The sequence below is a fragment of the Frateuria sp. YIM B11624 genome (assembly GCF_049727805.1).
Classification (GTDB): domain Bacteria; phylum Pseudomonadota; class Gammaproteobacteria; order Xanthomonadales; family Rhodanobacteraceae; genus Frateuria_A.
On the sequence record NZ_JBCNYA010000013.1, the window covers coordinates 56,542 to 111,860 of the forward strand.

The 55,319-nt window shown below is 67.4% G+C and carries 55 protein-coding genes (2 of these 55 only partly in view); 39 read left to right on the forward strand and 16 right to left on the reverse strand.

What is annotated here, in order from left to right:
- Positions 1 to 603: the 3' portion of a sodium:calcium antiporter gene (locus tag AAIL17_RS08515; RefSeq protein WP_424682398.1), read on the forward strand. It extends 399 nt beyond the left edge of the window; only the last 603 of its 1,002 coding nucleotides appear in the window; its start codon lies beyond the left edge, outside the window; the stop codon is at positions 601 to 603.
- 31 nt (positions 604 to 634) lie between these two features.
- Here AAIL17_RS08515 and AAIL17_RS08520 read toward each other — a convergent pair whose 3' ends face one another.
- Positions 635 to 1,330, reverse strand: a complete 696-nt coding sequence (locus AAIL17_RS08520; RefSeq protein ID WP_424682399.1) for a 2OG-Fe(II) oxygenase — start codon at positions 1,328 to 1,330, stop codon at positions 635 to 637.
- A gap of 212 nt (positions 1,331 to 1,542) precedes the next feature.
- On the opposite strand from AAIL17_RS08520, the gene carA reads away from it, so the two are divergent.
- From carA to greA, 3 genes are read left to right on the forward strand one after another with little or no spacing between them, the layout of a single operon-like run.
- Positions 1,543 to 2,670 carry a glutamine-hydrolyzing carbamoyl-phosphate synthase small subunit gene (carA, locus tag AAIL17_RS08525; RefSeq protein WP_424682400.1) on the forward strand — a complete coding sequence of 376 codons (1,128 nt, stop codon included), beginning with the start codon at positions 1,543 to 1,545 and terminating at the stop codon, positions 2,668 to 2,670.
- Positions 2,670 to 5,897, forward strand: a complete 3,228-nt coding sequence (gene carB / locus AAIL17_RS08530) for a carbamoyl-phosphate synthase large subunit (RefSeq protein WP_424682401.1) — start codon at positions 2,670 to 2,672, stop codon at positions 5,895 to 5,897. Before carA ends, carB begins: the two co-directional genes overlap by 1 nt.
- The gene (gene greA, locus AAIL17_RS08535; protein WP_424682402.1) at positions 5,894 to 6,370 is read left to right on the forward strand and encodes a transcription elongation factor GreA; all 477 of its coding nucleotides are present in this window, start codon (positions 5,894 to 5,896) and stop codon (positions 6,368 to 6,370) included. The genes carB and greA overlap by 4 nt, the downstream gene beginning before the upstream one ends.
- 130 nt (positions 6,371 to 6,500) lie before the next feature.
- Here the strand turns inward: greA and ykgO are convergent, their stop codons facing one another.
- The 4 genes from ykgO to AAIL17_RS08555 all read right to left on the reverse strand — a co-directional run bounded on the left by ykgO (position 6,501) and on the right by AAIL17_RS08555 (position 10,242).
- The gene (ykgO, locus tag AAIL17_RS08540) at positions 6,501 to 6,626 is read right to left on the reverse strand and encodes a type B 50S ribosomal protein L36 (protein ID WP_008215056.1); all 126 of its coding nucleotides are present in this window, start codon (positions 6,624 to 6,626) and stop codon (positions 6,501 to 6,503) included.
- 63 nt (positions 6,627 to 6,689) lie between these two features.
- Positions 6,690 to 7,601 (reverse strand): LysR substrate-binding domain-containing protein, encoded by a 912-nt coding sequence (locus AAIL17_RS08545; protein ID WP_424682403.1) that lies wholly within the window; start codon positions 7,599 to 7,601, stop codon positions 6,690 to 6,692.
- Between the two features lie 230 nt (positions 7,602 to 7,831).
- Entirely contained in the window at positions 7,832 to 9,844 is a 2,013-nt protein-coding gene (locus tag AAIL17_RS08550; RefSeq protein WP_424682404.1) for an FAD-dependent oxidoreductase, read from the reverse strand.
- 140 nt (positions 9,845 to 9,984) lie between these two features.
- A complete protein-coding gene (locus AAIL17_RS08555) occupies positions 9,985 to 10,242 on the reverse strand; it encodes an acyl-CoA-binding protein (protein ID WP_424682405.1) in 258 nt (85 codons plus the stop codon).
- A gap of 98 nt (positions 10,243 to 10,340) precedes the next feature.
- Between AAIL17_RS08555 and cmk the strand changes: the two genes are divergently transcribed.
- The 11 genes from cmk to AAIL17_RS08610 all read left to right on the forward strand — a co-directional run bounded on the left by cmk (position 10,341) and on the right by AAIL17_RS08610 (position 21,004).
- Complete coding sequence (gene cmk / locus AAIL17_RS08560) at positions 10,341 to 11,021, forward strand: (d)CMP kinase (RefSeq protein ID WP_424682406.1); 681 nt, start codon at positions 10,341 to 10,343, stop codon at positions 11,019 to 11,021.
- Positions 11,022 to 11,207: 186 nt separating this feature from the next.
- Positions 11,208 to 12,881: a 30S ribosomal protein S1 gene (gene rpsA / locus AAIL17_RS08565; protein ID WP_424682407.1), complete on the forward strand. Its 1,674-nt coding sequence runs from the start codon at positions 11,208 to 11,210 to the stop codon at positions 12,879 to 12,881.
- A gap of 86 nt (positions 12,882 to 12,967) precedes the next feature.
- Positions 12,968 to 13,267: an integration host factor subunit beta gene (locus AAIL17_RS08570; RefSeq protein ID WP_424682408.1), complete on the forward strand. Its 300-nt coding sequence runs from the start codon at positions 12,968 to 12,970 to the stop codon at positions 13,265 to 13,267.
- Between the two features lie 189 nt (positions 13,268 to 13,456).
- On the forward strand, positions 13,457 to 13,714 hold the full coding sequence (locus tag AAIL17_RS08575) for a LapA family protein (protein WP_424682409.1): 258 nt from the start codon (positions 13,457 to 13,459) through the stop codon (positions 13,712 to 13,714).
- Positions 13,711 to 14,883: a lipopolysaccharide assembly protein LapB gene (lapB, locus tag AAIL17_RS08580; protein WP_424682410.1), complete on the forward strand. Its 1,173-nt coding sequence runs from the start codon at positions 13,711 to 13,713 to the stop codon at positions 14,881 to 14,883. Before AAIL17_RS08575 ends, lapB begins: the two co-directional genes overlap by 4 nt.
- Positions 14,823 to 15,920, forward strand: coding sequence for an MraY family glycosyltransferase (locus tag AAIL17_RS08585; protein ID WP_424682411.1), 1,098 nt, complete (start codon positions 14,823 to 14,825; stop codon positions 15,918 to 15,920). Before lapB ends, AAIL17_RS08585 begins: the two co-directional genes overlap by 61 nt.
- Positions 15,907 to 17,829 carry a polysaccharide biosynthesis protein gene (locus tag AAIL17_RS08590; RefSeq protein ID WP_424682412.1) on the forward strand — a complete coding sequence of 641 codons (1,923 nt, stop codon included), beginning with the start codon at positions 15,907 to 15,909 and terminating at the stop codon, positions 17,827 to 17,829. The genes AAIL17_RS08585 and AAIL17_RS08590 overlap by 14 nt, the downstream gene beginning before the upstream one ends.
- Positions 17,830 to 18,702 carry a UTP--glucose-1-phosphate uridylyltransferase GalU gene (gene galU / locus AAIL17_RS08595; RefSeq protein ID WP_424682413.1) on the forward strand — a complete coding sequence of 291 codons (873 nt, stop codon included), beginning with the start codon at positions 17,830 to 17,832 and terminating at the stop codon, positions 18,700 to 18,702. It begins immediately after the preceding gene.
- Between the two features lie 249 nt (positions 18,703 to 18,951).
- The gene (locus AAIL17_RS08600) at positions 18,952 to 20,241 is read left to right on the forward strand and encodes an NAD(P)/FAD-dependent oxidoreductase (RefSeq protein WP_424682414.1); all 1,290 of its coding nucleotides are present in this window, start codon (positions 18,952 to 18,954) and stop codon (positions 20,239 to 20,241) included.
- Complete coding sequence (locus AAIL17_RS08605) at positions 20,238 to 20,576, forward strand: tRNA-binding protein (RefSeq protein ID WP_424682415.1); 339 nt, start codon at positions 20,238 to 20,240, stop codon at positions 20,574 to 20,576. Before AAIL17_RS08600 ends, AAIL17_RS08605 begins: the two co-directional genes overlap by 4 nt.
- On the forward strand, positions 20,573 to 21,004 hold the full coding sequence (locus tag AAIL17_RS08610; RefSeq protein ID WP_424682416.1) for a GNAT family N-acetyltransferase: 432 nt from the start codon (positions 20,573 to 20,575) through the stop codon (positions 21,002 to 21,004). The genes AAIL17_RS08605 and AAIL17_RS08610 overlap by 4 nt, the downstream gene beginning before the upstream one ends.
- A 95-nt stretch (positions 21,005 to 21,099) precedes the next feature.
- Here the strand turns inward: AAIL17_RS08610 and AAIL17_RS08615 are convergent, their stop codons facing one another.
- The gene (locus tag AAIL17_RS08615) at positions 21,100 to 21,888 is read right to left on the reverse strand and encodes a YgfZ/GcvT domain-containing protein (RefSeq protein ID WP_424682417.1); all 789 of its coding nucleotides are present in this window, start codon (positions 21,886 to 21,888) and stop codon (positions 21,100 to 21,102) included.
- Positions 21,889 to 22,001: 113 nt separating this feature from the next.
- Between AAIL17_RS08615 and AAIL17_RS08620 the strand changes: the two genes are divergently transcribed.
- The 14 genes from AAIL17_RS08620 to lpxK all read left to right on the forward strand — a co-directional run bounded on the left by AAIL17_RS08620 (position 22,002) and on the right by lpxK (position 35,128).
- Positions 22,002 to 22,169 carry a DUF1674 domain-containing protein gene (locus tag AAIL17_RS08620; RefSeq protein ID WP_424682418.1) on the forward strand — a complete coding sequence of 56 codons (168 nt, stop codon included), beginning with the start codon at positions 22,002 to 22,004 and terminating at the stop codon, positions 22,167 to 22,169.
- A gap of 83 nt (positions 22,170 to 22,252) precedes the next feature.
- The gene (gene sdhC / locus AAIL17_RS08625) at positions 22,253 to 22,648 is read left to right on the forward strand and encodes a succinate dehydrogenase, cytochrome b556 subunit (RefSeq protein WP_424682419.1); all 396 of its coding nucleotides are present in this window, start codon (positions 22,253 to 22,255) and stop codon (positions 22,646 to 22,648) included.
- Positions 22,645 to 23,040, forward strand: a complete 396-nt coding sequence (gene sdhD / locus AAIL17_RS08630; protein ID WP_424682420.1) for a succinate dehydrogenase, hydrophobic membrane anchor protein — start codon at positions 22,645 to 22,647, stop codon at positions 23,038 to 23,040. Before sdhC ends, sdhD begins: the two co-directional genes overlap by 4 nt.
- Positions 23,041 to 23,045: 5 nt before the next feature.
- Complete coding sequence (sdhA, locus tag AAIL17_RS08635) at positions 23,046 to 24,833, forward strand: succinate dehydrogenase flavoprotein subunit (protein ID WP_424682421.1); 1,788 nt, start codon at positions 23,046 to 23,048, stop codon at positions 24,831 to 24,833.
- Between the two features lie 21 nt (positions 24,834 to 24,854).
- Entirely contained in the window at positions 24,855 to 25,634 is a 780-nt protein-coding gene (locus AAIL17_RS08640; RefSeq protein WP_424682422.1) for a succinate dehydrogenase iron-sulfur subunit, read from the forward strand.
- A 230-nt stretch (positions 25,635 to 25,864) separates the two neighbouring features.
- Positions 25,865 to 26,104 (forward strand): succinate dehydrogenase assembly factor 2, encoded by a 240-nt coding sequence (locus tag AAIL17_RS08645; protein ID WP_424682423.1) that lies wholly within the window; start codon positions 25,865 to 25,867, stop codon positions 26,102 to 26,104.
- Entirely contained in the window at positions 26,076 to 26,501 is a 426-nt protein-coding gene (locus AAIL17_RS08650) for a protein YgfX (protein WP_424682424.1), read from the forward strand. Before AAIL17_RS08645 ends, AAIL17_RS08650 begins: the two co-directional genes overlap by 29 nt.
- Positions 26,502 to 26,610: 109 nt before the next feature.
- Complete coding sequence (locus AAIL17_RS08655; RefSeq protein ID WP_424682425.1) at positions 26,611 to 27,855, forward strand: lipoprotein-releasing ABC transporter permease subunit; 1,245 nt, start codon at positions 26,611 to 26,613, stop codon at positions 27,853 to 27,855.
- Positions 27,848 to 28,567: a lipoprotein-releasing ABC transporter ATP-binding protein LolD gene (gene lolD / locus AAIL17_RS08660; RefSeq protein WP_424682426.1), complete on the forward strand. Its 720-nt coding sequence runs from the start codon at positions 27,848 to 27,850 to the stop codon at positions 28,565 to 28,567. The genes AAIL17_RS08655 and lolD overlap by 8 nt, the downstream gene beginning before the upstream one ends.
- 287 nt (positions 28,568 to 28,854) lie before the next feature.
- Positions 28,855 to 31,161, forward strand: a complete 2,307-nt coding sequence (locus AAIL17_RS08665) for a DNA internalization-related competence protein ComEC/Rec2 (protein ID WP_424682427.1) — start codon at positions 28,855 to 28,857, stop codon at positions 31,159 to 31,161.
- Positions 31,162 to 31,278: 117 nt separating this feature from the next.
- Positions 31,279 to 31,923 (forward strand): MotA/TolQ/ExbB proton channel family protein, encoded by a 645-nt coding sequence (locus AAIL17_RS08670; protein WP_424682453.1) that lies wholly within the window; start codon positions 31,279 to 31,281, stop codon positions 31,921 to 31,923.
- A gap of 8 nt (positions 31,924 to 31,931) precedes the next feature.
- Positions 31,932 to 32,360 carry an ExbD/TolR family protein gene (locus tag AAIL17_RS08675; protein WP_424682428.1) on the forward strand — a complete coding sequence of 143 codons (429 nt, stop codon included), beginning with the start codon at positions 31,932 to 31,934 and terminating at the stop codon, positions 32,358 to 32,360.
- Positions 32,360 to 34,132 (forward strand): lipid A export permease/ATP-binding protein MsbA, encoded by a 1,773-nt coding sequence (msbA, locus tag AAIL17_RS08680; RefSeq protein ID WP_424682429.1) that lies wholly within the window; start codon positions 32,360 to 32,362, stop codon positions 34,130 to 34,132. Before AAIL17_RS08675 ends, msbA begins: the two co-directional genes overlap by 1 nt.
- A 9-nt stretch (positions 34,133 to 34,141) precedes the next feature.
- On the forward strand, positions 34,142 to 35,128 hold the full coding sequence (lpxK, locus tag AAIL17_RS08685) for a tetraacyldisaccharide 4'-kinase (RefSeq protein ID WP_424682430.1): 987 nt from the start codon (positions 34,142 to 34,144) through the stop codon (positions 35,126 to 35,128).
- Here the strand turns inward: lpxK and AAIL17_RS08690 are convergent.
- The 4 genes from AAIL17_RS08690 to AAIL17_RS08705 all read right to left on the reverse strand — a co-directional run bounded on the left by AAIL17_RS08690 (position 35,125) and on the right by AAIL17_RS08705 (position 40,668).
- A complete protein-coding gene (locus tag AAIL17_RS08690; protein ID WP_424682431.1) occupies positions 35,125 to 36,849 on the reverse strand; it encodes a type IV secretory system conjugative DNA transfer family protein in 1,725 nt (574 codons plus the stop codon). The genes lpxK and AAIL17_RS08690 overlap by 4 nt on opposite strands.
- A gap of 122 nt (positions 36,850 to 36,971) precedes the next feature.
- Positions 36,972 to 38,927, reverse strand: coding sequence for a DUF3732 domain-containing protein (locus AAIL17_RS08695; RefSeq protein ID WP_424682432.1), 1,956 nt, complete (start codon positions 38,925 to 38,927; stop codon positions 36,972 to 36,974).
- Positions 38,924 to 39,448, reverse strand: coding sequence for a three component ABC system middle component (locus AAIL17_RS08700; protein WP_424682433.1), 525 nt, complete (start codon positions 39,446 to 39,448; stop codon positions 38,924 to 38,926). The genes AAIL17_RS08695 and AAIL17_RS08700 overlap by 4 nt, the downstream gene beginning before the upstream one ends.
- Entirely contained in the window at positions 39,445 to 40,668 is a 1,224-nt protein-coding gene (locus AAIL17_RS08705; protein ID WP_424682434.1) for an ABC-three component system protein, read from the reverse strand. The genes AAIL17_RS08700 and AAIL17_RS08705 overlap by 4 nt, the downstream gene beginning before the upstream one ends.
- A gap of 597 nt (positions 40,669 to 41,265) precedes the next feature.
- Here AAIL17_RS08705 and AAIL17_RS08710 point away from each other — a divergent pair.
- From AAIL17_RS08710 to hisIE, 9 genes are read left to right on the forward strand one after another with little or no spacing between them, the layout of a single operon-like run.
- Entirely contained in the window at positions 41,266 to 41,598 is a 333-nt protein-coding gene (locus AAIL17_RS08710) for a YerC/YecD family TrpR-related protein (RefSeq protein ID WP_424682435.1), read from the forward strand.
- Positions 41,595 to 42,491, forward strand: coding sequence for an ATP phosphoribosyltransferase (hisG, locus tag AAIL17_RS08715; protein WP_424682436.1), 897 nt, complete (start codon positions 41,595 to 41,597; stop codon positions 42,489 to 42,491). Before AAIL17_RS08710 ends, hisG begins: the two co-directional genes overlap by 4 nt.
- Positions 42,488 to 43,810, forward strand: coding sequence for a histidinol dehydrogenase (gene hisD, locus AAIL17_RS08720; protein WP_424682437.1), 1,323 nt, complete (start codon positions 42,488 to 42,490; stop codon positions 43,808 to 43,810). Before hisG ends, hisD begins: the two co-directional genes overlap by 4 nt.
- Positions 43,807 to 44,865, forward strand: coding sequence for a histidinol-phosphate transaminase (hisC, locus tag AAIL17_RS08725; protein ID WP_424682438.1), 1,059 nt, complete (start codon positions 43,807 to 43,809; stop codon positions 44,863 to 44,865). The genes hisD and hisC overlap by 4 nt, the downstream gene beginning before the upstream one ends.
- The gene (gene hisB, locus AAIL17_RS08730) at positions 44,862 to 45,926 is read left to right on the forward strand and encodes a bifunctional histidinol-phosphatase/imidazoleglycerol-phosphate dehydratase HisB (protein ID WP_424682439.1); all 1,065 of its coding nucleotides are present in this window, start codon (positions 44,862 to 44,864) and stop codon (positions 45,924 to 45,926) included. Before hisC ends, hisB begins: the two co-directional genes overlap by 4 nt.
- A gap of 8 nt (positions 45,927 to 45,934) precedes the next feature.
- On the forward strand, positions 45,935 to 46,573 hold the full coding sequence (gene hisH, locus AAIL17_RS08735) for an imidazole glycerol phosphate synthase subunit HisH (RefSeq protein WP_424682454.1): 639 nt from the start codon (positions 45,935 to 45,937) through the stop codon (positions 46,571 to 46,573).
- Positions 46,570 to 47,298: a HisA/HisF-related TIM barrel protein gene (locus tag AAIL17_RS08740; protein WP_424682440.1), complete on the forward strand. Its 729-nt coding sequence runs from the start codon at positions 46,570 to 46,572 to the stop codon at positions 47,296 to 47,298. The genes hisH and AAIL17_RS08740 overlap by 4 nt, the downstream gene beginning before the upstream one ends.
- A 40-nt stretch (positions 47,299 to 47,338) precedes the next feature.
- Positions 47,339 to 48,136, forward strand: a complete 798-nt coding sequence (gene hisF, locus AAIL17_RS08745; RefSeq protein ID WP_424682441.1) for an imidazole glycerol phosphate synthase subunit HisF — start codon at positions 47,339 to 47,341, stop codon at positions 48,134 to 48,136.
- On the forward strand, positions 48,136 to 48,747 hold the full coding sequence (hisIE, locus tag AAIL17_RS08750) for a bifunctional phosphoribosyl-AMP cyclohydrolase/phosphoribosyl-ATP diphosphatase HisIE (protein WP_424682442.1): 612 nt from the start codon (positions 48,136 to 48,138) through the stop codon (positions 48,745 to 48,747). Before hisF ends, hisIE begins: the two co-directional genes overlap by 1 nt.
- A gap of 31 nt (positions 48,748 to 48,778) precedes the next feature.
- On the opposite strand, the gene AAIL17_RS08755 is transcribed toward hisIE, so the two are convergent.
- From AAIL17_RS08755 to AAIL17_RS08770, 4 genes are all read right to left on the reverse strand, one after another.
- Positions 48,779 to 49,807, reverse strand: a complete 1,029-nt coding sequence (locus AAIL17_RS08755) for a C13 family peptidase (RefSeq protein ID WP_424682443.1) — start codon at positions 49,805 to 49,807, stop codon at positions 48,779 to 48,781.
- A 4-nt stretch (positions 49,808 to 49,811) separates the two neighbouring features.
- Positions 49,812 to 50,498 (reverse strand): acireductone synthase, encoded by a 687-nt coding sequence (gene mtnC, locus AAIL17_RS08760; RefSeq protein WP_424682444.1) that lies wholly within the window; start codon positions 50,496 to 50,498, stop codon positions 49,812 to 49,814.
- Between the two features lie 106 nt (positions 50,499 to 50,604).
- Positions 50,605 to 51,159, reverse strand: a complete 555-nt coding sequence (locus tag AAIL17_RS08765) for a 1,2-dihydroxy-3-keto-5-methylthiopentene dioxygenase (RefSeq protein ID WP_424682445.1) — start codon at positions 51,157 to 51,159, stop codon at positions 50,605 to 50,607.
- Positions 51,156 to 51,800 carry a methylthioribulose 1-phosphate dehydratase gene (locus tag AAIL17_RS08770; RefSeq protein WP_424682446.1) on the reverse strand — a complete coding sequence of 215 codons (645 nt, stop codon included), beginning with the start codon at positions 51,798 to 51,800 and terminating at the stop codon, positions 51,156 to 51,158. Before AAIL17_RS08770 ends, AAIL17_RS08765 begins: the two co-directional genes overlap by 4 nt.
- A 163-nt stretch (positions 51,801 to 51,963) precedes the next feature.
- Between AAIL17_RS08770 and AAIL17_RS08775 the strand changes: the two genes are divergently transcribed.
- Complete coding sequence (locus AAIL17_RS08775; protein ID WP_424682447.1) at positions 51,964 to 52,299, forward strand: high-potential iron-sulfur protein; 336 nt, start codon at positions 51,964 to 51,966, stop codon at positions 52,297 to 52,299.
- 438 nt (positions 52,300 to 52,737) lie between these two features.
- Here the strand turns inward: AAIL17_RS08775 and AAIL17_RS08780 are convergent, their stop codons facing one another.
- Together AAIL17_RS08780 and AAIL17_RS08785 are read right to left on the reverse strand one after the other, a co-directional pair.
- Positions 52,738 to 54,180 carry an amino acid permease gene (locus AAIL17_RS08780; protein WP_424682448.1) on the reverse strand — a complete coding sequence of 481 codons (1,443 nt, stop codon included), beginning with the start codon at positions 54,178 to 54,180 and terminating at the stop codon, positions 52,738 to 52,740.
- Between the two features lie 74 nt (positions 54,181 to 54,254).
- Positions 54,255 to 55,319: the 3' portion of an amino acid permease gene (locus AAIL17_RS08785; protein ID WP_424682449.1), read on the reverse strand. Its footprint extends 420 nt past the window's final position; the window shows 1,065 of its 1,485 coding nt (coding positions 421-1,485); its start codon lies beyond the right edge, outside the window — the gene reads right to left on this strand; it ends in the stop codon at positions 54,255 to 54,257.

The following is a 55,319-nucleotide window of genomic DNA, read 5'->3' on the forward strand; positions in this document are numbered from 1 at the left end:
GGCCTGATGGCGTTTGCGCTGAAGCCCTGGCTGGGCGTGCTCTTCGTCGCCGCGTACGGCTTGTACGTCTGGCGCGAGCTGAAAAGCGGCGACATGGCGGCCGACGAGGAGGAACTCGAGCCGCTGAAGTTCCAGCCGCACGCCGACGATCCGGCGATGTGGCGCGTGATCGCCCAGAGCGTGTCGGCACTGGTGGTGATCGCCATCGCCTCGCGCATCTTCGTGACGCAGATCGAGGTGATCGGCGTGGCGTTCGGCCTGTCGGCGCACCTGGTGGCGCTGGTGCTCAGCCCCGTGGCCACCGAGCTGCCCGAGACAGTCAATGCGCTGATCTGGGTGCGCCAGGGCAAGGAACGGCTGGCGCTGGCGAACATCTCCGGCGCCATGATGATCCAGGCGACCATTCCCAGTTCGCTGGCGCTGTTCTTCACCCCGTGGCTGTTCGACGATGCACTGATCGTGGCCGGCGTACTCACGACGGTGGCGGTCGGCTACCTGTGGTGGCTGTTCCAGCGAGGCCACGTCAAGGCGCGCTGGCTGGTGCCGGTAGGTGCGCTCTACGGCGTGTTCGCCATCCTGCTCTGGGTGATCGGCATTCGATAGACGTACCCCGCGTGACCGGAGTGTGCTCCGGTCAGTCGCGGTGTGCGGCGTTGCGGTCACGGCCGGCGCCGAACTTGCGATCGAGCACGCCGACGAGTTTCTTGAAGCTGCGCGAGAACTTGCCGCGCCGCGTCTTGCGCAGCTTTTCCTCTTCGCTGGTCAGCCAGGCGACCTGGATGACGCGGCGCTCGCCCTCGAAGGGCAGGTGGCCGTGGAAGGAGTTCTCGCAGCGCTTGAACACGGCGAACTCGCCGTACAGCGGCGTCAGTTCGGGCGCAACGATGGCGTCGATGTCGTCGATACGGTGCAGGAAGCGCAGGCAGCCGTCGCTGGTGTCCGGCCACTGCCGGTTGAGGTAGAGCAGGGCGGTGGCCACCTTCGACTTGCTGTCGGTATGGATGGTGCCGTGGCGCTTGTTCAAGTAGCGGCACAAGGTCACCAGCGTCGGGTACTGGCCCAGGTCTTCGATGCCCAGGCGCGCACCAATCGCGCGGGCGAAGGCCGGCGCGGTCAGGTTGGCCACCAGCGCCTTGATCGACGGGCCGCAATCGGCCGGGTCATAGGGAAAGAAGCCTGCACTGGTGTAGCGCGGAAAATCGCGTTCGAGCTCGTTGCGCGCGTCATCCGGCAACTGGCCGTGCGCGATCAGGAACGGAAAGGGCTCGTTGCGCACGTCCGTGTCAGGGCGGTCGAGGCGGGCAGGATCGAGCAGGACGGTGGCGTTCATGGACTACCGATCGAACGGGATACGGACCATTTTAGCGCGCGCCGGCAGCGCACAGACGCCCGCGTGAATGCGCGGTTCACGCATTCGTCCGGTGGACAGAATCGGCCCCCGCTTCTATCATTGCGTCCCGCCCGAGACTTCTTCCGACCCAAGGTCCACAAGCCTGCTTCCAGCGGCTTGCGGACCTTGCTGCACCTAAAGGCGGCCCCCCAATGCCCATTCCCGCTCTGCTTGCCCTCGAAGATGGCAGCGTGTTCCACGGCCACGCCGTGGGCGCGACTGGCGAAACCGTCGGCGAGGTGGTTTTCAACACGGCGATGACGGGCTACCAGGAGATCCTCACCGATCCCTCCTACGCCCGCCAGATCGTCACCTTGACCTATCCCCACGTCGGCAACACCGGGGTGACCCCGACCGATGCCGAGTCGACCCGCGTCCAGGCCGCCGGCCTGATCGTGCGCGATGTGCCGCGCCGGCCGAGCAATTGGCGCAGCACCGAAAGCCTGCCCGAGTACCTGGCCCGCCAGAACATCGTGGCAATCGCCGGCATCGACACCCGTCGCCTGACCCGCATCCTGCGCGACAAGGGCGCGCTGAACGGCTGCATCCTGGCCGGCGAGGGAATCGACGCCGAGACGGCGCTGGCCAAGGCGCGCGCCTTCCCCGGCCTGAACGGCATGGACCTGGCCAAGGTGGTCAGCGTGCGCGAACCCTACCGCTGGACCGAGGGCGTGTACGACCTGGACCGCGCCGCCTTCACCCAGCCGGACACGCGCTACAAGGTGGTCGCCTACGACTACGGCACCAAGCTGAACATCCTGCGCCTGCTGGCCAGCCACGGCTGCGACATCACCGTGGTGCCGGCACAGACGCCCGCCGCCGAGGTGCTGGCGATGAAGCCCGATGGCGTGTTCCTGTCCAACGGCCCCGGCGATCCGGCGGCCTGCGATTACGCGATCGCGGCGACGAAGGCTTTCCTGGACGCGAAGATCCCGCTGTTCGGCATCTGCCTGGGCCATCAGCTGATGGGCCTCGCGCTCGGCGCGAAGACCATCAAGATGAAGTTCGGCCACCACGGCGCCAACCACCCGGTGAAGGACCACGACGACGGCCGCGTGCTGATCACGTCCCAGAACCATGGCTTCGCGGTGGATCCGGCGACGCTCCCGGCCAACGTGCGCATCACCCACACCTCGCTGTTCGACGGCTCGCTGCAGGGCTTCGCCCTCACCGACCGCCCGGCGTTCTGCTTCCAGGGCCACCCGGAGGCCTCGCCCGGTCCCCGTGACGTGGTCTATCTCTTCGCGCGCTTCGCGCAGCTCATGCAGGAGGCCCGCTAATGCCCAAGCGCACCGACATCAAGAGCGTGCTGATCATCGGCGCCGGTCCGATCGTGATCGGCCAGGCGTGCGAGTTCGACTACTCCGGCGCGCAGGCATGCAAGGCGCTGCGGGAAGAGGGCTACCGGGTGATCCTGGTCAACTCCAACCCGGCCACGATCATGACCGACCCGGAGATGGCCGACGCGGTCTACATCGAGCCGATCAACTGGCAGACGGTCGAGCGCATCATCGCCAAGGAAAAGCCCGACGCGGTGTTGCCCACCATGGGCGGCCAGACCGCGCTCAATTGCGCGCTCGACCTGGCCGACCATGGCGTACTGGAGCGGCACGGCGTCGAGCTGATCGGCGCCTCGCGCGATGCGATCCGCATGGCCGAAGACCGCGAGCTGTTCAAGCAGGCGATGGCCGAGATCGGGCTGGACTGCCCGAAGGCGGAAGTGGCGCGCAGCTACGAGCAGGCGGTCGAGATCCAGGCCAAGGTCGGCTTCCCGACCATCATCCGCCCGAGCTTCACCCTGGGTGGCTCCGGCGGCGGCATCGCCTACAACGTCGAGGAGTTCGAGGAGATCGTCAAGCGCGGCCTCGATCTGTCGCCGGTGCACGAGGTGCTGGTCGAGGAATCGGTGCTCGGCTGGAAGGAGTTCGAGATGGAGGTGGTCCGCGACAAGGCGGACAACTGCATCATCGTCTGCTCGATCGAGAACCTCGATCCGATGGGCGTGCACACCGGTGACTCGATCACCGTGGCGCCGGCGCAGACGCTCACCGACAAGGAATACCAGCGCCTGCGCGACGCGAGCATCGCCGTACTGCGCAAGATCGGCGTGGACACCGGCGGTTCCAACGTGCAGTTCGGCATCAACGCCGAGAACGGCCGCGTGGTGGTGATCGAGATGAACCCGCGCGTGTCGCGCTCCTCGGCGCTGGCCTCCAAGGCGACCGGCTTTCCGATCGCGAAAGTCGCCGCGAAACTGGCCGTGGGCTACACGCTGGACGAGCTCAAGAACGACATCACCGGCGGCCTCACGCCGGCTTCGTTCGAGCCGACGATCGATTACGTGGTCACCAAGATCCCGCGCTTCGCCTTCGAGAAGTTCCCGTCGGCCGACGCGCGCCTGACCACGCAGATGAAGTCGGTGGGCGAAGTGATGGCGATGGGCCGCACTTTCCACGAATCGCTGCAGAAAGCGCTGCGCGGGCTGGAGATCGGCAAGACGGGGCTCAATCCCACCGGCCTGGACCTGACCAGCGCCGAGGGTCTGGCCACGGTCAGGCGCGAGCTGCGCGAGCCGCGGCCCGAGCGCGTGTTCTACGTCGCCGATGCCTTCCGCGCCGGCCTGTCGCTGGAAGAGATCTTCGACTGCAGCCGCATCGACCCATGGTTCCTGGCCGCGTTCGAGGACATCGTCCTGACCGAGAAGGAGGTCAAGACACAGGGCTTGACCGCGCTCAACGCCCCGCGCATGCGTGAGTTGAAGCGCATGGGCTTCGCCGATGCGCGCATCGCCCAACTGCTCAGCACCGACGAGGCGGCCGTGCGCCACCTGCGCCATACGCTGGGCGTGCGCCCGGTGTACAAGCGCGTGGATTCCTGCGCGGCGGAATTCGCCACCAGCACGGCCTACATGTACTCGACCTACGAGGAAGAGTGCGAGGCCCATCCGTCCGACCGCGAGAAGATCGTGGTGCTGGGCGGCGGCCCGAACCGCATCGGCCAGGGCATCGAGTTCGACTACTGCTGCGTGCATGCGGCGCTCGCGCTGCGCGAGGACGGGTTCGAGACCATCATGGTCAACTGCAACCCGGAGACCGTGTCGACCGACTACGATACCTCCGACCGCCTGTACTTCGAGCCGCTCACGCTCGAGGACGTACTGGAGATCGTCGAGCTGGAGAAACCCAAGGGCGTGATCGTGCAGTACGGCGGCCAGACGCCGCTCAAGCTCGCGCGCGCGCTCGAGGCCGCCGGCGTGCCGGTGATCGGCACCTCGCCCGATTCGATCGACCTGGCCGAGGATCGCGAGCGCTTCCAGCAGATGATCCACAAGCTGGGCCTGCGCCAGCCGCCCAACCGCACCGCGCGCAACGCCGACGAGGCGCTGGCGCTGGCGCGCGAGATCGGTTACCCGCTGGTGGTGCGCCCGAGCTACGTGCTGGGCGGCCGCGCGATGGAAGTGGTCTACGACGACGCCGACCTCTCGCGCTACATCCGCGAGGCGGTGCAGGTCTCCAACGATTCGCCGGTGCTGCTGGACCGCTTCCTCGACCACGCGGTCGAGGTGGACGTGGACATCATCGCCGACGCCGAAGGCAACGTGCTGGTCGGCGGCATCATGGAACACATCGAGGAGGCCGGCGTGCACTCGGGCGACTCGTCCTGCTCGCTGCCGCCGTATTCGCTCACGCCGGAGATCCAGGACGAACTGCGCCGCCAGGTCGCCGCGATGGCCAAGGAGCTCAAGGTCATCGGCCTGATGAACACGCAGTTCGCGATCCAGGGCGACACCGTCTACATCCTGGAAGTGAACCCGCGTGCGTCGCGCACGGTGCCGTTCGTCTCCAAGGCGACCGGCATGCCGCTGGCCAAGATCGCCGCCCGCTGCATGGCCGGCCGCACGCTGGCAAGCCAGGGTGCCACGCGGGAAATCATCCCGGACTATTACTCGGTGAAGGAGGCGATCTTCCCGTTCCTGAAGTTCCAGAACGTCGATCCGATCCTCGGGCCGGAAATGCGTTCGACCGGCGAGGTGATGGGCGTGGGCCGCCAGTTCGGCGCCGCCTTCGCGCGCGGCCACGAGGCGGCAGGCATCAAGGCGCCGTCCAAGGGCAAGGTATTCCTGTCGGTGCGCGACGCCGACAAGGAGCGGCTGCTGCCCGTTGCGAAGGAAGTGCTCTCGCGCGGCTTCAGCCTGGTCGCCACCGGCGGTACGGCGGCCTTCCTCAATGAGCACGGCGTGCCGTGCGAGCGCATCAACAAGGTGCTCGAGGGCCGGCCGCACATCGTCGACCTGATCAAGAACGGCGAGATCGTCTATATCGTCAACACGACCGAGGGCAAGCAGGCGATCGCCGACTCGTTCTCGATCCGGCGCGAGGCCCTGCAGCAGCGCGTCACCTATTCGACCACCGTGGCAGGCGCCCGCGCGCTCGTCCATTCGCTGGATTTCCACGGCGAGGCCGACGTGCACAGCCTGCAGGAACTGCACAAGGAGCTGAGCGCATGAGTCGCGCCCCCATGACCAAGACCGGTTCGGAACGTCTTCGCGGCGAGCTGGATCGCCTCAAGTCGGTCGAGCGTCCGCGGATCATCGCGGCGATCGCCGAGGCCCGCGCCCATGGCGACCTCAAGGAAAATGCCGAATACCACGCCGCGCGCGAGCAGCAGAGCTTCATCGAAGGCCGCATCGGCGAGCTGGAGGGTGCGTTGTCCACCGCCGAGGTGATCGACGTGTCCAAGCTCGGTGCCGGCAGCAAGGTCGTCTTCGGTGCCACCGTGGACCTGGAGGACGAGGATTCCGGTGAGGCGGTGACGTACCAGATCGTGGGCGACCTGGAGGCCGATATCAAGCAGCGGCTGATCGCGGTGTCTTCGCCGATCGCCCGCGCGCTGATCGGCAAGAGCGAGGGTGACAGTTTCGAGTTCAGGGCACCCAACGGCGTCAAGCACTACGAGATCACCGGCGTACGTTACGAATAGGCCCGTTTGGGCAGGGCAGGTGGGCGTTCAGCCCACCTTGCCCGTCAGGGATGGGATAGGTCGCCTGGCCGGAACGCAGGCAACAAAAAAGGCCGCATCGAGCGGCCTTTTTTCGTCCAACCCGGACGACTCAGCGCTGGCGCGCCTTGAAACGCGGGTTGCTCTTGCAGATCACGAAGACCTTGCCGCGACGGCGCACGACCTTGCAGTCACGGTGCCGCTGCTTGGCGGACTTCAGAGAGGAAAGCACCTTCACGGCCAGCTCCTGGAACAAATCGGGAAAATTCAAGCTGACAAGTATAGCGGTTGTTCGTGGGCTTCACAAGTCGTGTGCATCCTCGACCCCCTTGACGATCTGCAGGAACTTGGCCAGTACCGGGGAGGGGTTGTCCCTGCGGCTGGCGACCGCCAGCAGCAGGTAGGCGTCCGGATCCTCCAGCGAAACGTAGCTGACGCCGCCAAGCTGGACGGCGCGCATGCTGGCTGGCACCAGGGCCAGGCCGATGCCGGCGGCGACCAGGGCCAGCAATCCGTTGATCTGTTGCGCCTGCTGGCCGATCAACGGATGGAAGCCGGCCTTGGCGCCCAGCTGCACCAGCCGGTCGTACAGGGTCGCCGCCAGCTCGCGTGGCTGGCTCACGAAGACCTCGTTGGCCAGCTCGGCAAGGTGCACGCTGTCCTGCCCGGCGAGCGGGTGGCCGGAGGGCACGGCCAGTACCAGTGGCTCGTAGTCGATCACGTCGATGCGCAGCGCGCGGGCGTCCGACTCGTGGCGCGGCTCGTCGCGCACGAACCCGGCGTCGATCTGGTCGGCGCGCAGCGCGGTGAATTGCGGCTCGCTGTACATCTCGTGCAGTTGCATGCGCACCCTGGGTGCGTTCTGGCGGAAGCGCAGCAGGGTCTGCGGCAGCGCGCGGTGGAAGGTGACCGAGATCGTGTACGCCAGGCGCAACACGCCGCTGAAACCGGCCGCCGCGTCGATGACGTGGGCGCGCGTTTCCTCCGCTTTGGCCAGGATCTGCCGCGCCTGCTCCAGCAGGATGCGCCCGGGCTCGGTCAGCGCCACGTTGCGCTTGTCACGGTCGAACAGGCGCGTGCCCAGGTCCTGTTCCAGCGCCTGGATCTGCTGGGACAACGGGGGCTGGGAAATGTGCAGGCGCTGGGCGGCCCGGGTGAAGCTCAGCTCCTCGGCCACGGCGACGAAATAGCGGAGCTGGCGGAAATCGAACATAGTCGTAAACCGAATAAGTCGGTTGCAAAATATATATTGGATCGCATTTTGTGACGAGCGTATCTTTTGTCTCGTCCCGCCACCTTCCCCCTCCCCCCAGGTGGCGGTGACCCTCGCTCCGCAGCGACGCTACCCCGCGGTCTCGGTCTTCCTCCCCCAGAGCCGACACCGACGCGTCGTTCGCGGGGCGCTTTCTTTTTCAGCGCCTTGCAACGTTTTTTTCCAGCGCTTTACAACATTGCGGCCAGCCGCGTCCCTTGGGCGATCGCCCGTTTCGCATCGAGTTCGGCCGCTACGTCGGCGCCGCCGATGACGTGTGCCTTGAGGCCGGCCTGGAGTAAGGCGTCGGCCAGCTCCCGCGCGGGCTCCTGGCCTGCGCAGATCACCACATGGTCGACCGCCAGCACCTGCGGCTGCCCGTCCAGCAGGACGTGCAGGCCGGCGTCGTCGAACCGCTCGTACCGTACGTTGCCGAGCATCCGTACCTGTCTGGCCTTGAGCGTGGCGCGGTGGACCCAGCCGGTGGTCTTGTTGAGGCGTCCGCCCGGGCGGCCTTCGCTGCGCTGCAGCAGCCAGACCTGCCGGGCCGGCGCCTCGGGAGTCGGCACGGCCAGGCCGCCGCGATGGGCGAGCGTGCGGTCCACACCCCATTCCTGCGCCCAGCGGACCGGATCCAGCGTGGGGGAAGGGGGCTGTTCGGCCAGGAACTCGGCGACGTCGAAGCCGATCCCGCCGGCGCCGATGATCGCCACTCGTGCGCCGACCGGCCGGTCGTGGGCAAGCACGTCCAGATAGCCAAGTACGCGCGAATCGTCGCTACCGGGAAACTGCACTTTCCGCGGCGTCACGCCGGTCGCCACGACCACTTCGTCGAAGCCGTGCAACATCGCCGCGCCAGCGCGGCAACCCAGCCGAACTTCCACGCCCAGCTCGGCCAGGCGGTGGCGGTAGTAGCGCAGTGTTTCGTAGAACTCTTCCTTGCCCGGGATGCGCTTGGCGCAGTTGAACTGCCCCCCGATATCGGACGCCTGTTCGAACAGCGTCACGGCATGCCCGCGCTCGGCCAGGGTGGTTGCGCAGGCCAGTCCGGCGGGTCCCGCGCCGACCACGGCGATGCGCTTGAGTTGCGCCGCCGGCGCGATCACCAGTTCGGTCTCGTGGCAGGCGCGCGGATTGACCAGGCAACTGGCGCGCTTGTTCTGGAACACGTGGTCGAGGCAGGCCTGGTTGCAGGCGATGCAGGTGTTGATCGCGACGCCGCGGCCGGCGCGGGCCTTGGCCGCCCAGGCCGGATCGGCCAGGAGCGGGCGCGCCATCGAGACCATGTCGGCATCGCCGGCGACCAGCACGCGCTCGGCCACCTCGGGCATGTTGATGCGGTTGGTCGCCACCAGCGGCAGGCCGACCTCGCCCTTGAGCCGCCGCGTGACCCAGGCGAAACCGGCGCGCGGCACCGAGGTGACGATGGTCGGCACGCGCGCCTCGTGCCAGCCGATGCCGGTGTTGAGGATGCTGGCGCCGGCGGCTTCGATGGCCTTTGCCAGCGTGACGATTTCCTCCCACGACTGGCCGCCCTCGACCAGTTCCAGCATCGACAGCCGGTAGATGATGATGAAGTCGCGCCCGACCGCCTCGCGGGTGCGCCGCACGATCTCGACCGGGAAACGCATGCGCCGCGTGGCGTCGCCGCCCCAGGCATCCTGGCGCTGGTTGGTCCGGGCCGCCAGGAACTGGTTGATCAGGTAGCCCTCTGAGCCCATCACCTCCACGCCGTCGTAGCCGGCTTCGCGGGCGAGCTGCGCGCAGCGCACGAAATCGTCGATGGTGCGCGCCACGCCGCGGGCGGAGAGGGCGCGCGGCGTGAACGGCGTGATCGGCGACTTGAGCTTCGAAGGTGCCACCGACAGCGGGTGGTAGCCGTAGCGGCCCGCATGCAGGATCTGCATGCAGATGCGTCCGCCCTCGGCATGCACCGCCCGCGTCACCTTGCGATGTCGCGCCACGTGCCAGGGCATCGAAAGGCGTCCGCCAAAGGGCTTCAGCCAGCCTTCGATGTTGGGCGCGATGCCGCCGGTGACCATCAGTCCCACGCCACCGCGGGCACGCTCGGCAAAATAGGCCGCCAGCTTGTCGTAGTCGGAGGCGTGGTCTTCCAGGCCGGTATGCATCGACCCCATCAGGATGCGGTTGGGCAGGGTGACGTGCCCGAGGTCCAGCGGGGCGAACAGGTGCGGGTAGTGCATGCCGGCGTCCATTCAAACGATCGTATGAATGTGCCGGGTAGGCGCGGTGAAAGCAAGCCGCACCATGCCGACATGGCGACGCGGCCGGCTGTCGATTCCTGTCGCGATGGGGAGCGGTGGTCGAAACCCGTCCTGTGGTTTCAGGCGAGCAACTGGCGCACCAACGTGATGTAGCGGCGCCTGGCCTCGTCCTGCGGCATGCCCGCCAATTGCGCCCAGGCTTCGTGCTTGGCGGTGCCGACGAAGTCGAAGAAACCCGGCGGATGGGCCCGGAGATCGCCCTGGGAACCCTGCTTGTACAGGGCATAGAGCTTGAGCAGCGTGTCGTTGTCCGGCCGGCTGCCGAGCTGCTTTACATCCTCGGCGGCCTGTTCGAACTCGCGCTGGAGATCGGTCATGGGATGGCACTGCAACGGCGGATGCGCGGCTAGATAGCACGCGCCATGGGGGTGGTCAACGCGTTAACATGCGCTTTTGCCGATCTTCCGGGAGCCCCATGAGCCGCACGCCGCCGGTCCCAGTCCTCACCATCGACGGGCCGTCCGGGTCGGGCAAGGGCACCATCAGCCGCCTGGTGGCCGAGCAGTTGGGCTGGCGGTTGCTCGATTCGGGCGCGTTGTACCGCGCGGTCGGCTACGCCGCGGGAGCGGAGGGGCTGGACCTGTCCGACGCCGAGGCGGTCACCCGCTGCGCCCAATCCACGAAGATCCGCTTCCAGGCCGCCGCAGACGGCGGCGAAACCCGGGTGATCGTCAACGGGCACGACGCGACCGACGAACTGCGCACGGAAACCGCCGGGGCTGCCGCCTCGGCGATCGCCTCGATTCCCTCGGTGCGGCAGGCGCTGGTCGACCTGCAACTCGGGTTCCGCAAGGCACCGGGCCTGGTCGCCGACGGCCGCGACATGGGCACGGTGATCTTCCCTGACGCGCCGTTCAAGGTGTTCCTCACCGCCAGCGCCGCCGAAAGGGCGAAAAGGCGCTATAAGCAGTTGAAGGAAAAGGGGCTGAACGTTACACTTGGCGCCCTTCAGCGCGAGATCGAGGCGCGTGACGAGCGCGATGCGTCGCGAACCGTCGCCCCGCTTCGCCCGGCCGACGATGCGGTTCTGGTGGATACCACCGGCATGCCGATCGACGCCGTGGTCGCGAAAGTATTTGCCGTCGTGCGGCTTTGACCGGCTGCACGCGGCTTTAGGCGCCTCCGCCGCGGCGGGGGTTTTGGTCAACGGTGCCGACAGGGCGGTCCGTCACAGGGCGCGTTTTCTGCGACACCCACAACCGGTGGGCCGGTCAGCTCGTGCGCATATCAATCCGACGGCGCGCACAAGGGGCTGCGGCCTTTTCTCATTTCTGGAATCAACATGACTGAAAGTTTTGCCGAGCTGTTTGAACAGAGCCAGCAGGCCATCGCCAAGCTGAAGCCGGGTGCCATCGTCACCGGCATCGTTGTGGAAATCCGCAACGACGTCGTCGTGATCAACGCCGGCCTCAAGAGCGAAGGCATCGTCCCGATCGAGCAGTTCAAGGACGAAGAGGGCACGCTGGAAGTGCAGGTAGGCGACGAGGTGAAGGTTGCCCTCGACGCCCTGGAAGACGGCTTCGGCGAGACCAAGCTCTCCCGCGAGAAGGCCAAGCGTTCGATGGTGTGGGACGACCTCGAGCAGGCTTTCGACAAGGAAGAGACCATCACCGGCAAGATCTCCGGCAAGGTCAAGGGCGGCTTCACCGTCGACATCAAGGACGTCCGCGCGTTCCTGCCGGGCTCGCTGGTCGACGTGCGTCCGGTCCGTGACCCGGTGTACCTCGAGGGCAAGGACCTCGAGTTCAAGATCATCAAGCTGGACCGCAAGCGCAACAACGTGGTCGTCAGCCGCCGCGCCGTCGTCGAGACCGAGTTCTCCGAGGAGCGCGAGAAGCTGCTGGAACGCCTGACCGAGGGCGCGGTGGTCAAGGGCACGGTCAAGAACCTCACCGACTACGGCGCGTTCGTGGACCTGGGCGGCATCGACGGTCTGCTGCACATCACCGACATGGCGTGGAAGCGCGTGCGTCATCCGTCCGAAGTCGTCAACGTCGGCGACGAGCTGGACGTGCGCGTGCTCAAGTACGACCGCGAGCGCAACCGCGTGTCGCTGGGCCTCAAGCAGCTGGGCGACGATCCGTGGGTCAACATCTCGCGTCGTTACCCGGTCGGCTCGCGCCTGTTCGGCAAGGTCTCCAACGTCACCGATTACGGCTGCTTCGTCGAGATCGAGCCGGGCGTCGAGGGCCTGGTCCACGTGTCCGAGATGGACTGGACCAACAAGAACGTCAACCCGGCCAAGGTCGTGCAGGTCGGCGACGAGACCGAAGTGATGGTGCTGGACGTGGATGAAGAGCGTCGCCGCATCTCGCTGGGCATCAAGCAGACCCGCTCCAACCCGTGGGAAGCCTTCGCCGCCATGCACAAGAAGGGCGACAAGGTTTCCGGCCAGATCAAGTCGATCACCGACTTCGGCATCTTCATCGGCCTGGACGGCGGCATTGACGGCCTGGTGCACCTGTCCGACATCTCCTGGCAGGCCTCCGGTGAAGACCTCGTGCGCAACTTCAAGAAAGGCGACGAGATCGAGGCGGTGGTGCTGGCGGTCGATCCGGAGCGCGAGCGCATCTCCCTCGGCATCAAGCAGATGGAGCAGGACCCGTTCGGTCAGTTCATGGCCAACAATCCGCGCGGCACCATCGTCAACGGCACCGTCAAGGAAGTGGACGCCAAGGGCGCGGTGATCGACCTGGGCGAGGGCGTGGAGGGTTACCTGCGCGCCAACGACATCGCCAAGGAGCGCATCGACGACGCCACCCAGCACCTGAAGGTCGGCGACAAGGTGGAAGCCAAGTTCACCGGCATGGACCGCAAGGGCCGCCAGCTGGCGCTCTCGATCCGCGCCAAGGACGAGGAAGAGCTGCAGGACGCGATGGCCGAGTACGGCTCCGCTTCCGGCGGCACCACCAAGCTGGGTGCGCTGCTCAAGGAGCAGCTCAACAAGTCCGAGTAATTCCTTTAGGATTACAATGACTTGAGGCACGAAGCGGGGCGGCGCCAAGCCGCCCCGCCGTTTAACGTCACGGACATTGGGGACCCATGACCAAATCCGAACTGATCGAGGCGCTGGCCAGGCGCCAGACCCACCTTGCGTTTGGCGACGTGGAGCTCGCGGTCAAGAGCGTGATCGAGCAGATGAGCCACGCGTTGGCGCAGGGCGAGCGTATCGAGGTCCGCGGCTTCGGCAGCTTCGCGCTGCACTACCGGCCGCCGCGCATGGGGCGCAATCCCAAGACCGGCGAAGCGGTGGCCCTGCCGGGCAAGCACGTGCCGCATTTCAAGCCGGGCAAGGAACTGCGCGAACGCGTGAACCTTGCGCTGCAGGCCGAATTGGCCTGATGGCGCGTTGAGACCGGGAGCTTCGGCTTCCGGCGTGCATCCGAGGCAGGCGGCGCAAGCCGGTCCTGCCTTTTTTGTTGCCCGCCTTCCCGGACCGGCAAGACGTCGCGGAGCAAGGAGAAGGGCGATCATTTCCAAGGCGGGCCGTCGCTCCGTGCCAGTTCAAGCCGATTCGGGTAAAGTCGCGCGATGCGATTGATTGCCTTGCTCATCCTCGTGCTTTTCGTCGTCGCCGGCGTGGTCGTCGGTGCGCTCAATGCCGACCCGGTGAGCTATGACCTGGGCTTCTTCCAACTGACGATGCCCAAGGGCGCGGGCCTGCTGGTCACCCTGGTGATCGGCTGGCTGCTGGGCGGGCTCACCGCCTGGCTGGGCGTGAGCCTGCGCCACCGTCGCGTATTGCGCCGCGAGCGCCGGTCCCACGGGAAGACGCCGGCCCGCGCATGAACATCCTCTATGTGCTGCTCCTGCTGGTGCCGGCTGCCTTCGCCAGCGGCTGGTTCGCGGCCCGCCGCGCGGCAGTGCACCGTTCGGGCATGCGGGTCAGCGAGCTGTCGTCCGATTATTTCCGCGGCCTCAACTATCTGCTCAACGAAGAGCAGGACAAGGCGATCGAGGTGTTCCTCAAGCTCGCCGAGTACAACCGCGATACCGTGGAAACCCACCTGGCGCTCGGCAACCTGTTCCGTCGCCGCGGCGAGGTCGACCGCGCCATCCGCCTGCACCAGCACCTGGTTTCGCGGCCGGGCCTGACCGAAGCGATGAAGACCGTCGCCCTGCTGGAACTGGGCGAGGACTACATGCGCGCCGGCCTGCTCGACCGTGCCGAGGCGCTGTTCTCCGACCTGGTCGCGATGAACGCGCACGCGCCTTCGGCATTGCGGCACCTGGTGGCGATCTACCAGCACGAGCGCGACTGGCACAAGGCGATCGACCACGCGCGCCGGCTGGAGGCGATGACCGGTGACGACGAGTCCCCGATGATCGCCCAGTTCTATTGCGAACTGGCCGAGCAGGCGCGCCAGCACGGCGCGCAATCGGAAGCGCGCGACTACCTGCGCCAGGCCTTCGAATGCCAGGCCGATTGCGTGCGCGCCTTCATGCTTACCGGCCGGCTGCATGCCGAAGCCGGTGAACATGCCGAAGCCGTCGAGGCATACGAAGCTGCGGTCGGCGCGGACATCGCCTTCGTGCCCGAAATCCTGCCACCGCTGCTCAACAGCTACGCGCGCACCGGACAGATGGAGCGCGCCGAGCATTTCCTGCGCGATATCCTGGCGCGCTACCACGGCATTTCGCCGGTGCTGGCGCTTACCAAGCTTTACCACCAGCGCGACGGCGAGCGTGCCGGCATCGAGTTCCTCACCTCGCAGCTGCGCCAGCGACCGTCGGTGCGTGGCCTGATGGCGCTGATCGACGCCACCATGGACAAGATCGAGGGCGAGGCGCGCGAGAATTTCCTGATCCTGCGCGACCTCACGCGCAAGCTGCTCGAAGGCCAGGCGATGTACCGCTGCAGCCGCTGCGGCTTCGGCGCCAAGGCGCATCACTGGCAATGCCCCAGTTGCAAGGGCTGGAGCACGATCCGCCCGATCCACGGCGTAGCCAACGAGTGATCCGCGCAGAACTTGCCACGGTGCTGGTATGGAGCCTGGTTGCGCTGACGATCGCGGCGCTGGCGGCGCGCGGCGCGATCGCCTATGCGCATCGGCGCGGCATGCTCGACCAGCCGGGCCAGCGCCGTTCACACACACTGCCCACACCCCGCGGAGGGGGCATCGGCATCGTCCTGGCCTGCCTGATCGTGCTGCCCGGCATCCTCTGCAGCCTGCCCGGCCTGTGGGACGCCGAGACGATCGCGTGCCTGGAGCTGGCCCTGGTGCTGGTGGCCGCGATCGGCTGGTGGGACGACCATCGGCCGTTGCGGCAATGGCCGCGCCTCGGCGTGCAGTTGGCGGCGACCGCCTTGTTCAGTGCCGCGCTGCTGGCCGGTGGCAACCTGGCATGGGCCTGGTTGCCGCTGCTCGTGCTGGCCGGCGCCTGGAGCATCAACCTGCACAATTTCATGGACGGCATCGATGCCTTGCTGGCGCAGCAGGGCATCTTCGTGGCGGCGGGACTTGGCTGCCTGGCCGCCAGTGTCGGCCAGCCGGCGTTGGCCGGTGCGGGCTTCACTTCGGCGGCCGCCTGCCTGGGGTTCTGGTTCTACAACCGACCACCGGCGCGGATCTTCATGGGCGACGTTGGCAGTGGCAGTGTCGGGTTCCTGCTGTTCGCGCTGTCGGCCATGCTGTGGCGGATTGAACCGGCGCTGCTCTGGCCGGCACTCATCCTCGGGTCCGGTTTCGTTGCCGATGCGAGCTTGACGTTGCTGAACCGCTTCCTACGCGGCAGGCGCTGGTATGCTCCGCACCGCGAGCATCTTTACCAGTGGCTGGTACGATCCGGCGGCACGCATGCGCGCGCCGCCGCTTGGTACCTGGGTTGGAACCTGCTCGTCGCCGCTCCGGCGGCGGTTGCCGCGAGGCAGCATCCAGCCATGGCATTGCCCGCCTGTGCCGTCGTCTATACGGTGGCCGGCGCAACATGGATCGTTAGCAAGCGCCGCTGCATGCGGCGCGTACCAGTGAAGGACCGTCATGTCGCCACGTAAATGGATCGCCCTCATTCATCCGCGCATCGCCGTGGTCGCACACGACCTGGCGATGGCGGGTTTCGCCTGGTGGATCGCCAAGGCCTTGCGCTACGCCACCGTGCCTGGCCAGGACGGAAGCTTCGACGCGCTCGAATTCCCCATCGTGCTGGCGATGCAGGGACTGATCTTCACCTGGACCGGCCTGTACAAAGGCGTATGGCGCTTCGCCAGCCTGCCGGACCTGTGGAACATCCTCAAGGCGGCGGTCGTGGGCACTGTCGCGATCGGCCTGGCACTGTTCCTCTACGAGCGCATGGAAGGCGTACCGCGCTCGGTGCTGCTGCTCTACCCGGTGGCATTGACCCTCCTGCTGGGCCTGCCGCGCCTGGCCTACCGGTTCTGGAAGGACAGCCGGCTCGACCTGTTCAGCACGCGCTCTTCCAAGCGCGTACTGATCGTGGGCGCCGACCGCGCGGGTGAAGCGCTCTCGCGCGACCTGCGCCACGACGGCCGCTACAGCGTGATCGGCTTCGTCGACGACAAGTCGAGCCTGCGCGGCGCCTCGATCAACGGCCATCCGGTGCTGGGCTGCATCGACCAGTTGCCCGAACTTGCGCGCGAGGCGGCGGTCGAGATGCTGCTGATCGCGCTGCCTGCCGCCACCACCGGGCAGATGCGCCGCGTGGTCGAGTTGTGCGACCAGACCGGCTTGCCGTACCGCACCGTGCCGCGGCTGGAGGATGTCGTCGCCGGCCGCGCGCAGTTCAACGAGATCAAGGAAGTGGCGATCGAGGATCTGCTGGGCCGCGACGCGGTCGAGCTGGACTGGACCGCCATCCGGGAAACGCTCACCGGTCGCCGCGTACTGATCACCGGTGGCGGCGGCTCGATCGGTTCGGAACTGTGCCGCCAGGTGGCGCGACTCGGTGCGCAGTCGCTGACCATCGTCGAACAGAGCGAGTACAACCTCTATTCCATCGGCAAGGAATTGCGCAGCGACTACCCCGAGTTGCTGCTCGAATGCGTGCTCTGCGACTGCGGCGACCGCGTCGCCATGCAGAAGACGTTTGCCGAGACCAAGCCGGAGGTGGTGTTCCATGCCGCCGCGTACAAGCACGTGCCGATGCTGCAGAAGCAGTTGCGCGCCGCCTTTCGCAACAATGTGCTGGGCACGCGCACGGTGGCGGACCTGGCCAATGAATTCGAGGTCGGCTGCTTCGTGCTGATCTCGACCGACAAGGCGGTCAATCCGACCAGCGTCATGGGCGCCTGCAAGCGCGTGGCGGAGATCTATTGCCAGAACCTCAACGCCCATTCGTCCACGCACTACATCACGGTGCGCTTCGGCAACGTGCTCGATTCGGCCGGTTCGGTGGTGCCGCTGTTCCGCCAGCAGATCCGTAGCGGCGGGCCGGTGACCATCACCCATCCGGAGATCACCCGCTATTTCATGACCATCCCCGAGGCGTGCCAGCTGATCCTGCAGGCTGCCTGCCTGGGGCAGGGCGGCGAGATCTTCGCGCTGGACATGGGCGAGCCGGTGAAGATCCGCGACCTGGCCGAGCAGATGATCCGCTTGGCCGGCAAGAAGCCGGGCACCGAGGTGCCGATCGTCTACACCGGCCTGCGCGCCGGCGAGAAGCTTTTCGAGGAACTGTTCCACCAGCTCGAGAACTACAGCGCCACCGCGCACGCGAAGATCTTCCTCGCGCAGCACCGCGAGGTGTCGTGGGAACTGCTGCAGGCGTTGCTCAACAAGGCTTGCGAGGCCACCACGGGTTTCAACGAAGACGAACTGAGGCGTTGCGTATCCAGCCTGCTGCCGTCGTTCCGCTGGAGCGATACGGCGCAGCCGGACAACGTGGTCTCGATCCGCCGCGACGCGGGTCGCATCGAACAGGGCCGTATCGAAACAGGAGAAAGCTGAGTGACCAAGCCGTTGCGCAAGGTGGTGTTCCCCGTGGCCGGTCTCGGCACGCGTTTCCTGCCGGCGACCAAGGTGGTCGCCAAGGAAATGCTGCCGGTGCTGGACAAGCCGCTGATCCAGTACGCGGTCGATGAGGCGGTGGACGCCGGCGCAGACACCCTGGTGTTCGTCACCAACCGCTACAAGCACGCCATCGCCGACTACTTCGACAAGGCCTACGAACTCGAAGCCAAGCTGGAGGAGAAGGGCAAGGACGAGCTGCTCGCGCTGGTGCAGGGCACGCTGCCTTCCAACGTGCGCGCGATCTTCGTCACCCAGCCCGAGGCGCATGGCTTGGGCCATGCCGTGCTCTGCGCCAAGCCGGTGGTGGGCAACGAGCCGTTCGGCATCATCCTGCCGGACGACCTTATCTGGAATCGCGGCCGCGGCGCGCTGGGCCAGATGGCGGCGCTGGCCGAAAGCGAGCACGCCGGCGTCATCGCGGTCGAGGAAGTGCCGCACGACCAGACCGACAAGTACGGCATCGTCGACGCCGAGCCGGTCGACCAGCGCAGCGCGCGCATCCGCTACATGGTCGAGAAGCCCAAGCCCGCGGACGCGCCCTCCAACCTTGCCGTGGTCGGCCGCTACGTGCTGCCGGGCCGGATCTTCGAGTTGCTGGAGCAGACCGAGCCGGGCGCCGGCGGCGAAATCCAGCTCACCGACGCCATCGAGGCGTTGCTGATGGAGCAGGGCAAGGTGCTCGCCTATCGCTTCGAAGGCACCCGCTTCGACTGCGGCAACAAGGCCGGCCTGGTCCGCGCCACCATGCACATGGCCATGCAGGACCCCAAGCTCGCGCCGGTAGTGCGCGAATTCGTCGGCCAGGTCTGAGCCCTGTCCATCCTCGCTTGCGCCTGGCGGCGCCTCGCGGCGAGTGGTGCACCTGCGTCATCCCGGCTCGCCCTTCTTCCGCGGGAGAAGGGCGTCCATTCCCCGTGGCCAATGGGTGCCTTTGCCTTGGGACCGGTCCGAAGGTGTCGATGACGATGCGCCTGGCGATGGGTATGTCCTGAGGTTGTCCGCGGTCGAATAGCGCCGCGCGCCTGCGATATGCTCGGCCGTCACCCGACTGGCCTGGCCATGAAGCCGTCGTCCGCCATTTCCTACTACCGCGCCACGGCTACCCCGTACGCTTCGTATGCGCCGCTCGAAGGGCGGCAGGAAGCGCGCGTGGCGGTGATCGGCGGTGGCTTTGCCGGGCTCAACACGGCGCTGGGCCTGGCTGAGCGCGGGCTGCGCGACGTGGTGCTGCTGGAGCGCGAGCAGGTGGGCTACGGTGCCTCCGGGCGCAACGGCGGCTTCGTGTTCGCCGGCTACTCGCTGGGCGAGCAGGCCCTGCTCGAGCAGTTGGGCGAGGCGCGCGCACGGGCGCTGTTCCGGCGCACCATCGATGGTGTGCACCGGATCCACCAGCGCATCGCCGATTACGCGATCGCCTGCGACGCAGTGGACGCGGGCGTGATCTGGGCGAACTGGTTTCGCGACCCGGGCGTGTTGCGCGGGCGCCAGCAACTTCTAACCGAACATTACGGCGTGGCGTGGGAATGGCTGCCGGAAGCGCAACTGCGCGAGCTCGTCCACAGCACGCGCTACCACGACGGCCTGTTCGAACGCGACGCGCTGCACCTGCATCCGCTCAACTATGCGATTGGCCTCGCCGGCGCGGCGGCCGGGCAGGGCGTACGCATCCACGAACACAGCGGCGTGCGCCGGCTGCAGCGCGAAGGCGATCGCTGGCGCGTGCAGACCGCGTCCGGCGAGGTGCTCGCCGAGCAGGTGGTGCTCGCCTGCGGCGGCTATCTGGCGGGTCTCGAACGCCAGATCGACCGCGCGATCCTGCCGATTGCGACCTACGTAATGGTGACCGAGCCGCTTGGCGACCGCCTCGCCGGCTGCCTGACCACGCGCGCGGCCATCTACGACACCCGCTTCGCCTTCGACTACTACCGGCCCCTGCCTGACACGCGGCTGCTCTGGGGCGGCCGCATCTCGGTGCTCGACCGCTCGCCGCGCGCCGTGCAGCGGCTGCTGCGGCGCGACCTGCTGCGCGTGTTCCCGCAACTGGGCGACGTGCGCATCGACTACGCCTGGTCGGGCCTGATGAGCTACGCGCGCCACCAGATGCCGCAGATCGGCGGCCGCGAGGATGGCCTCTGGTGGGCGCAGGCGTTCGGCGGCCACGGACTGAGCTCGACCTGCGCGGCCGGCGAACTGCTGGCGGCAGCGATCGCCGAGGGCGACCCGGCATGGCGCCAGTTCACCGATTACGGCTTGGCCTCGACCTATCGCCCGCTGGGCTTCGCAGCGGCACAGGCAAGCTACTGGCGTGCCGAACTGCGGGATTGGCTGAAAACGAGACTGGAAGGATGAGCGTGGAAGAGATCAGTTGGGGAGACTTCGAGAAGGTGCTGATCGTGGCCGGCACCATCGTGCGCGTGGAACCGTTCCCCGAGGCACGCAAGCCGGCCTGGAAGGTGTGGGCCGACTTCGGACCCTACGGCGAGCGCAAGACCAGCGCGCAGATCGCCGCGCTTTATGCACCGGAGCAACTGGTCGGCAGGCAGATCGTCGGCGTGCTCAACTTTCCCGAGAAGCAGATCGGCCCGTTCCGCTCGCAGTTCCTGCTGACCGGCTTCCACACCGACGCCGGCGTGGTCGTCACGACGGTCGAGCGGCTGGTGCCCAACGGTGCGCGGCTGGCGTGAAGCCGCCCCGCCAGGCAGGCGCCGCCGATGCCGCGGAGATCGCGCGGCTGGCGGGCGAGCTTGGGTATCCGGCCGACGCCCCTGTCATGGCCGTGAGGTTGGAAGCTCTGATGGCTGACCCGCGCCAGTGCGTGTACGTCATCGAGGGGGACGGCAGGCTCGCGGGCTGGATTGCCGTCGAGCGCCGCCTGAGCCTGGAAGCCGGCGAGCGAGTGGAGATCACCGGACTGGTGGTCGACGGCGCGGCCCGCCGCGGCGGCGTGGGGCGCGCACTGGTCGCCACGGCCGAGGCGTGGGCCGAGGAGCAGGGCATCGACATCGTGGTCGTGCGTTCCAACGTGCGGCGCCAGGCCTCGCATCCATTCTACGAAGGACTGGGCTACGTGCGGCAGAAGAGCCAGCACGTCTACGCAAAGCGCCTCGGTTGACCCATGGCGCGAACGGGCGGCTTCCTGCAAGGAACCCGTAGGGTCGGCTTCAGCCCACCACACCGATACGGCGGTGGTGGGCTTAAGCCCACGGGTCAGGCGAGGGCCTGCACGAACACGGCCTCGTCCCCGAGCCTGGTTTCCATCCCGGAGGACAGGTCTGCGTTCGCATCGTCGTGCACCACGGCCAGGGCTTCGGCCGCGGTCGCCACTTCGACTACGTCCAGCAACTGGATCGGCGTGCGGCCATCCATTTCCAGCAGGCTACCCGGCGCCAGCACCCGCGACAGGTGCACGCGACGCAGGTGCCGCTTGCTGCCACCGCGGTAATGCATGCGCGCCACGATCTCCTGGCCTGGATAGCAACCCTTGTCCAGCGCCGTGGCATCCAGCGCGCCCAGATCCAGCCAGGCCGGCAGCAACTCGCCCGCGGTGCCGCGTACAAGCCACGGCCAGCCGGCACGCAGCTGCGGCAGGCGCCAGTCGTCGTCGCCCTGCGCGGCGAGCTTCAGTCCGTGCGAACCGCAGCCGAGGACCAGCGTGTCATCCTGTTCCACGACTACATAAAGCGCCCTCGGCTCCGCAGTCGCCAGTTGCTGCACCGGCAAGGCGGCCACGCGCGCCTTGGCACGGAACACGTAGCGCTGCAGTTCGGCGGCCAGCGCCTGGGCCTCGCCGCCGCGCAGCAGCAGCCGCAGGCGCTGGCCGTCCAGCCGCAGCAGGTGGAACAGGTACTTCACGCGTCCCTGTGCATCGAGCCAGGCGCTGAACTGCCACTGGCCATCGGCGAGGGAGGCGAGGTTGCTGCTGAATTGCGCCTGCGCGAAAGCGATCGCGTCGGCGCCTTCGATCGAGACGAGCTCGGCGGAATAGGTGCTTGGCATGGCGCATGAAATAAGGGATCGAGCGTGCGAAGGCAAGGCTGGATAACGGTTTTGCCGCCGCGTCAAGGTTGTGCTGCGCGGTTGGCGCGTATTACGCTTCTGCGGCTTTACTTATGTCCGAGACCTCCTCCCAAACCGAATCCACTCCGGCTCCCGTGCCCGCGGGAAGCAACGCCGTGCCTGCGCGCCCGGCGGAAGGCGGATCGGCATCGGAGCGTCCGGCGCCGGACCCCACGCGCTACGGCGACTGGGAAAAGAACGGGCGCTGCATCGACTTCTGATCCGCCCGTGGCGGCGCGAGCCGGCACAGGCACTCGGGAGCGGGCGATCGGGCACCAGCGATTCCACTACACGGATAGCCGCCATGGCAGACACGCGACGACCGCTTTCACCCCACCTCTCCGTCTATCGATGGCAGGTGCAGATGGTCACTTCCATCCTGCATCGCGCCACCGGCATCGCCCTGGCCGTGGGCTTGCTGCTGGTCGCCTGGGGCCTGATCGCGCTGGCCGGCGGCGAGGAGCGCTTCGGTAATTTCACCGCCTTCGTCGGCAGCCCGGTCGGCATCATCCTGATGATCGGCTGGAGCTGGTCGCTGTTCTACCACCTGTGCAACGGCATCCGTCACCTGGTGCAGGACGGCGGCTACGGCTACGAGATCGTGCAGTTCGTGCGCTCGAGCTGGGCCTCGATCATCGTCAGCCTGTTGTTGACCGCGGCCGTGTGGGCCTACGTGCTGACTCTGGGAGCTGCCGCATGAGCGCCTATCCGAAGGAATACCGCAACCCACTGAAGAAGGCCCGCGGCCTGGGCTCGGCCCAGCACGGCGTGAGCCACTGGTGGGTGCAGCGTATCACCGCCGTCGCCCTCGTCGGCCTGGGCGTGTGGCTGGTCACGCTGGTGCTGCGCATGCTGCACGCCGACTACGCGACCGCCCGCGAGCTGGTCGCCCGTCCGTGGAACGCCGTGCTGCTGATCGCCTTCGTCGTGAGCGCGTTCTGGCACGCCGTGCTCGGCCTGCAGGTGGTGATCGAGGACTACGTGCACACCCGCTGGAAGGAAGCGACGCTCCTGATGGCGATCAAGTTCATTGCCGTGCTCGCCACCCTGGCGGGCGTGCTCGCGGTGCTGCGCATCGCCCTGGGAGCCTGAGTTCGATGGAAGCCTACAAGGTTCAGCAACACAAGTACGACGTGATCGTGGTCGGCGCCGGCGGCGCGGGCCTGCGCGCCACCTTCGGCCTGGCCGAGAAGGGCCTGAAGGCCGCGTGCATCACCAAGGTCTTCCCGACCCGCTCGCACACGGTCGCGGCGCAAGGCGGCATTTCCGCCGCGTTGGGCAACATGGGCGAGGACGACTGGCGCTTCCACTTCTACGACACCATCAAGGGCTCCGACTGGCTCGGCGACCAGGATGCGATCGAGTACATGTGCAAGGAGGCCCCGGCCGCGATCATCGAGCTGGAGCACTACGGCGTGCCGTTCTCCCGCACCGAGGAGGGCAAGATCTACCAGCGCCCGTTCGGCGGCATGACCACGCACTACGGCAAGGGCACCGCGCAGCGCACCTGCGCCGCGGCCGACCGCACCGGCCACGCGATCCTGCACACGCTCTACCAGCAGGCGCTGGCGCATGACGCCACCTTCTTCATCGAATACTTCGCGATCGACCTGATCTTCGACGAAGAGGGCGTCTGCCGCGGCGTGCTCGCGCTGGACATGAACGAGGGCACGCTGCACTTCTTCCGCGGCCATGCCGTGGTGCTGGCGACCGGCGGTTACGGCCGTGCCTACTTCAGCGCCACCTCCGCGCACACCTGTACGGGTGACGGCGGCGGCATGGTGCTGCGCGCCGGCCTGGCGCTGCAGGACATGGAGTTCGTGCAGTTCCATCCGACCGGCATCTACGGCGCCGGCTGCCTGATCACCGAAGGTGTACGCGGCGAGGGCGGTTACCTCACCAACTCCGAGGGCGAGCGCTTCATGGAGCGCTACGCGCCCAGCGCGAAGGACCTCGCTTCGCGCGACGTGGTCAGCCGCGCGATGACGATCGAGATCCGCGAAGGCCGCGGCGTCGGCCCCGATAAGGACCACATCCACCTGAACCTGATGCACCTGGGCGCCGACGTGATCCACGAGCGCCTGCCGGGCATCGCCGAGTCGGCGCGCATCTTCGCCGGCGTGGACGTGACCAAGGAGCCGATCCCGGTCATTCCGACCGTGCACTACAACATGGGTGGCATCCCGACCAACTATCACGGCGAAGTCGTGCAGAAGAAGGGCGACGACGTCGACGCCGTGGTGCCGGGCCTGTTCGCCATCGGCGAGGCGGCCTGCGTGTCGGTGCACGGCGCCAACCGCCTGGGTTCGAACTCGCTGCTGGACCTGGTCGTGTTCGGCCGCGCCGTGGCCGGCCGCTGCGCCGAGCTGGTCAAGCCCGGCACGCTGCACAAGGACCTGCCGACCAGCATCCTGGACAAGGCACTGGGCCGCTTCGACGCGCTTCGCTATGCCAAGGGCAGCAAGCCCACCGCGCAGATCCGCGCCGAGATGCAGAAGACCATGCAGAAGGATGCGGCGGTATTCCGCACCGGCGAGACGCTGGGCGAGGGCAAGCGACGCATCTCCGAGGTGTTCGACTCGTTCAAGGACGTCAGCGTCACCGACCGCTCGCTGGTGTGGAACTCCGACCTCATCGAGACGCTGGAGCTGTCCAACCTGCTCGCGCAGGCGGTGGTCACCATGCACTCGGCCGAGCAGCGCATGGAAAGCCGCGGCGCGCATGCGCGCGAGGACTTCCCCGAGCGCGACGACGAGCACTGGATGAAGCACACCCTGGTCAGCCTTAGCGACGCGGGCCAGACCAGCTTCGACTTCCGCCCGGTGCACATGTACACGCTGACCGACGAGGTCGACGTGGTGCCGCCGAAGAAGCGCGTTTACTGATAACCGGACCGGAGAACCATCGTGGCAGAGTTCACGCTACCGAAGAATTCCAAGATCCAGTCCGGCAAGCATTACCCGGCGAAGGACGCCAAGAAGCCGCGTACCTTCAAGGTGTACCGCTGGAGCCCGGACGACGACCAGAATCCGCGCATCGACACCTACGAGGTCGACATGGCCGCGTGCGGTCCGATGGTTCTGGACGCACTGCTGAAGATCAAGAACGAGATCGACCCGACGCTCACGCTGCGCCGCTCCTGTCGCGAAGGCATCTGCGGTTCGTGCGCGATGAACATCGACGGCACCAACACGCTGGCCTGCACCAAGGCGATCGACGACTGCGCCTCGGGCGAGGTGAAGATCTACCCGCTGCCGCACATGCCGGTGGTCAAGGATCTGGTGCCGGACCTCACGCACTTCTACGCCCAGTACGCCTCGATCAAGCCGTGGATCCGCACGCAGAGCCCGGCGCCGGCGCGCGAGCGCCTGCAGTCGCCGGAAGACCGCAAGCAGCTCGACGGCTACTACGAGTGCATCTTGTGCGCCTGCTGCTCGACCAGTTGCCCGAGCTATTGGTGGAACGGTGACCGCTACCTCGGTCCGGCCATCCTGCTGCAGGCCTACCGCTGGATCGCCGACAGCCGCGACGAGGCCACCGGCGAGCGCCTGGACGACCTCGAAGACCCGTTCAAGCTCTACCGCTGCCACACCATCATGAACTGCGCGCGCACCTGCCCGAAGGGACTCAATCCCGCCAAGGCGATCGCGGAAATCAAGAAGCTGATGGTCGAGCGCCGTTCGTAAGCGATGCTTTTAGCTCCCTCTCCCCTCCGGGGAGAGGGCCGGGGTGAGGGGCCACTCTTGCCACAAATTTCCATCGGGGCCGTCGCCATGCAGCCAAGCCACATGAAGCGCGCCCCTTTCGGACATCCGGTAAAGCGCGTTGAGGCTTTACCCGGCCTCTCCAGCGAGCCTCGCCCTTCACCCCAACCCTCTCCCCAAAGGGGAGAGGGTGCCAAGGGCGATGCATCTGCATGAGTCTCTCCCGCCTGCGTTGGCGTGCCCGTCGCGGTACACGCGAACTCGACGCCTTGCTGGGCGGCTGGCTGGACGAGCGCTTCGCCGGTGCCGACCCGGCGACGCAACAGGCCTTCGACGAACTGCTCGACACCCAGGACCCGGACCTGTGGGACTGGATCATGGGACATGCGCCGGCCCCGCGCGCCGACTGGCAGGCGATCATCGATGACATCCGCGCCCGCCATCGGCTTTGACTACCGGCCCTCGCGCCTGCCGGCCCGACTGTTGGCCATCGCCGCCGCCCTTTCGCTGGTCGCCATCGCCGTGTGCGGAGCGCCGCTCGGGCTCAAGCTCGCGCTGATGGCCGGCACCCTGGCGCTGGCGATCCCCGCCGTTCGCCGCGCACGGCGATCGCGCGTCGCGGGCATCGGGTACGGCGCCGACGGCTGGACCCTCTACCGTGCCGACCGCAGCCAGCTTCCGGCCACACTGCTCTCCCACCGCATCGTCGGCACGTGCGTGCTGTTGCGGCTGAAAACGGACCACGCCACGGAAACGCTGCTGTTGGCGCCCGACAACAGCGACGCCGACATCCGCCGTCGCCTGCGCATGCGCCTGGCCGTGAGATCTCTCGCCAGCGACACCGTGTAGCACTGCTGCGGCCCGCGCGGCACTTTTCCTCATGGGCACGGTCCGAGCGAATACCCGATAATGCTCCGACAGGGCGGGCCCGCCCCTAGACTGGAAGAAGCGACCGCCCATGTTCCGACCGCTCGAACTGTTCATCGGCCTGCGCTACACGCGCGCCAAGCGCCGCAACCAGTTCATCTCGTTCATCTCCACCATTTCGATCGTCTGCATCGCCATCAGCGTCATGGCGTTGATCACGGTGATGTCGGTGATGAACGGCTTCGACTATCAGCTGCGCTCGCGCATCCTGGGCGCGATCTCGCACGCCACCGTCTCGGGCCTGCCCGGCGAGGCGGTGCGCGACTGGCCGCGCGCGGTGAAGATCGCCGAGGCCAACCCGCACGTGAAGGGCGCCGCGCCCTACGTCGAGATGGAAGCCTTCCTGCAGGCGCGCCGGCCCAGCGGTGCGATGGTGCGTGGCGTCGAGCCCAGCCAGGAGCCGAAGGTTTCCGACATCAACACGCACATGGTCGAGGGCAGCCTCGACGAGCTCAAGCCCGACAGCTGGAACATCGTGTTGGGCAAGGAACTGGCGCTGACGCTGGGCGTGACGGTGGGCGACCGCGTGACGATGGCGGTGCCCGAATTCCGCGCCACCCCGATGGGCAGCGTGCCGCGCCTGCGCGGCTTCCACGTGGTGGGCATTTTCGAGCTGGGCATGCAGGAGTTCGACTCGGGCCTGGCGCTGGTCAACATGCGCGACGCCGAGAAACTGGGCAGCCTGGACGGGCCGACCGGCATCCGCCTCAAGCTGGACGACCTGTTCAACGCCGGCCCCGTGGCGAAGCAACTGGCCAACGCGTTGGGCCAGTTCTACGTCGTCGAGACCTGGATGGAGAGTCACGCCAACTTCTTCTCCGCGATCTCGATGGAGAAACACGTGATGTTCATCATCCTGTCGCTGATCATCCTGGTGGCGGTGATCAATCTGATCTCGATGCTGATGATGCTGGTCACCGACAAGCAGGCGGACATCGCGATCCTGCGCACGCTGGGCTCGACGCCGCGCAGCATCATGGCGATGTTCATGGTGCAGGGCGTGCTGGTGGGCGTCGTCGGCATCGGCTTCGGCGTCGGGCTCGGCTCGCTGCTGTCCTGGAAATTGCCGGCGATCGTCAAGTGGATCGAGCACGTCACCGGCGTCGTCTTCCTTTCGCCGGACGTCTATTACATCAGCGAAGTGCCCAGCAAGCTGGTCGCCAGCGACGTAGGCTGGGTCACGCTGGTCACCTTCGTGTTCTCGCTGCTGGCGACGCTCTATCCCGCGTGGCGCGCCTCGCGCACGCAGCCGGCGCAGGCGCTGCGCTATGAATAAGCCTTTGACCATGGACAAGAACATCGTGTTGCGCGCCAGCGGAATCGCCAAGACCTACGAGGAAGGCGACCTCAAGACCGAGGTGCTGACCGACGTCAACTTCAGCCTCAAACGCGGCGAGACGCTGGCGATCGTCGGCGCCTCCGGATCGGGCAAGAGCACGCTGCTGCACATCATCGGCGGGCTGGATACGCTGACTCGTGGCGAGGTGGAGGTTGAAGGCCGCATCCTGTCGAAGCTTTCCGACGCCGAGCGCGGGCGCGTGCGCAACCGCTCGATGGGTTTCATCTACCAGTTCCACCACCTGCTGCCCGAGTTCACCGCGCTGGAAAACGTGTGCATGCCGCTTCTGATCCGCGGCGTGTCCATCAACGAAGCGCAGCGCCAGGCGCGCGTGCTGCTGGAGCGGGTGGGCCTGGGCCAGCGCGAGGAGCACAAGCCGGCGGAGCTTTCCGGCGGCGAGCGCCAGCGCTGCGCAGTGGCGCGCGCGCTGGTCACGCGGCCGGCCTGTGTGCTCGGCGACGAGCCGACCGGCAATCTCGACGAGGGCAATGCGGCCCAGGTCTACGAGCTGATGCTCGAGCTCAACCGCGAGGTCGGCACCAGCTTCATCCTGGTCACGCACGACCACCGCCTGGCGGCGAAGATGGATCGCACGCTGGAGCTGCACAACGGCGTGTTGCAGGAAAAGGCGCGCGCCGCGTCGCTTTGAGGCAAGCTTTCCCCCCATCCGCCCTTCGGGCACCTTCCCCCGCAGGCGGGGGAAGGATAGGGAACCGCGCGTATCGAGGGCGAGTGAGGGCTGCGCGGGACGACGGATGGTTCCTCGTGTACGGACAAGGCAGCCATGCACTACCGATCCTTTCCCCGTTCCCCGGGGAAAGGTGCCCGAAGGGCGGATGGGGCAGCCTTGCCTCAGGCCAGCCGATCCCTACACACATTTCAGCCACCCAGACGGCCATCACCCATTAGGCTGGGCCTTCGCCATGGGAGGGTGGAATGCACGAGGCACGGATGCCCGGCGCGGCGGCAGCCGGCGTGGCGTTTCTGCTCGGCGTGGCCGCAGTGCAATGGCTGCCATCCTTGCCGCCGCCGGCATGGTCTGCGCTGCCGGGCCTGATCGTCCTGTGGGCCAGCCTGCGCTGGCCGCACCTGCGCCTGCCGGCGCTGGTGTTGTTGGGCGCGGCATGGGCGGTGTGGCGTGGCACGCTCGCACTTGACCTGCGCCTGCCGCGCGACCTGGAACGCCGCGACTTCGACGTGACCGGCACGCTGTCCGGCCTGCCGCAGGTGCGCAGCGACGCGACCCGCTTCGTGCTGGACGTCGACCATGCCACGCTTGATGGTCGGCGGGTGCCGCTAAGCGGCCACGTGCGCCTTAGCTGGTACGATGATGCACCGGCGCTGCCGGCCTGCTCACGCTGGCGGCTGCACGTTCGCTTGCGCCGGCCGCGCGGTTTGCTCGACCCGGGCAGCTTCGATGGCGAGCGTAGCGCGCTGGAGAAGCGCATCGCCGCCACCGGGTACGTGCGCGGGGACGGCGTCAATCGCTTGCTGCAACAAGGCCGTTGCGTCGATGGCCTGCGCGACCGGATCGCCCGCGACATCGCGGCCATTGTCAGCGATCCCCACGACGCCGCGCTGCTGCAAGCGTTCTCCATCGGCGATACCCGCGGCCTGGACCAGGACGACTGGGAGGTCGCCCGAGCCAACGGCGTGCCGCACCTGATCGCCATCTCCGGCTTCCATGTAGGCGTGGCCGCCTTGTTCGGCGTCGCGCTGGTGCGCCTGCTCTACCTGCTCTGGCCGGGCCTGAGCCTGCGGCTGCCGCGCCTGCCGGCGCAGGCCGCCACGGCCTTGCTGGCGGCCGGCCTGTACGGCGCACTGGCGGGTTTCGGGCTACCCACGGTCCGCACGCTGCTGATGATCGCCGTGGTCGCGCTGGCCCGTTGCCAACGGCGCGCGATCGGCGGCGCGCAGACCCTGGGCCTGGCGCTGGTGGCCATGCTGCTGGCCGATCCGCTGGCCGTGCTGTCGGCCGGCTTCTGGCTGTCGTTCGTGGGCGTGGCCTTCCTGATGCTTTGCCTGGACGCCCGGCCGCGCGGCCTGCGCGGTTTCCTGCACGAGCTGTCGGCCGGGCAACTGGTGATGACGGTGGCGCTGCTGCCGTTGAGCCTGTGGTTCTTCGGCGAGGCTTCGCTGGTCGGGGCGCTGTCGAACCTCGTCGCGGTGCCGTTCGTCAGCTTCGTGATCGTGCCGTGCGCGCTGCTGGCCATGCTGCTGCTTCTGCTGGCGCCATGGGCGGCGACGCCCGTGCTGAAGCTGGCCGCCATCCTCGCGCACGCCCAATGGTGGCTGCTCGAACGGATGGCGGGTTGGCCCGGCGCGCACTGGTACCTGTCCGAGGTGGCGCCCTGGGCGCTGCTGCTGGCCATGCTGGGGGCGCTGTGGCTGTTCGCCCCGCGCGGTCTGCCGTTGCGTGCGCTCGGCCTGTTGCTGTTCCTGCCGTTGGTCTGGCCGGTGGCGCGGCCGCCGGCGGAGGGCGGTTTCCAGGCCTGGGTGCTGGACGTGGGGCAGGGACTCTCGGTGGTGGTGCGCACCCACCGGCATGCACTGGTCTACGACGCCGGCGCGAGCTACCCATCCGGCTTCGACCTTGGCGAGGCGGTGGTGGTGCCGGCACTGCACGCGCTGGGCATCGACCGCCTGGACTTGCTGATGATCAGCCACGCCGACAACGACCACGCCGGCGGCGCGTCCGCCGTGGCCAAGGCCTTCCCGCGTGCCGCGCGCTACGCGGGCGAGCCGTCCCGCATGCCGCTGCCGATGCAGGCGTGCCGTGCAGGGCAGGCGTGGCGCTGGGACGGCGTGCTCTTCCGCGTACTGTCGCCAGGTCCGCGGGCTACCGGCCAGCGCAACGACCGCTCCTGCGTGCTGGCCGTGGATGGTGCGGGCGGGCGCCTGCTGCTCACCGGCGACATCAGCAGCGAGGTGGAGCCAGCCGTGGCTGCAGCCATCGGGCCTGCGCGGCCGACCGTGCTGGTGGTGCCGCACCACGGCAGCCGACATTCGTCCGCACCATCGTTCATCGCCGCGATCGCGCCCCGGCTGGCGGTGGTCTCGGCCGGCTGGCACAACCGCTTCGGCCATCCGCATCCGCTGGTGGTGCGGCGCTACGCGGAGGCGGGCGTGCCGCTGCTGGACACCGCCACGCGCGGCGCCGTCGAGATCGATTTGCCGCCTGCCGCCGAGCCCGCCGTCACCGCCACCTGGCGCCAGCGCCATCCGCGCTACTGGCGCGAGTGAAACAGCCGTTTTTGCAACTGCCAAGCGCACCGCGGAACGATGTGAAGGGACTGCTATGATGCGGCCTCTCCACAAGAAGTAGCCCCTGGCGGGAGTTGGGCAGTGCTTGAAATTCTGATGGCTGGCGGGTGGGCGATGCTGCCCATCCTGATCTGTTCGGCGGTGGCCCTGGCCATCGTGCTGGAGCGGTGGTGGACCCTGCGCCGCAAGGCCGTGCTGCCCGACGGGCTGGGTGACGAAGTGCGCCAGTGGGCGCGCAGCGGGCAGCTCGATCCGGCTCACCTGGATGCCCTCGCCAACGGCTCGCCGCTGGGCGAACTGCTGGCCGGCGCGCTGGCCGTGCGCAACCGTCCGCGCGATCAGATCAAGGAGCGCATCGAGGACACCGGCCGCCACGTCGTGCACCGCATGGAGCGCTACCTCAACACGCTCGGCACCATTGCGCTGATCGGCCCGCTGCTGGGCCTGCTCGGCACGGTGATCGGCCTGATCCGCATGTTCATGCAGGTGATGGGCGGCGGCATGGCCGACCCGACCAAGATGGCCGGCGGCATCGGCGAGGCGCTGATCTGCACCGCCAGCGGCCTGGTGGTGGCGATCCCGGCCTACGTGCTGCACCGCTACTTCCGCTCCAAGGTGGCCGGCTACTGCATCGACATGGAAAAGCAGGCCACCGCGCTGCTGGATGACCTGACCGGCACCGCGGCGCCGGTGGCGCGTCCGCGCCGCACGGCGGCGGCTGCCGCCGGCAACGCAGGCTGAGGCACGGCATGCGTATCGGTTCCGACCGTCGGCAGGACGATTTCGAGATCAACGTGATCTCGCTGATCGACGTGCTGCTGACGTTGCTGATGTTCTTCGTGCTGACCACCACCTTCGTGCAGCACTCGCGCCTGCAGGTCACGCTGCCGCAGGCCAGCGCCGAGGACCGCGACATGCAGGCCCCGGCGCTCACCGTGATGATCGACCGCGACGGCCGCAGCTACGTGGGCAGCGACGAGGTGATGGGGCAGGGCGTCGAGCCGCTCAAGCAGGCCATCGCACGCGCGGCCGGCAACGATCGCGACCGCACGGTCACCATCCGCGCCGACGCGCAGACGCCGCACCAGAACGTGGTCACCGCGATGGACGCGCTCGGCCAGCTCGGCTTCACGCACCTGTCGATCGCCACCACGCCCAGCCAGGAGCCGTCGCGTTGATGGCCCACCGCAAGGTGGGCATCTGGGACGCCCAGACCCTGCGCGTCTACAAGCGGCTGCTCGGCTACACGCGGCGCTGGTGGGTCATCGGCGTGGTTGCGATCCTGGGCATGGCCCTCGACGGCGGCGCGCTGGCGGCGTTCACGCAGAAGCTGCGGCCAATGATCGACGACCTGTTCGCGAAGAAGGATCCGTACCTGATCTTCTGGATGCCGATCTGGATCGTGGGCATCTTCGCCGTGCGCGGCATCGGCACCTTCATCAGCAGCTACGGCATCTCCTACGTGGGCCGCAACGTCGTGCAGGCGATGCAGGCGGACGTCTTCGGTGCCTACCTGCGGCTGCCGGCCGCGTTTTTCGGCAACGAGCCTTCCGGCCAGCAGATCTCCCGCATCACCTACACCAGCGAGCAGGTGGCCGCGGCGTCCACGGACGCGTTGAAGGTGGTGGTGACCGAAGGCGTCACCGTCATCGGCATGCTGTACGTGATGCTCAGCAACAGCGCCTACCTGTCGCTCACGCTGCTGATGATGGCACCGGGCATCGCGCTGGTCGCCACCATGGTGAGCCGGCGCTACCGGCAGATCAGCCGGCGCATCCAGGGTTCGATGGGCACGGTGACCGGGGCGGTGGACGAGTCGGTCCACGCGCACCGCGAAGTGCGCGTCTACGGCGGCCAGCAGCATGAGGCTGCCCGCTTCGCCGACGTGTCGCATCGCGCGCGCCGCCTCAACATGAAGATCGCCACGACCGCCGCCAGCTCGAGCACGGCCATCCAGACCGTCGCCGCGCTGGCGCTCGCGCTGCTGGTGTACCTGGCGACTCGGCCGCAGGTGATCGACGGCATTTCGCCCGGCGTGTTCGTCACCGTGCTGACGGCGATGGGCGCGATGATGCCCTCGCTCAAGCGGCTGGCGAACGTGCAGGGCACCATCCAGCGCGGCCTCTCCGCGGCCGAGGACCTGTTCGAGGTGATCGACCTGCCGCCGGAGCAGGACACCGGCCGGCTGGAACTCGACCGCACCCGCGGCGACCTGCGTTTCGAGGGCATCCGCCTGCAGTACCCGCGCAGCGAGACCGAAGCCCTGCGCGGCGTCGACCTGCATTGCGCTCCCGGCACCGTCACCGCGCTGGTCGGCCGCTCCGGCAGCGGCAAGAGCACCCTGGTCAGCCTGCTGCCGCGCTTCCAGGAACCCAGCGACGGGCGCATCGTGCTCGACGGGCAGGACTACCGCGACTACACCCTGGCCTCGCTGCGCCGGCAGATCGGCTGGGTGGGGCAGAGCGTGGTGCTGTTCGACGGCACCATCGCCCAGAACATCGCCTACGGCGAGCTGGCCGGCGCCAGCGACGCGGAGATCGTCGCCGCGGCCGAAGCGGCCAATGCGATGGAATTCATCGAGCGCATGCCGCAGGGCATCCACAGCCCGATCGGGCAGGGCGGCGGCATGCTCTCCGGCGGCCAGCGCCAGCGCCTTGCGATCGCCCGCGCGATCCTCAAGAACGCGCCGATCCTGGTGCTGGACGAGGCCACCAGCGCGCTGGACACCGAATCCGAACGCCTGATCCAGCAGGCCCTGCAGCACCTGATGCGCGACCGCACCACGCTGGTGATCGCGCACCGGCTCTCCACCATCGAACGCGCCGACCAGATCGCCGTGATGGACCAGGGCCGCATCATTGAACGCGGCACTCACGCCGAGTTGATAGCCTTGGGCGGTCAGTACGCCGCGTTGCACCGCATGCAGTTCCACGAGCAGGAAGAAGGCTGAGGCGTCGTCATGGCGCTAGCGCAGAAGCTCGAACAAGCCTGGTATGGCGATGGCCGCACGCCGGGGTGGACGTATCCGCTGTCCTGGCTCTACGCCGGCGTGACCGGCCTGCGCCGCACGCTGTACCGGCGCGGCTGGCGGCGCAGCGTGCGCTTGCCGGTACCGGTCATCGTCATCGGCAACATCACCGCCGGCGGCACCGGCAAGACGCCGCTCGCCATCGCCGTCGCGCAGGGGCTGCGCGAGCGCGGCTTCAACCCCGGCGTGGTCAGCCGCGGCTACGGCGGTCGCCAGCGCGAGCCGCTGCTGCTCGACGACAAACCCAGCCCGCAACAGGTCGGCGACGAACCCAGCCTGATCCGCAGCCAGGGCATTCCGGTGGCGGTGGGCCGCGATCGTCCCGCCGCCGCGCGCCTGCTGATCGCCGCCGGCTGCGACGTGGTCATCGCCGACGACGGCCTGCAGCACTATCGCCTCGCCCGCGACGTGGAGGTGTGCGTGATCGACGCCGTGCGCGGCTTCGGCAACGGCCGCCTGCTGCCGGCCGGCCCGCTGCGCGAACCGCTGATGCGCCTGGCCACCGCGGACATCCGCGTATGCAACGGCGGCGAACGCATGGGCGCCTATCCCATGAAGCTGACCGGCGGCGAAGCCTGCTCGCTCACCGACGACACCTGCCAGCCGCTGACCGCCTTCACCGGCCAGCGCGTGCACGCCGTGGCCGCCATCGGCCATCCCGCCCGCTTCTTCGACAGCCTGCGCGCCTACGGCATCCTGCCGGTCGAACACGCCTTCCCCGACCACCACGCCTTCGTCCCCGCCGACTTCAACCTGGGCGACGACCTTCCGGTACTGATGACCGACAAGGACGCCATCAAGTGCCGCCGCTTCGCGCAGCCGGGGTGGTGGCGGGTGCCGGTGCGGGCCGAGCTGCCCGCCGAGTTGTTCGATGCCCTGGCCAGCCGTATCCGGTATAGCGCGAGCCCGGCGGGCTAGCCAAAGACCGCGGGCGCCGGCCGGCGTTGTTCCGTTTCCAGCCGGGGCACTCCCGAGGCGCCCAGGAGTCGAGGCTTGAAGTAGCCATCCTCGTAGTAGCGGATCTTGTTGCAGAGGATCGGGTGCGGCGTGCCTTCGATGAATACGATCTCCTTCCTGGGATCGAGCGCTTTCAACTCCTGCGGCAGCATCAACGCACGCTTCTCCTCTACCTCGGCATAGGACAAGCTGCTGCCCTGGCCGAAACCGCCCCTGGAACGCGTGCGCTGGCGCCTGCGCTCGGTGGTATAGCCGAGCATCTCGCTGTACTCGTTGGCGTCCCGCTGCTCGCGAGGCGTGTAGATGACCTGGCAGGCCAGGTTGGTGACCATGCTGCGGGCTTTCTCCGCGCCGTATACGGCATCCAGTTGCGAGAGCGACTGGATGACGCAGAAGACGCGCACGTTGTACCCGGCGAAGTAAGCGACACCGTCGACCATGAGGTCCATCCGCCCCAGCGCGGTGAACTCGTCCAGCAGGAACAGGCACTGGTGCCGGAGCGAAGGATCTTTATCAGGTGTGGCGTCGACGTTGAGCTTGATGGCCTGGTTGAAGAACAGGTTCAGGAGGCCGGCCGCCTCGGTGAGCTTGCTTGGGGAGATACCCACGTAGATGGACTGGACTCTCCGGCGCAGGTCCGGCAACCAGAAGTCGTTGCCTGACGTGGCCATGTCCAGGATGGGGTTGGCCATGATGAGCAGAGGCGCCTGCGCACTGGCGATCACCGAGGTGAAGGTCTGCTCGGCGAGCGCAGTGATGTTGGCAAAGGCGGTACGTGTGTCGTGGCTGACGTGCGAAAGCCCCAGCAACGATTTCAAGTAAACCTTCAGGTCTTTGCCGTCGCCCGAAAGCAGCCGGTAAATGGCGCCGAGCGTGGGATAACCGTCCTCTTTGCCGAACCCTTTGCTGACGCCGTCCGCCCAGGAATCGAACAACAGGCCCGCAGCAGCGACGAAGGTCGAGCGCGCCATGTTCGTCCAGAACGGGTCCTGGTTGGGTGGGTCCTTGTACAGGCAGTCGGCGATGGCCTGCAGGTCCGACGTGCGGTGGACAGCATCGGTGCGCACGTAGGCAAACGGGTTCCAGCGATGGGTATGCAAGTCTTCCGCAAACGGGTTGAACAAATACGCGGGCCCCAGCTTCGAGCGCCATTTCGAGGTGATGTCGAACGCTTCCTGCTTGATGTCGAGCACGACCATCGAACCCTGGTAATTGAGCAGGTTCGGAATGACCGCTCCTACACCCTTGCCGCTTCGCGTGGGGGCGGCCAGCAACGCGTGACGCGTACCACCAAGACGCAGAAACGAGCCTCCCAGCTTGCCTACGATGATGGCGGTGGGGTCGTCCCTGAGCAGGCCGAGGCGGGAAAGATCCGCGCGACTGGCGAACCTCGCATCACCATGGGCCGAGCGCCGTTGGGGCCGGAACAGGCCATATAGCAACCCCAGCCAGACCAGCATGGGTACCCCAAAACCTGCGATCCCGGCCACCTTGATGGCCGTCGCATAGGGCAGAAAGGAAGGATGATGAAGTGCGGCGTAGTAGCGCCAATAAGTCCCGCCATTCAACGGAGCGTGTACATGGATTAGAGCCAGCACGAGCCAACCGGAGGCGTATGCCCCCGCCACCAACGCCAGCATGGCGGCGATGAGCGCAGTGACCGCTCTTGTCTTGGGGGTCATCCTTTAACCGCCTTTCGATGGAGATCCGTTCCTTGGAGCGACAGGCACATCAGGCGTTTCAACCTCGCTGGAGGTCATTTTGCGAACTCCAGCGGCAAGAAGATCTGAACGACGACAATGAATCAATTCGCCTTCTGCGGTGGCCAGTCCTCGGGGACCAGTGCCGGCGGCTTCGTCCACGGCTGTTCCACGAGCGCATCCTGGAACCACTGCTCGCGCAGGTTCGCATGTTCGGTAACGATCAGCTGGAAGCCGGGCGCGTCCTCCTGCGTAAACTTGTAGAGCAAATCAAACAGGCGCCGTACCGCCGCCAGGTCGGCATCGGCTTCTGTTTTTTGGATCGAACCGTCGGCTTCCTGGTAGACCTGTTCGGAAGGGAAATACACTTGGGTCGGTTGATCGATCAGCAGGAAGCGTGGAATCGGGCGGTTGTTCTTGACCGCGAACAGATGCAAGGCCAGCAGCGCCGACAGGTGGTACGCCAGATGGTTCTCGCCCCCGCCGGTGCGACTCATCGGAACCGGTCGTTCGGGGCGGTCAATGACGATCGTTACGTTAGTCAGGTCGAACCGTGCAGGAAAGTTACCGAATTCCGCCTCGAACTTCCGGATGTACCGGGATACCTGCGTGGAAATGATGTTCAGGATGGAATTGAGCCGATCGTTGCTGTCGTCCGCACCAATCCGGCTCTGCAGGGCTTCGACCGTCGACTTAAGACGGCGATGATTGGCTTCGAGCCTGGCGAGTTCTTCGTCCGGGGCGAGGTTTTCAAGGAACAGGCTGATCCGACCGACGACCCGCGCCGCCGCGGCATTTCGCGTGCCCATCTGGGCGATCAACTCGTTCGCCGCTATAGCCGCAGAGAGTTCGATTTCCTTTTCTCTGATGGCGTCGGCAACCGCCCCCAACTCGTCGTCTAGCTCCTTCTGATAGGCATCGAGCTTGGGGCGCTGGCCGGTGGCGATGCGAAGTTCTGCATCGAGCGATTTTAGTTCGTTGAGTAATACCGTCGCGACCGGGGATTCGAGCGCCAGATTCCGCTCGCTGAACGGCCATTGCCACTCCCCGGTGTCAGGATTTTTCGGCAGCGCCTTGATGGAGGACAGCCGGTCCAGTTGCTGGGTCGCCTCATTCTCGTAACCGCTCGCACGCTTGGAGAACCTGCGTGCGGCGTCGATCCGGTTCTGCACGTCGCCACGGTCCTTGCGCAAGCTCTTGATTTCGTGTTCGAGTACGGAAATTCGACTGCCGTCGTCTTTGGGAGCCTTTTCGGGTTTCCACGTGAGCGCGGTCCGCAGGATTTCGATGATCCCGTCGGCATTGGCGCCATCAATGGCGCCATCGAGGACGCCGACGGTCTTGGCTTCAGAGCAGAGGCTAATCGCCTTCTCGTGCGAGGTGTTGATCGCATCTCGCGCCTGTTCCAGCAGTTTCGTATTGAGCCTGAGATCTCGTTGGGCAATGCGCAGCTTGGCTTCGAGTTCATAGCGATCGTGCGACGACACACCCAGCAGAATCGGCAGCGTGTCACGGATCGTCTGCGGCTGAAATGGTTCGTTCTGCCGGTAGAAAAGCTGGTCTTTGTTCGCGACCAGTCCCTGCTTCTGGAACAGGTAGTAAAAGGTGTGTTTGACGTTCGCATCGAAGCTGTCGCGGCTGTGTTCGATGGCGACATCCGTGCGGTTCTCGGGGATGCCAAGCAGGCGTGAGAGCAGGCTGACGATGGCTTCGTCGTCCGAGTTCTCAACCAGCTCGCCGAACGCAGGGGGCTGCAGATCGTGCCCGCGACGCAACATCACGGTGCTGCAGCTCGCACCGCCACCGCCAGGCGTCGGTTTGGCGACCAGTACCTGCTCATCGTCGAACTGGTAGATGACCGCGAACCACGCCACCTTGTCGCGGATGACACCTTCGGGAACGTTGAACGTGGATCGCCCCATGCAGTATTCGATGATTTCGGACAGAGCCGATTTACCGGTGGAGGACCTGCCGGTGATGACGTTGAGGCCGTTGACCTTGAATTGCAGGTCGCGGCGTTGTCCGTCGTGGCTGTAGATGTGGATGGATTTAATCTTCATGGACGGATTCCGAAGGTCGTGTAGACGGTTACCCGATCGGCGATGCGTGCGAACTCCTTGCCGACGAAGCGCGCTACGCGCTGGCAGGAGATCGTTTCGGCGGTCCCGTTCGTGTCGATGGTCTTGCGCGCCGTCTTGGGAACGGTCTGGATGCGGCCGTCATCGGCGATGGCGATGCAGCCTCGTTCCATCAATAGGCCGAATCCCTCGAAGGCATAGGGCAACATCGCGGTCGCCCTTTCCGCAAAACCCACCTGTACCTGCGGGTTCTTCTCCGCAACTTTCAGCAGGTAGCTGCGGGAACCGGCGGCGAACGCTTCGCGCGAATGCTTGTGCAGGCAAAGGGGAAGGACGAGCAGCGAAAGCGAGTAGGGCATGCCTCGTGCATCGCCCTCCTCGTAGCCTTGTAGTGCGCGGAATAGCACCAGCCCGCAGAACGCTGGATTGAACAGATTCCGTATCTCGAAGGGACGTTGGTCCCAGGGCCTAATCTTGAAGGGACGCTGCTCTTGGAGGCTCATGCGGCAACCCCCAGCGCCTTGCCGACACGTTCGAGGAATCGGGGGTGCCAGTAGATTCGGGGTGTGGGCGTGGCATTGGCAAGGATATGGAAGGAACCGCGGGTGACATACGGTTCGGTGACCCGTTCACGGATGCGCAACGAATGGATCTTGCCGCTTTCCAGGTCCGCCCACCTGTATAGGTCCTTGCCGGCACGCTTCAGCGTGTCTTCGGCGCTGTTCTCGTCAAGTTCCTCGAACACCACGTCCTTGTATCGCCTCCACTCGTCGACAAGTCGATCCTCGTACCTGTCGAGTTCTCCCGACACCAGCAGATTCTCGCGAGCCCACTCAGAGCGTTGCTCAAACGCCCGGTAGAAATCTAGGATCGCGCTGTGGATGCGGTCTTTGGAGATGCCGATCTCGCGCAGCTGCCGAACGAATGGGCGTGGGTCGTTGTCGGTGTCGATGCCCTCGGCAGGCTGTTTCCCGAGGAATGTGATGGGGAGATTGTCCGACTTGTATTCCTCGGACAGGGAGATAATTTTCTCGGAAATCTCGTCACCGGGAATTCCTTCGGTCCTTGCGCCGGTCAGCAACCGGATGACCTGATCGTTCCACCAACCTTCCAGGCGCTCGAACACGGCATCGCGGTTCGCAGGCCGGATGATGCGCATCGGGCCTTCCTTTACCAGCTTCGGAAGGTCTCCTATCCGCGGGCTTCGGTCGAAAATCTGAATGCGCGCAAGGAAGTCTTCTTTCTCGGTTTTCGTCAGTTCGTTGAACTCCCGAGCGATCGTGCCGATGGACGCGGATTTGGACTTGGCGAGTGCATCCTCCGCAAGTTCGCGCAATGTCTTGTCGTCATCGGAGTTCCACACAACACCCGGCAGGAACCGTTTCAGAAACGAATCGGTGCTGACCTTCCCCGTCGTGAACAGGAAGAATCGCAGGTTTGATTTGGCACGATCGTCGCGCTTGTACCGAGCGAGCCAGATGCGGACGGACTTCCAGAAGTCCGTGGATAAATCGGTCAGGCGTTCGCCCTCCGCCTTGTGCTTGAGCGAGGCGAGCGACTTACTGCCATTGCCGTCCTCGAAATCCACATCATCGTCCTTCTCCAGAAAGACGATGGTGCTCTCGGGCAACTGGAGCATCTGATACAGGGCCAGTCGGCCCTGGTAGATGTACCCCAAGCCCTGCTCGCCGGCGGAATACTTGTCGGTGGTTGTCTCGGCCATACCCAAGTCCTTTCCTTGATTCTCGGAGCGCGGGTATAGCGGTACAAAGGAAAGAGCGCGCTTTCAGGCGCGCCAACGTCTTGCTCTGCTTCGTTTCCCCTGTGACTACGGCCGCAGCTTCCGTTTCCCCAACGCTTGCCTGTCGCTGTCGATGGTAGCAAACCACTCAAACGCGGTTTAGGTCGGTCAGCATTCCATAGACAATGATGGATCGGTCAATCTTCGTAGGCACCGTCAGCTTTTGGCCGTAAGCAAACCCAGAGCTTCGAACGGATCTGCCGCACCTGCGCGATATTGGTCTTTTTTACGTTCGACCTACGGTCGATGTCGGAAAGGGCTGACTTTACTCTGCGAGCGGAGACGCGATACTTCTCCTGCCCCGCGAGTCAGGCACGATCCGATGGCCGCCTAGGCGCAAGCCGGCAGCAGAAGTCAGGTGGAACCGATGACCGGGGCGCCTCATTCTCTAGCACCGCTGGTTGCGCTAGTCGTGACCAAGCCCGCCATTCCCGGCGCGATCCATAGCTATCCGCGCGGTTGCGCGCCCACACGTCCTGCTGTAGATTGTGCTCTTGTGTGGTAACGCATTAGTACATTATGAAGCGACGAGCGATCGACCCCGAGACCCCGAACGAGTCGGTGGAGCGCAGCCTGTGCGAGGCGCTGCTGGCGCTGCGCGACGTGGACGAGATGCAGGCGTTCCTGCATGACCTGTGCACGCCGGCGGAGCTGGAGGCACTGGTGGATCGCTGGCGGGTGGTGCCGTACCTGCAGGAGGAGCTGCCTTATCGGGAGATCCACGAGCGCACGGGGGTGAGCATCACCACCATCGGGCGGGTGGCGCGCTTCCTCAACCAGGGCAACGGCGGCTACCTCGCCGCGGCGGCGCGTGCGGCGCGCAAGCGCAAGACCGCCGGGGCACGGCCATGAGGCCGCGCGACCGGTTGCGCATCGCCATGCAGAAGTCCGGCCGGCTCACCGAGCCGGCGCAGGACCTGCTCACGCGCTGCGGGCTCACCTTTCGGCAGAGCCGCGACAAGCTGTTCTGCTTCGGCGAGGGCGAGCCGGTGGACCTGCTGCTGGTGCGCGACGACGACATTCCCGGACTGATCGCGCAGGGCGTGTGCGATTTGGGGATCGTCGGGCGCAACGTGCTCAACGAGTACGAGCTCACCGCCGGGCGCGACGATGCGGTAGCGCTGGCGGAGTGGCGCGCGCTGGGCTTCGGGCGCTGCCGGCTGTCGCTGGCGGTGCCGCAGGAGCTGGACTATGCCGGCGCCGCGGACCTTGCCGGCAAGCGCATCGCCACCTCCTATCCCGGGTTGCTCGGCCGCTGGCTGCGCGAGCGCGGCATCGATGCGGGCGTGGTGACGCTGGCCGGTTCGGTGGAGATCGCGCCGCGGCTGGGCACGGCCGACGCCATCTGCGACCTGGTGCAGAGCGGCGGCACGCTGCTGGCCAACCAGTTGCGCGAGGCCGACGTGGTGCTGGAAAGCGAGGCGCTGCTGGTCGGCCCGAAGGTGTTGCCGGCGGACGAGCGCGGCGATCTGGTCGAGCTGCTGCTCAAGCGCATCGATGGCGTGATCCAGGTGCGCGAATCGCGCCTGCTGCTGTTGCAGACCTCGCGCGGTGCGCTGGAGGCGGTGACCCGGCTGTTGCCCGGCGGACCGCAGCCGACGCTGCTGCCGCTGGCCGGCCAGCCGGACCAGGTGATGCTGCAGGCGCTGTGCGCGGGCGAGGTGAGCTGGCGCCAGTTGGAAGAGATCAAGAAGGCCGGGGCACGCGAGATGTTCGTGCTGCCGGTGGAGAGGATGCTGGCATGAAGCGGCTGGCATGGAACGGGCTGGACGCGTCGGCGCGCGAGGCGGCATTGGCGCGGCCGGTGCAGGCGCGCACGGCGGACCTGCGCGAGGGCGTCCAGCGGATCATTGCCGAGGTGCGCAGGCAGGGCGACGAGGCGCTGCTGCGTTTCACCGCGACGTACGACCGCTGCGGGCTGGATCGGCTCGAGGTCGCGCCGGCGGAGTTCGATGAGGCGGAGGCGGTGCTCGATCCGGCGTTGAAGGCGGCGATCCGCGAAGCGGCCGGGCGTATCGAGGCCTTCCATCGCGTCGCCGCGCCGCAGCCGGTGGCGGTGGAGACCGCGCCGGGCGTGCGCGTCGAGCGCGTGCTGCGGCCGGTCGCGCGTGTCGGGCTGTACGTGCCGGCGGGCAGTGCGCCGCTGCCGTCCACGGCGTTGATGCTCGGCGTTCCGGCGCGCATCGCCGGCTGTGCCGAGGTGGTGCTGTGCTCGCCCGCGCGTGCGGATGGCCGATGCGATCCGGCCGTGCTGTATGCGGCGCGGGTGGTCGGCGTGCACCGGGTGTTCAAGCTGGGCGGGGCGCAGGCGATCGCGGCGATGGCGTACGGCACGGCCAGCGTGCCGCGTTGCGACAAGCTGTTCGGGCCGGGCAACGCCTGGGTCACCGAGGCCAAGCTGCAGGTGTCGACCGATCCGCAGGGCGCGGCCATCGACATGCCGGCCGGGCCGTCGGAGGTGCTGGTGGTGGCTGATGCGCAGGCCGAGCCTGCGTTCGTCGCGGCGGACCTGCTCTCGCAGGCCGAGCACGGGCCCGATTCGCAGGTGTTGCTGGTGAGTCCGTCGGCCGGGCTGATCGATGCAGTGGCCGCGGAAGTCGAACGACAGTGCGCGGCGTTGCCGCGTGCCGGAATCGCGCGCGAGGCGTTGGCGCACAGCCGCCTGATCGAGGTCGACTCGCTGGAGCAGGCGCTTCAGGTAAGCAACCGCTACGCGCCCGAGCACCTGATCCTGCAGGTGGCCGAGCCGCGTGCCTGGCTGGCGCGGGTGGAAAGCGCCGGCTCGGTGTTCCTGGGCGCGTGGACACCCGAATCGGTGGGCGACTATGCCAGCGGCAGCAACCACGTGCTGCCGACCTACGGTTATGCGCGCAGCCACAGCGGCGTGTCGGTGGCGAGTTTCCAGAAGCAGATCAGCGTGCAGGAGCTGAGCCCCGCCGGCCTGCGCGCGATCGGGCCATGCACGGCCACGCTGGCCGCGGCCGAGCAACTGGAGGCGCACCGTCGCGCGGTCACGTTGCGGCTGGCGGCGCTGGACGAGCGCGCGGAGGTATCGGCCGCATGAGCGTGCTCGAACTCGCGCGTGCGGAGATCCGCGCGCTGGTGCCGTATTCCTCCGCGCGCATGGAGGCGGCGGGCGGGCAGTTGCTGCTCAACGCCAACGAGTCGGCCTGGGCGCCGTTCGGCGATGCCGGGCTGGAATGCCACCGCTATCCCGATCCGCAGCCGGCGGCGCTGGTCGAGCGCCTTGCCGCGCTCTACGGCGTGCGCCGCGAGCAGATGTTGGTCGGGCGCGGCAGCGACGAGGCGATCGACCTGCTGGTGCGCGCGTTCTGCCGTGCCGGCAGGGACGCGGTCCTGGTGCAGCCGCCGACCTTCGGCATGTATGCCGTCTGCGCGCGTGTGCAGGATGCGGCGGTCGTCGAGGTGCCGCTGTCGGCCGATTTCGAAGTGGATGCCGACGCGGTGTTGTCCGCGGTGACGCCCGCCGTGAAGCTGGTGTTCGTCTGTGCGCCGAACAACCCCACCGGCGCCGGCGTGTCGCTGGAAACGATCGAAAGCCTGGCCCGTGGGCTGGCCGGCCGCGCGGTGCTGGTGGTGGACGAGGCGTACGTGGAGTTTGCCGAGGGCGGCAGCGCCGCGGCGTTGCTTGACCGCTACGAACACCTGGCCGTGCTGCGCACGCTGTCCAAGGCCTGGGCACTGGCGGGCGCCCGTATCGGTTGCCTGCTGGCGCATGCGGACGTGATCGCCTTGCTGCGGCGGATCCTGCCTCCGTATCCGCTGCCGCGCCCGTGCGTGGCCGCGGCGATGGAGGCCCTGTCGCCGCAAGGGCAGGCGGCCGCGCGCGAGCGCATCGACGTGGTGCGCGCCGAGCGGGCGCGGATGGCTGAAGCGCTCCGCACGCTGCCTGGCGTGCGTGCGGTGCTGCCGTCGCAGGCGAATTTCCTCGCGGTGCGTTTCGACGACCCCGGCCGCGCCTATCGGCGGTGGTTCGAGGCCGGCATCGTGGTGCGCGACGTGCGCCGCTACCCGGGATTGGGCGACGCCTTGCGCATCACGCTGGGAACGCCGCAGGAGAACGCACGCGTGCTGGCCGTGCTCGGGGAAGGCGCATGAGCCGGAAGGTGCTTTTCATCGACCGCGACGGCTGCCTGATCGTGGAGCCGCCGGACGAGCAGATCGACAGCTACGCCAAGCTCGACCTGCTGCCGGGTGTGGTCGCGGCGTTGCAGCGCTGCGTGGCGGCCGGCTACGAGCTGGTGATGGTGACCAACCAGGACGGCCTGGGTACCGCGAGCTTTCCCGAGGAGGCCTTCGTCGGGCCGCAGGAACTGTTGCTGCGCGTCCTCGCTTCGCAGGGCATCGTCTTTCGCGAGGTGCTGGTGGACCGCAGCTTCCCGCACGAAGGCCTGGATACGCGCAAGCCCGGCATCGGCCTGCTGCGCCACTGGCTGGCCGAGGACGGCTGGAGTCGCGCGGCTTCCGCGGTGATCGGCGATCGCGAGAGCGACATGCAACTGGCCGCCAACCTGGGCGTGCGCGGCTTCCGGGTCGGGCCGCAGGGTGCGGGCTGGGAAGAGATCGCCCACCGCCTGCTGGACGCGCCGCGCGTGGCGACGGCGATGCGGCGTACGCGCGAGACCGCCATCGAAGCGGGCGTCGACCTCGACCGTGCCGGTGAGCCGCAGGTGCGCACGGGGCTGGGTTTCTTCGACCACATGCTGGAACAGCTCGGCAAGCACGGCGGTTTCGCACTCACGCTCGCGTGCAATGGCGACACGCACGTGGACGAGCACCACACGGTGGAGGATTGCGCGCTCGCGTTGGGCCAGGCCTTGCGACAGGCGCTCGGCGACAAGCGCGGCATCGGTCGTTACGGCTTCACGCTGCCGATGGACGAGGCGCTGGCCAGCGCTGCGCTCGATCTCTCGGGACGCCCGTGCTTCGTGTTCGAGGGCCAGTTCCCGCGCGAGCGAGTGGGCGACCTGCCGACCGAGCTGGTGGGGCATTTCTTCCGCTCGCTGTGCGAGACGCTGGGGGCCAACCTGCACCTGTCGGTGCATGGCGAGAACGCGCACCACATGGTCGAAGCGTGCTTCAAGGTCGTCGCGCGTGCGCTGCGCCAGGCCCTGCGCCGCGAAGGCAGCGAGTTGCCCAGTACCAAGGGGGTGCTATGAGCACGGTCATGGCTCCGGCGGCCGCCAAGGATGGGAAGGAGGTTCTTCCCGCCGGCGCTGCGGTCGTCCTGGTGGATGCCGGCGGCACCAACATCGGCTCGGTGCGCTACGCCTTGCAGCGGCTCGGCGTGGAGGCGCCGCTGACCGCCGACCCGGCGACGATCCGCGCCGCCGCCAAGGTCATCCTTCCCGGCGTCGGCGCCGCCGGCCCGGCGATGGCCCGGCTGCGCGCGCTGGGCCTGGTCGACCTGCTGCGCGGGTTGACCCAGCCCGTGCTGGGCGTGTGCCTGGGCATGCAGTTGCTGTGCGTACACTCGGAAGAGGGCGACGTGGACTGCCTCGGGCTGATTCCCGCCACCGTGCGTCGGCTTGCACCGGCGCCGGGGCTGCGCGTGCCGCACATGGGATGGAACCGCTTGCGCTTGCGCGGCGCGCATCCCTTGCTCGACGGTCTCGCCCCCGACGCGCAGGCCTATTTCGTCCACAGCTACGCGGTGCCGGTGGGCGTCGATACGCTGGCGACGGCCGAACATGGCGCCGCTTTCTCGGCGATCGTCGCGCGCGGCAATTTCTTCGGCATGCAGTTCCATCCGGAACGCTCGGCTGCGGTGGGCGCGCGCCTGCTGCGCAACTTCCTCGCGCTATGAAGCCCGACATCATCCCTGCCATCGACCTGCGCGCAGGCCGGGTCGTGCGCCTCGCCCAGGGCGATTACGCGCGCCAGACGATCTATCCCGATGACCCGGTCGCCTTGGCGGCCGGTTATGCGGCTGCCGGCGCACGCTGGCTGCACGTGGTCGACCTGGATGGCGCGCAGGCAGGCGGGTTCGCCAACCTGCCCGTGATCGAGGCGCTCGCGCGCTCGGGCTTGCGCGTGCAGGCCGGTGGCGGCGTGCGCAAGGTGGCCGACGTGCACCGCCTGCTCGATGCCGGCGTCGAACGGGTGGTGCTCGGCAGCGTGGCGATCCGCGAGCCGTCGCGCGTGGCCAGTTGGCTGGAGCGGCACGGCGGCGAGCGCTTCACCATTGCGCTGGATACGCGCTGGGAAGAGGATCGCTGGACCCTGCCCAGCGCCGGCTGGACGCAGGCCGAGGCGCGGACGCTCGACGAGTTGGCGCCCTGGTATGCCGCGCACGGTGCGCGGCATCTGCTGTGCACGGATATCCAGCGCGACGGCATGCTGGCGGGCTTCAACCTGGCGCTTTATCGCCACCTGGCGGACATCGCGCCAGGGCTGGCGGTGCAGGCCTCCGGCGGCGCGCGTTCGGTGGAGGACATACAGGCCGCGGGCACGGCCGGCGCGGCAGGCGTGATCCTCGGGCGGGCGCTGCTGGAAGGTCGCTTCACCCTGACCGAGGCGCTGGTCGCATGAACGTTTTCCTTGTTGCTTCACGCGGCCCTGGAGCACGGTCATGTTGAGCCGCCGCATCATTCCGTGCCTGGACGTGCGCGACGGGCAGGTGGTCAAGGGCGTGCGCTTCCGCGACCACGCGGTGGTGGGCGGCATCGTGGAACTGGCCTTGCGCTATCGCGATGCCGGGGCTGACGAGCTGGTGTTCTACGACATCACCGCCAGCCCGCAGGGGCGCGCGGTGGATCGTGGCTGGGTCGAACGCGTGGCGCGGGAGATCGACATCCCGTTCTGCGTGGCCGGCGGCATCCGCAGCGTCGAGGAAGCGCGCGCGGTGCTGCACGCGGGCGCCGACAAGGTGTCGATCAATTCGCCGGCGCTGGAACGTCCCGCGCTGATCGGCGAACTGGCCGACGCGTTCGGCGTGCAGTGCGTGGTGGTCGGGGTCGATTCGTTGCGCGATGCCGATGGACAGTGGCGGGTGCGCCAGTACACCGGCGATCCCTCGCGCACGCAGGCGCTGGCGCGACGCACGCTGGACTGGATCGCCGAAGTGCAGCGCCTGGGTGCGGGCGAGATCGTACTCAACTGCATGGGCAGCGATGGCACGCGCGATGGCTACGACGTCGAACAGCTCGCGCAGGCGCGCGCGCTCTGCGCGGTGCCGCTCGTCGCCTCTGGCGGCGCGGGCGCGCCGGAACATTTCCGCGACGTGTTCGTGCAGGCCGACGTGGATGGGGCGCTGGCGGCCAGCGTGTTCCATTCCGGTGCCATCGACGTGGCGGCGTTGAAACGCTGGCTTGCCGGGCAGAGCGTGGCGGTGCGCGTCGAGGCGTCGCGGGAACGGGAAGATGCGTGATGATCGATGAACTCGATTTCGCCAAGGGCGGCGGGCTGGTGCCGGCCGTCGTGCAGCACTGGTTGACCAGCGAGGTGCTGATGCTGGGCTACATGGACGCGGCGGCGCTGGAAGCCACGCGCGCCAGCGGGCTGGTGACCTTTCACAGCCGCAGCAAAGGGCGCCTCTGGACCAAGGGCGAAAGCTCGGGAAACGTGCTCCGGCTCAAGAGCCTGCATGCCGATTGCGATGCCGATGCGCTGCTGGTGCTGGCCGAACCGGCCGGGCCGACCTGCCACCGCGGTACGCCCAGTTGTTTCGACGGCGCGCGGCCGGCGCTGGCGTTCCTCGCCGAGCTCGACGCGCTGGTGGCGCGGCGTGCCGCCGAGCGACCGGCCGGCAGCTATACCACGCAGTTGCTGGATGCGGGCATCCGTCGCATCGCGCAGAAAGTCGGCGAGGAAGGCGTGGAAACGGCGCTCGCCGCCGTCGCGCAGGGCGACGCGGAGTTGCTGGGCGAGGCCGCCGACCTGGTTTTCCACCTCACGGTGGCCCTGCGTGCGCGCGGGTTGGGGCTTGCGGACGTGGTTGCCTTGCTCGCCGAGCGCCACGGGCAGCGATCCGCGGATTGATTCGCCCGCTTATCCGCGAGCAGGGCGATGGCTACGGGTGCCGTGCGGCAGCCACCGGGACGCGTCGCTGCGAGGCAGGCTGGAACGGTACGGCCGGACCCGGCGCGAGGCCTTGACGCCATCGCGCCAACTGCTCGGCAATGCCCTTGCCGACCGCCATCTGCGGTTCGGATGGAAGCAGCCGGTCCTGCCGCTCCCATCCGGCGATCTCGTCCTTGGCCTGGGCGAACGCGGCGATGAAGTCCGGCGTGCGGTTCAGCGCGTCGACCAGCCAGGCGCGCCCGAAGTAGGTGGCCGCCGAATCGTTGCCGCAGCCGAAGGAGCTGCGGTCGCTGCGCGCGGCGGTGAGCACCAGGGTGCCGGCGGCCTGCAGCGACGGAATGAACCCGCCGGAATAGCAGGCATTGACCACCACCACTTTCCACTTGAACGGATGCGCCGCGAGGATCCCGCCCAGGTCCTGCGCGCCGATCTGGTCCAGCGGCAGCGGGTCCATGTCCACCAGCAGGGTGTGGTCCTCGCTGCCATGGGTGGTCAGGTAGAGCAGCAGGATGTCCTGCTGCGGATCCATGCGCTGCGCCAGGCCGTCGAGCGCGCTCTCCAGGTTGCTCCAGGTGGCCAGCGGGCGGGTGGCGAGCGTGTCGGGATGGTTCTCCAGCACCAGCGCATGGGCGGTGGGGCCGAAGCGACGGGTGAACAGTCGCGCGGCGTACTCGGCCTCGTTGTGGAACACGTCCTCGCTGCCGTCCCCGGCGAAGGCGAGCAGGTACAGGTTCGGTTTGCCGGAGACGCGCGGCCCCAGCTTGCCGAGTGCGGCATCCAGCAACTGCGGCTGGGTGTAGAGCACCTGTTCGGGCGTGGGCGCCTGCTCGGGCCAGTCGTCCGAGGGCAAGGCGGGAGCTTCGGCGTCGTCCGGCGGTGGCGCGACGGTGGTGGGGACGACCGGTTGCACCCGCAACGCGTGTGGCGCGGATGCATGGGGCGGCGGCCAACCCTGCACCACCAGCATCGTGAGGATGCCAGCGGCAAACGCGAGCAGGGCGATCAGGGTGGCACGCATCGTGTCAGGGCTCGATGGCATCGAAATCCGCGTAAGCCGGATGGCGCGGTTCGGCGGGCATGGCTTGCGGCGGACGCAGCAGCCAGCCGGTCTGCAAACCGGCGGCGCGGGCGGCGTCCAGCTCCTCCACGATGTCGGACAGGAACAGGATGTGCTCCGGACGCTCGCCGAGCGCCTCGGCGATCTTCGTGTACGACGCCGACTCGCGCTTGGGTCCGGTCTCGGTGTCGAAGTAGCCGGCGAACAGTGGTGTCAGGTCGCCCGCATCGCTGTAGCGGAAGAACAGCCGCTGCGCCGGCACCGAACCGGAGGAGTAGACGTACAGGTGCAGGCCGTCGGCGCGCCAGGCGTGCAGGCGGGCGGACACCTCCGGGTAGACGTGCGCGCGGTATTCGCCGGCCTCGTAGCCTTCCTTCCAGATCATGCCCTGCAGCGCCTTGAGCGCAGTGGATTTGCGGTCCTGGTCGATCCAGCCCAGCAGCAGTTCGATGATCTCCTGGCGGCTGGCCTCGATGATCCCGGCTTCCTTCGCCGCCTCGTGCAGCCAGTGCTGCACTTCGGGCCGGTCGGCGTGCGTCTCGACGAAGGCGGGCAGTCGCTTGCGGGCGTAGGGAAACAGCACGTCCTTGACGAAGTCGATCGAGCTGGTGGTGCCCTCGATGTCGGTGACGATGGCGCGGATGGTGGTCATGGGCGGCACGCGTGCGGAGGGACGGCAAGGATAGCCGAGCTTCCGTAGGGCGGGCTTCAGCGCACCTTCGCCACATCCGGACGCCGGGCTGAAGCCCGCCCTACGGTCAGCGCGTGGCCGGCTCCATCCGCGGGAAGCGCCCGGCGATGTCGGTGCCGGTGAAGTTGGCGACCCAGCCTTCCTTGTTGGTGAACAGGCGGATGGCCACGAAGTAGGGCGACTCGCTCATGTCGAACCAGTGCGGGGTGCCGTCCGGCACGCCGATCAGGTCGCCCGCCTCGCACAGCACGTCGTAGACGCGTCCGCCGATGTGCAGGGTGAACTGGCCGCTGCCGGCGACGAAGAAGCGCACTTCGTCCTCGCTGTGCGTGTGTTCGCTCAGGAATTTCTGGCGCAAGGTGGCGCGGTCCGGATGGTCCGGGGCCAGGCTGATCACGTCGACCGACTGGTAGCCTTCCTCGCGCATCAGGCGGTCGATGTCACCGCGGTAGGCGGCGATTACCTCGTCCTGGCTGGCGCCCGGAGCGATCGGCGCATTCGCTTCCCATTGCTCGAAACGCACGCCGACCCGGCCGAGTTCGCGGGTGATCTCGCCAGGCGCGGTATGTACGGAAACGGGCGTGGCTGGCTGGTGTTCGTCGTAGATGCGCAGGCGGCTCATGCGGACAGTCTCCTGAGGTCGAGCTCGCAGGCGAGCAGGAATTCCAGTGCCTCGAGGTGGCGCCGCGCCTCGGCCATGTCGGCGCCCCAGGCGTAGATGCCGTGGCCGTCGATCAGGTAGGCGTGCAGCGGCTTGCCGGCGTCCAGCCAGGCATCGATGCGCTCGACCAGTTCGGGCATGTGCTGGGTGTTGGGGAACACCGGGATCTCCAGCACGCTCTCGTGCGTGGTGTAGCCGGTGATGGCCTTCTGCAGCTCCCAACCCTCCAGCCGCACGGCGCCGTCGCGCGCGAACAGCCGCGAGGCCACGCTCTGCGTGCGCGAATGGGTGTGCAGTACCACCTGGGCATGCGGCAGGCGACGGTAGGCCTGCGTGTGCAGCGCGGTCTCGGCGCTGGGACGGGCACGGGTGCCGACCGCGTGACCGGCCATGTCCACCAGCATGATGTCCTCGCGCCCGAGCCGGCCCTTGTCGCGGCCGGAGATGGTGATGGCGGCGAGCTCGCCGTTCACGCGCATGGAAAAGTTGCTGCTCGTGGCCGGCGTCCAGCCCAGCAGGGCAAGTTCCCGGGCGGCTTCGGCAATGGCGTCGGCGCAAAGCGCGAAACGGGCGGGATCGACGGAGGAGGGAAGTTCCTGCATTGCGATTTGGACGTCCAAACGGTGGGCGACTATAGCACGTCGGTCCGTGCGCCCGGCGGCAAATGCGAGTCGTTCTCGCAAGTCAGGTTTCATTGACGCGGCGAGCGTACCATCGGGAAAGGCCGCCGCGTCCGCGGTGGCGGAAACAACGGAGGTTCCTTCCATGTCGCAAGAAAAAGATCTCGAATCGCGCAGGCGTTTCCTGAAGGTCGCCGCGGGCACCGCCGCCGCCGCGGCCGTGGTCGGTGGACTGCCGCGCCTCGCGCGCGCGGCCGACCTGCCGCACGTAGCCGAGTCCGATCCGACCGCCAAGGCGCTCGACTATGTCGAGGACGCCAGCACGTCGAAGAACCCGAAGCACAAGGCGGGCGATGTCTGCGCGAACTGCCAGTTCTACACGGACGCCAACGCCAAGCCCTACGGTCCCTGCCAGCTGTTCCCCGGCAAGTCGGTGAACGCCAAGGGCTGGTGTGTTTCGCACACGACCCGGAAGGCCTGAGCAGGCGCGCATGTGGCCGACGCGCGAGGCGCGTCCGGTCATGTGTGCGTGAAGGGAAAGTGGCCGAACGGCCGGTCTGAAAAGTGCTGCCCAGACGCGTCAGGCTGAGGAGCTGACCCGCCTGACGCGCCGGGCGGCGATCCGGGGCCCACTGCCAAGTGATCAACCCTCGGAGTTCGAATGATACTCCCGCGGTGGGCAGTTCGGGCGACGGACGCCGGGTTTTTTCTCGGAAAAGTTCCGTTAAACCTTTTAATTTCAGTAGGTTGCGGCACAAAATTCTTTGCTGGGCTGAAGCTGCCGGTTTGCAAGGATTTTGTTAAATGTCGCGTCCGCCTGCGAACGTCGGTCAACGTTCGGGTTCCAGACGAGGCCTCCCTGGGGAGGCCCGGGCCGCCGAGGCGGCGAGCGGGCCGAAGCCCACCTCTCATGTCGACCTTATGTGGACGCCTTGCGCAGCTGGCTGTGGCGGCGCCCGTAGCCGAAGTAGATCGCCAGGCCGATCACGGTCCAGATACCCAGCATCAGCCACTGGTACCAGTTCTCCCAGTACAGCAGCGTCAGGCAGCTCAGTACGCCCAGCGTGCAGACCACCGGAGCCCATGGCACGCGGAAGGTGCGCGGCAGTTCCGGCTGGGTGTGGCGCAGGATCAGCACGCCGGCGCACACCGCGACGAACGCGATCAGCGTGCCCATCGAGACCAGGTCACCGAGGACGTCCAGCGGGAACACGGCCGCCAGCGCGGCGATGCCCAGCCCGGTGATCACCGTGTTGATGTGCGGCGTGCGGTAGCGCGGGTGGATCTTGGCGAACACCGGCGGCAGCAAGCCGTCGCGGCCCATGATCATGAAGATGCGCGGCTGCGCGATTATCATCACCAGCACCACCGACGACAGGCCGATCAGCGCGCCGATCTCGACCAGCCAGCGCAGCCATTCCAGCTCCGCATGCGCCTTGACCGCCGTGACCACCGGCTCGGACGTGCCGAGCAGGTTGAAGGGCAGCAGGCCCGTGATGACCGCCGCCATGCCCACGTAGAGCACGGTGCAGATCGCCAGCGAGGCGAGCGTGGCGATCGGCAGGTCGCGCTGCGGGTTCTTCGCTTCCTGCGCCGCGGTCGAGGTTGCCTCGAAACCGATGTAGGCGAAGAACACCAGGGTCGACGCACGCATGATGCCTGACCAACCGTATCTCTCGGGCCCTTCGTTGGCCGGGATAAACGGGTGCCACAGATCCGGATTGACGTAGCGCCAGCCGGCAACGATCACCACCACGATCAGGCCGACCTTGAGCAGCACCATGGCGACGTTGGTGCCGCTGGACTCGCGGATGCCCACGTAGCAAAGCCAGGTCAGCGCCAGCACGATGGCCACCGCGGGCAGGTTGAACAGGGCGCCGGTACTTACCAGGTGACCGCCCTGATAGGCCAGCGGGGCGTTGGTGAGGGCCGCGGGCAGGTGGATGCCGATGTGGTCCATCAGGCTGACGAAGTAACCGGTCCAGCTCACGGCGACGGCCGAAGCGGATACGCCGTACTCCAGCACCATGTTCCAGCCGATGAACCAGGCCACCAGCTCGCCCAGCGTGGCATAGGCGTAGGAGTAGGAACTGCCGGACATCGGGATCAGCGTGGCGAACTCGGCGTAGCACAGCGCGGTGAAGCTGCAGCAGATGGCCGCGATCACGAAGGCCAGGATCACGGCAGGACCGGCGTGCTCGGCCGCCGCCTGGCCAGTGATCACGAAGATGCCGCCCCCGATCACCGCACCGATGCCCAGCGCGGTCAGCCCCCATGGCCCGAGCGTGCGGCGCAGCCCGGGGCCGTGCGCGTCGTCGGCATCGGAGAAATCGGTCTTGCGGGCGAGCAACTGCTTCAGCATGGGCATTCCGGACATGAAACCGGCACGGTTCTCACCGTGCCGGCGGGTTGTCATTGGGGTACGCGGTGCAAGCGTCAGGCCGGTTCGGTGCCGTTGGCCAGATGGCTCTTGCGGTAGCCATAGAGGTAGTACACCACCAGGCCGACGGCCGCCCAGCCGAAGAACACGTACATGGTCACCTTCGACAGGTTCAGGAACAGCAGCACGCAGCCGATGATGGCGAGCGGGCAGACCACCCACGCGGCCGGCGTGCGGAACGAGCGCGGCCGCTGCGGCTGCTTGACGCGCAGGATCAGCACGCCGAGCGCCACCATCATGAAGGCGAACAGCGTGCCGGAGTTGGTGACGTCAGCCAGTGCACCCACCGGGAACAGCGCGCCGAACAGCGAAACGAAGCCGCCGGTGATCAGCGTGATCACGTGCGGGGTGTGGTAGCGCGGATGGATCTTGGCCAGCTTGGCGGGCAGCAGGCCGTCGCGCGCCATGGTGAAGAAGATGCGGGTCTGGCCGTAGGTCATCGTCAGGATCACCGACGGCAGCGCGAGGCTGGCCGCGGCGCCGATGAAGTTGCCCCACCACGGGTGGTCGAGCAGGCGCACCGCGTGGGCCAGCGCCTCCTTGCTGCAAACCAGCGCCTGGGAACCCTGGCAGGCCGCCGCCATCGCCGGCGTGCCGGGCTGGATCGCGGAGCCGTCCGGGGCGACCACCGGCTGCGCGCCGACGGCGCCGATCGCGCCGTAGCTGACCAGCAGGTAGTAGATGGTGCATACGCCGAGCGCGCCGAGCAGGCCGATCGGGATGTTGCGGTTGGGATTCTTGGTTTCCTCAGCCGCCGTGGAAATCGCATCGAAGCCCACGTAGGCGAAGAAGATCGAAGCCGCGGCGCCGAGCACGCCGATGCCGCCCATCGGGCTGCCCCAGCCGTTGGGCGTGAAGGGCACGAAGTTGGCGTCTTCCACGCGCGGCAGGGCGATCACGATGAACACGGTCAGCGCGATCACCTTGACCAGCACCAGCGCGGCATTGACCTTCGCCGACTTGCTGGTGCCGATCACCAGCAGGCCGGTGATCACCAGGCCGATCAGGCAGGCGAACAGGTTGAATCCGCCGCCGTCCAGCGGACCGACCCGCAGGAACAT

Coding starts and splice junctions, on each gene's coding strand:
- AAIL17_RS08770 (WP_424682446.1), bottom strand. CDS start 51,800: ATGCAGGAACTTCCCTCCTCCGTCGATCCCGCCCGTTTCGCGCTTTGC.
- AAIL17_RS08700 (WP_424682433.1), bottom strand. CDS start 39,448: ATGAGCCTCCAAGAGCAGCGTCCCTTCAAGATTAGGCCCTGGGACCAA.
- lpxK (WP_424682430.1), top strand. CDS start 34,142: ATGGCGCTAGCGCAGAAGCTCGAACAAGCCTGGTATGGCGATGGCCGC.
- lolD (WP_424682426.1), top strand. CDS start 27,848: ATGAATAAGCCTTTGACCATGGACAAGAACATCGTGTTGCGCGCCAGC.
- AAIL17_RS08690 (WP_424682431.1), bottom strand. CDS start 36,849: ATGACCCCCAAGACAAGAGCGGTCACTGCGCTCATCGCCGCCATGCTG.
- AAIL17_RS08615 (WP_424682417.1), bottom strand. CDS start 21,888: ATGCCAAGCACCTATTCCGCCGAGCTCGTCTCGATCGAAGGCGCCGAC.
- AAIL17_RS08550 (WP_424682404.1), bottom strand. CDS start 9,844: ATGCACTACCCGCACCTGTTCGCCCCGCTGGACCTCGGGCACGTCACC.
- AAIL17_RS08605 (WP_424682415.1), top strand. CDS start 20,238: ATGAGCGTGGAAGAGATCAGTTGGGGAGACTTCGAGAAGGTGCTGATC.
- AAIL17_RS08645 (WP_424682423.1), top strand. CDS start 25,865: ATGAGTCTCTCCCGCCTGCGTTGGCGTGCCCGTCGCGGTACACGCGAA.
- hisG (WP_424682436.1), top strand. CDS start 41,595: ATGAGGCCGCGCGACCGGTTGCGCATCGCCATGCAGAAGTCCGGCCGG.
- carB (WP_424682401.1), top strand. CDS start 2,670: ATGCCCAAGCGCACCGACATCAAGAGCGTGCTGATCATCGGCGCCGGT.
- rpsA (WP_424682407.1), top strand. CDS start 11,208: ATGACTGAAAGTTTTGCCGAGCTGTTTGAACAGAGCCAGCAGGCCATC.
- AAIL17_RS08650 (WP_424682424.1), top strand. CDS start 26,076: ATGACATCCGCGCCCGCCATCGGCTTTGACTACCGGCCCTCGCGCCTG.
- AAIL17_RS08620 (WP_424682418.1), top strand. CDS start 22,002: ATGTCCGAGACCTCCTCCCAAACCGAATCCACTCCGGCTCCCGTGCCC.
- AAIL17_RS08765 (WP_424682445.1), bottom strand. CDS start 51,159: ATGAGCCGCCTGCGCATCTACGACGAACACCAGCCAGCCACGCCCGTT.
- AAIL17_RS08755 (WP_424682443.1), bottom strand. CDS start 49,807: ATGCGTGCCACCCTGATCGCCCTGCTCGCGTTTGCCGCTGGCATCCTC.
- sdhC (WP_424682419.1), top strand. CDS start 22,253: ATGGCAGACACGCGACGACCGCTTTCACCCCACCTCTCCGTCTATCGA.
- AAIL17_RS08585 (WP_424682411.1), top strand. CDS start 14,823: ATGCCCCAGTTGCAAGGGCTGGAGCACGATCCGCCCGATCCACGGCGT.
- AAIL17_RS08675 (WP_424682428.1), top strand. CDS start 31,932: ATGCGTATCGGTTCCGACCGTCGGCAGGACGATTTCGAGATCAACGTG.
- AAIL17_RS08520 (WP_424682399.1), bottom strand. CDS start 1,330: ATGAACGCCACCGTCCTGCTCGATCCTGCCCGCCTCGACCGCCCTGAC.
- msbA (WP_424682429.1), top strand. CDS start 32,360: ATGGCCCACCGCAAGGTGGGCATCTGGGACGCCCAGACCCTGCGCGTC.
- hisD (WP_424682437.1), top strand. CDS start 42,488: ATGAAGCGGCTGGCATGGAACGGGCTGGACGCGTCGGCGCGCGAGGCG.
- mtnC (WP_424682444.1), bottom strand. CDS start 50,498: ATGACCACCATCCGCGCCATCGTCACCGACATCGAGGGCACCACCAGC.
- lapB (WP_424682410.1), top strand. CDS start 13,711: ATGAACATCCTCTATGTGCTGCTCCTGCTGGTGCCGGCTGCCTTCGCC.
- carA (WP_424682400.1), top strand. CDS start 1,543: ATGCCCATTCCCGCTCTGCTTGCCCTCGAAGATGGCAGCGTGTTCCAC.
- AAIL17_RS08670 (WP_424682453.1), top strand. CDS start 31,279: ATGGCTGGCGGGTGGGCGATGCTGCCCATCCTGATCTGTTCGGCGGTG.
- AAIL17_RS08665 (WP_424682427.1), top strand. CDS start 28,855: ATGCACGAGGCACGGATGCCCGGCGCGGCGGCAGCCGGCGTGGCGTTT.
- cmk (WP_424682406.1), top strand. CDS start 10,341: ATGAGCCGCACGCCGCCGGTCCCAGTCCTCACCATCGACGGGCCGTCC.
- AAIL17_RS08590 (WP_424682412.1), top strand. CDS start 15,907: ATGTCGCCACGTAAATGGATCGCCCTCATTCATCCGCGCATCGCCGTG.
- AAIL17_RS08705 (WP_424682434.1), bottom strand. CDS start 40,668: ATGGCCGAGACAACCACCGACAAGTATTCCGCCGGCGAGCAGGGCTTG.
- AAIL17_RS08600 (WP_424682414.1), top strand. CDS start 18,952: ATGAAGCCGTCGTCCGCCATTTCCTACTACCGCGCCACGGCTACCCCG.
- AAIL17_RS08740 (WP_424682440.1), top strand. CDS start 46,570: ATGAAGCCCGACATCATCCCTGCCATCGACCTGCGCGCAGGCCGGGTC.
- hisH (WP_424682454.1), top strand. CDS start 45,935: ATGGCTCCGGCGGCCGCCAAGGATGGGAAGGAGGTTCTTCCCGCCGGC.
- sdhA (WP_424682421.1), top strand. CDS start 23,046: ATGGAAGCCTACAAGGTTCAGCAACACAAGTACGACGTGATCGTGGTC.
- AAIL17_RS08710 (WP_424682435.1), top strand. CDS start 41,266: ATGAAGCGACGAGCGATCGACCCCGAGACCCCGAACGAGTCGGTGGAG.
- AAIL17_RS08575 (WP_424682409.1), top strand. CDS start 13,457: ATGCGATTGATTGCCTTGCTCATCCTCGTGCTTTTCGTCGTCGCCGGC.
- AAIL17_RS08695 (WP_424682432.1), bottom strand. CDS start 38,927: ATGAAGATTAAATCCATCCACATCTACAGCCACGACGGACAACGCCGC.
- sdhD (WP_424682420.1), top strand. CDS start 22,645: ATGAGCGCCTATCCGAAGGAATACCGCAACCCACTGAAGAAGGCCCGC.
- hisIE (WP_424682442.1), top strand. CDS start 48,136: ATGATCGATGAACTCGATTTCGCCAAGGGCGGCGGGCTGGTGCCGGCC.
- AAIL17_RS08780 (WP_424682448.1), bottom strand. CDS start 54,180: ATGCTGAAGCAGTTGCTCGCCCGCAAGACCGATTTCTCCGATGCCGAC.
- greA (WP_424682402.1), top strand. CDS start 5,894: ATGAGTCGCGCCCCCATGACCAAGACCGGTTCGGAACGTCTTCGCGGC.
- hisF (WP_424682441.1), top strand. CDS start 47,339: ATGTTGAGCCGCCGCATCATTCCGTGCCTGGACGTGCGCGACGGGCAG.
- AAIL17_RS08570 (WP_424682408.1), top strand. CDS start 12,968: ATGACCAAATCCGAACTGATCGAGGCGCTGGCCAGGCGCCAGACCCAC.
- AAIL17_RS08545 (WP_424682403.1), bottom strand. CDS start 7,601: ATGTTCGATTTCCGCCAGCTCCGCTATTTCGTCGCCGTGGCCGAGGAG.
- hisC (WP_424682438.1), top strand. CDS start 43,807: ATGAGCGTGCTCGAACTCGCGCGTGCGGAGATCCGCGCGCTGGTGCCG.
- AAIL17_RS08555 (WP_424682405.1), bottom strand. CDS start 10,242: ATGACCGATCTCCAGCGCGAGTTCGAACAGGCCGCCGAGGATGTAAAG.
- AAIL17_RS08775 (WP_424682447.1), top strand. CDS start 51,964: ATGTCGCAAGAAAAAGATCTCGAATCGCGCAGGCGTTTCCTGAAGGTC.
- hisB (WP_424682439.1), top strand. CDS start 44,862: ATGAGCCGGAAGGTGCTTTTCATCGACCGCGACGGCTGCCTGATCGTG.
- AAIL17_RS08655 (WP_424682425.1), top strand. CDS start 26,611: ATGTTCCGACCGCTCGAACTGTTCATCGGCCTGCGCTACACGCGCGCC.